Genomic DNA, 54,504 nt, shown 5'->3' on the forward strand with positions numbered 1-54,504 from the left:
GCGACCAATCTCGACGAGGACGGACTCGTCGCGGCAATCGCCGCGGCGCTCGACGCGCACAATGTCGCGCCCGACATGCTCGAGGTCGAGGTGACCGAAAGCGCGATGATGGAGAATTCGGCGCAGTCGCTCGCCAGGCTCGAGGCGCTGGCGGCGACCGGAGTCCGCGTCGCGATCGACGATTTCGGGACCGGCCACAGCAGCCTGGCCTATCTCCAGACGCTGCCCGCGAGCGTGGTCAAGATCGACAAGTCGTTCGTCGACCCGCTCGACACCGACGACGCCCGCAGCCGGACGGTGGCAGCCTGGCCTATCTCCAGACGCTGCCCGCGAGCGTGGTCAAGATCGACAAGTCGTTCGTCGACCCGCTCGACACCGACGACGCCCGCAGCCGGACGGTGATCGCGACGATGATCTCACTGTCGAAAAAGCTCGGCTTCCGCGTGGTGGCCGAGGGCGTGGAGACCGTCGGCGCCGTCGACACGCTGACGCGGATGGCGTGCGACGAGGCACAGGGCTATGTCTTCGCCCGCCCGCTCGAAGCGCAGGACGTCCTGCCCTGGATCGCGCGGTTCAATGGCGACGACCAGATGCCGCCATTGCCCCACCGCGAGGCGGCCTGAGCCGCGGCGCCCTTATTCGACGGTGACAGATTTCGCCAGGTTACGCGGCTGATCGACATCGGTGCCCTTGAGCACGGCGACGTGATAGGCGAGCAGCTGGACCGGCACCGCATAGACCAGAGGCGCGATCAGCGGGTGGACCTTGGGCATGGTGATCGTCGCCATGCAGCCCTCGCCCGCCGCCTGGATGCCGTCATAGTCGCTGATCAGCACGACCTTGCCGCCGCGCGCCATCACTTCCTGCATGTTGCTGACGGTCTTGTCGAACAGCGGCCCCGACGGTGCGATGACGATCACCGGCACATGCTCGTCGATCAACGCGATCGGCCCGTGCTTCATCTCGCCCGCCGCATAGCCCTCGGCGTGGATATAGCTGATTTCCTTCAGCTTCAGCGCACCCTCAAGCGCGAGCGGGTAATCCGTACCGCGCCCGAGATACAGCACGTCGCGCGCACCCGCGACGGTGTGCGCCATCGCCTCGATCGCCTCGTCATAGGCTAGCGCGCCGTTGAGCGCGGCGGGTGCCTCGGCGAGGTGACGGACGATCTCGCGCTCCTGCTCACGGGTCAGCAGGCCCTTCGCGCGCGCCAGATTGGCCGCGAGCGCGGCGAGCACCGCGAGCTGGCAGGTGAACGCCTTGGTCGAGGCGACGCCGATCTCGGGGCCGGCATGCGTCGGCAGCAACAGGTCCGCCTCGCGTGCCATGCTGCTGGTCGGCACGTTGACGACGACCGCGATCTTCTGCCCCTCGGCCTTGGCGTGGCGCAGCGCGGCCAGCGTGTCCGCTGTCTCGCCCGACTGCGAGATGAACAGCGCGAGGCCGCCCTCCTCCATCACCGGCGCGCGGTAGCGGAACTCGGAGGCGACATCGAGGTCGACGGGGACGCGCGCAAACTGCTCGAACCAGTATTTGGCGACCATGCCCGCATAGAAGCTCGTCCCGCACGCGACGATCGTGACGCGCTTGATGGTCGACAGGTCGAATTCGGGGATCGGCAGCGAGACCTCGCCCTCCATCCGCTTCAGATACGAACGCAGCGTCTGCGCGACGACGATCGGCTGCTCGTAGATCTCCTTCAGCATGTAATGCTTGTGGTTGCCCTTCGAGATCACCTCGCCGGTGATCCCCGACAGCGTGATCGCGCGCTCGACGGGCGCGTTGTCACGGTCATAGACCTGCGCGCCGTCGCGCGTCAGCACGACCCAGTCGCCCTCGTCGAGATAGGCGATACGCTGAGTCAACGGCGCGAGCGCGAGCGCGTCCGACCCGAGGAACATCTCGCCATCGCCGTGGCCGACGACCAGCGGCGAGCCGAGCCGCGCGCCGATCAGCAGATCGGGATGCTGGCGAAACAGGATCGCTAACGCGAACGCGCCGTGCAGCCGCGGCAGGATTTCGCGCACCGCCGAGATCGGATCACTGCCGGCCTCGACCTTCTCGCTGATCAGATGCGCGACGACTTCGGTGTCGGTCTCGCTGGTGAAGGTCCGGCCACGCGCGATCAGTTCGTCGCGCAGCGGTTTGAAATTCTCGATGATGCCGTTGTGGACGACCGCGACCTCGCCGGTCGCGTGCGGATGCGCGTTGTTGGTGGTCGGTCCGCCATGCGTCGCCCAGCGCGTGTGCGCGATCCCGGTCCTGCCCGGCAGCGGATGCGCGGCGAGCTCGTTCGCCAGGTTGACCAGCTTGCCCGATGCGCGCCGGCGCTCGATCGCGCCGTCATGGTCGGTCGCGATGCCGGCCGAATCATAGCCGCGATATTCGAGCCGCTTGAGACCGTCGAGCAACCGCTCGGCAACCGCGTCATTGCTCAGGATTCCCACGATGCCACACATGCTATCTATCCATTCGTCTTGTCGAGCGGGGCGTGCGACACGCGCCGCGTGATCCTGGTCCGGTTCGGGTATCGCGCGCGATCGGTCGCGCGGGAGTTCACCGTCTGGCGGCTTTGCGGGCTACCATCATTTCGCGGAACCGCGCCGCCCATCCGGGCTTGTCGACCTGGGGCGGACGGACGAGCGCGAGTGCGTCGGCGTCGACGTCGCGCGTGAGCACGGACCCCGCCGCGACGATCGCGCCGCGGCCGACGCTCACCGGCGCGACCAGCGCGGAATTAGAGCCGATGAACGCGTCCTCGCCGACGACGGTACGATATTTGAAATAGCCGTCGTAATTGCAGGTGATCGTGCCCGCGCCGATGTTCGCGCGCGCGCCGATTTCGGCATCGCCGATATAGCTCAGATGATTGACCTTCGCGCCGACGCCGATCGTCGCCTTCTTTACCTCGACGAAATTGCCGACGCGTGATCCGGCACCGAGATCCGCGCCGGGCCGCAGGCGGGCGAACGGGCCGACATCCGCCTTCTCGCCAATCACCGCGCCCTCGACATGGCTGAAGGCATGGATGACCGCGCCATCGGCGACGCGAACGCCGGGGCCGAACACGACGTTCGGCTCGATCGTCACGTCACGTCCGAGCCGTGTGTCGTGCGCGAACCAGACCGTGTCGGGCGCGATCAGCGTCGCGCCGTCCGCCATTGCGGCGGCACGGCGCGTCGCCTGCCAGGCCGCCTCGACCGCGGCGAGCTCGCCGCGGCTGTTGACGCCCGCCACCTCGGCTTCGCCCGTCTCGATCACCGCCGAGGCCCGGCCGTCGGCGGCGGCGAGCATGACGATGTCGGGCAGGTAATATTCGCCCGCCGCGTTGTCGTTGCCGACGCGCGCGAGCAGCGCGAACAGGTCGCGCGAATGGACCGCCATCAGCCCCGAATTGCACAATGTTTCGGCACGCTCGGCGTCGGAGGCGTCCTTATATTCGACCATCCGGTCGATCCGGCCGGCGGCATCGGCGATGACGCGGCCATAGGCGCCGGGATCGGCGGGACGGAAACCGAGCACGACTGCGGCGGGCGCATCGTCGCCGTGCAACCGGTCGATCATCCGCTGCATCGTCGCGGCGGTCACGAGCGGGACGTCGCCATAGAGGATCAGCACATCGCCCTCGAACCCGGCCAGCGCATCGCGCGCCTGTGCCACGGCATGGCCGGTGCCGAGCTGTTCGGCCTGCAGCGCGGTGGCGATCCCGAGCGGGGCGACCGCACGCTCGACCTGCTCGCGCCCCGCACCCGTCACCACGACGGTGCGCGCCGGGTGCAGCGTCGCCGCGCTCGCGACCAGATGGTGCAGCATCGGCCGCCCCGCGATCGGGTGCAGCACCTTGTGCAGGTCGGACTTCATCCGGGTGCCCTTGCCGGCCGCCAGGATGATCACCGCGATGGACTGGTCGTGCATATGCGTCGTCATGGAAGGACCGCTGCCACGAAAGCCTTGCCAATTCCATAGCCGCGCTGGCAGGCATCACGGCGATGACGCATTTTTCATTCGATATCGTCGGGTTCGATCTCGACGGCACCCTGCTCGACACCAGCGGCGACCTGACCGCGGCGGTCAATCATGCACTCGCGCTCGCGGACCGGCCGGCGCTGAGCGTCGAACAGGTCAAGCCGATGATCGGCGGCGGCGCGCGGCACATGCTGAAACAAGGGCTGACCGCGACCGGCGGCTATGACGAGGCGATGCTCGACCGGCTGCACGCCGCGCTGCTCGCCTATTACGAGGCGCATATCTGTGTGCTGACACGGCCCTATCCCGGGGTGATCGAGGCGCTCGACGCGCTGGCGGCGCGCGGCGTCACGATCGGGATCGTCACCAACAAGATCGAACGATTCGCGCGCACCGTGCTCGACGAACTCGGCCTGACCGACCGGTTCGCCTGCATCCTCGGCGGCGACACCATGGCGGAGGGCAAGCCGTCGCCGATGCCGATCCACGAAATGGTGCGGCAGTGCGCCGTGGTGGCGGACGCGAAGCGCGCCGGGGCGCAAGGTGCCGCCCCCCGCGCGGCGTTCGTCGGCGATTCGATCTTCGATATCCAGGCGGGACAGGCGGCAGGGTTGCCGACGATCGCGTGCAGCTTCGGCTTTCTGATGCAGCCGGTCGACGAGCTCGGCGCAGAGGCGGTGATCGACGGATTCGATGCGCTGATCCCCGCGCTCGACGACCTCGCCCGGCGCACCGCAGCGTGAACGGCCGCGACCGCGACCTGACCGGGTTCTTCAAGATCGCGCTGGCGCTGGCGATCGTCTTCGCCGTGACGATGGCGCTGCTGCCAAAGCCGCCGCATCTGCCGATCGACCAGTTCGGCGACAAGTTCCAGCACATGCTCGCCTTCGCGACGCTCGCCGCGCTGGCGTCGTTCGCCTATCCCGCTGCGCGCGGACGCAAGGTGCTCGAACGCCTGTCCTTCCTCGGCGCGATGGTCGAAGTGGCACAGTCGATCCCGTCGCTGCACCGCGACTGCGACATTCGCGACTGGATCGCCGACACGATCGCGATCGCCGTCGTCGTCGCGATCATCGCGATGGTGCGCCGGACACGGCCGCCGCGGCTGCGCACGCTGCACTGATCCCCCGCGCGGGCGCTCAGGCCTTGCGCCACTTCGTCCACAGATGGCGCGTGAGCATCGCCGGCGGCATCCGCAGCGCGTGCGACCGGACGTAGAAGGCCAGCCGCGTGGCCGGGCGGGTCGGCCGCCCCCAGCCGTCGCGCGCGGTCAGCCGCCGCACATAGAGGCGGTCGCTGCCCGCCAGCCGGCCCCCGGCGAACAGCCCATCGACGAGGCGCAGCGCGCGCGCGACGGGGAGGCGCAGACCATGCCGCGCCGCCTCCTCTGCAAGCCCCTCGGTGCCGAACTCCTCGACCAGACAGCGAATGTCCCACAAATTGCGCAGGCCGCCCGCCAGGTCGCCGTCCGCGAACAGATGCGCGGCGGCATGGACGATCATGCCGTTGGGCGACAGCGTGCGCAGGCCGTTGCCGAGCGGGACGCTGTCCGCGATCAGCCGCGCGGGATCGGGCGTGACCCGCGCGGTCAGCGGCAGGATCGTGTGATGGACGTCGATCATCCGGTCACGCTCGCGGTGGATCAGCGGCGGCAGTTCGTGCATCCAGCGCCGGTAATAGGCGTCGTCATACGGATCGGGCTTCACCCATTCCCACCCCGCGCCGAGCACCGCCGCCTCGACCCGGTCGAGCGCCGCCCGCGGCACGAGGATGTCGAGATCGCCGATCGACCGGCCCTGCCCCGCCATCAGTCCCGCTGCGGCATAGGCCGTCCCCTTGAGGAGCACGACCGGGCAGCCGAGCGGTGCGAGTGCGCGCCGCGCCATCTCCGCCTCCCACAGTGCCGCGCGGCGACCCTGTTCCGCGGCGGCGCGTGCATCGCCGAGGATCGCCTCGACCGCGCGCGGCAGCGGCAGGCCGTCGAGACGCAGCGCCAGCGTCCCGATCAGCTGTTCCGCGCGGGCGATCGTCAGCAGGGTGGTCCAGCCTTCCGCGCCGAGCGCCATGACGCGTCCCGGATCGGCGAGCGCACCGGCGAGCAGGCGTGCATCCGCCGCCACGGTCCGCGGGAGGCCTGTCACAGCGCCGCGCATAACGCCTCGACCTGCGCGACCCCGCTGGCACCGTCGGGATAGTCGATTGCGACTGCGGGGATCTGCGCGATCAGGCGGGTCATCGCGGTGAATCCCGGCTCGCCGAGCGCGACATAGTTGGTCGAGGCCTGCGTCATCCGCACGAACGCCTCGGCAGGCGGCACCGGTCGGACCGCCGCCGCATCGCCGTAGCGGGGAAACAGCAGCAAGGCGGGGGTCGCTGGCTGATCCATCGCGGCGATCGCACGCGCATCAGGCACCATGTGGCGGATATCGCCCTTCGGAGTCGCCGCCATCAGCGGCCCCATCCGCGCGTCTGGCCAAGCCGCCTCGGCCGCCGGAATCGCCGCATTCTTCAGGCTGATCAGCCGCGGAAACGCGTGGAGCAGCCCGGTCGCGGGGTCGAGCAGCGCGAACTCGTCGCCCATGAACCGCCAGCCCCGCGCCGCAAGCAGCGTCGCCAGCGTCGATTTGCCCGCACCCGATACCCCGGTCATCAGCACCGCCCGGCCATCGCGTTCGACCGCAGAGGCATGGAGCAACAGGTGGCGGCGTGCGCCGAGCGCCATCTGGAGGTTCATCGCCATTTCGGCGGCCAGCAGCCCGTGCCGCAGCGGCAGCGGCGCGGCCTCTGGCAGCATGTAATCACCGCCGATCTCGACCGACGGGCGGAGCCACCGCCGCCACGGCCGCCGCGCGAAGAGACGGACGGTGTAATCCGCCACCCCGTCCTGCGGCGCGGGATAATCGCTGTAGAGACTGCGCAGCTGATCGACCGGCGCGCGCCAGTCCGATCCGATCCGGAACCCGATCGGACCGATGCGCAGCGCGAAGGCGTGTCTCACGACGTCGCGACAAGCCCGGCGGCGACCAGCTCGTCGAGCCGCGCCGCCAGCGCCGGCCGCGTTGCGTCGGCGAGATCATAGTCGTCCGCCAGCCGGTCGAGCAGCCCGTCGAGCGACAGCCCGGCGGCGCCGAGGATCGCCAGGATCTGCGGCGCGGGTTCGGTCAGCAGGTGAGTCATGCCCGATCGCCGGTGATAGACCGCGGTAAACGCGTCGAGCGGCGCGAGCACCAGCCCGCCCGGCGGGTCGGCGCGGTAGATCGGCCCCGGTGCGGCGTCGTCCACGGCCTCAGCCGCGCGGCATCTGCAACGAGGCGAAGCAGGTGAAGCCGCCCTGGCCGCGCTGCAACCGGCGGATGTAATTTACATAGGCGCGGCTGCGTTCGGAATCGGTGCCGGGGAGCTGGCCGCCGCTGTTGAGCACGCGCCGGACCTCCTCGCCCTTGAACGGCCGGCTGGCGCCCGCGAAAGCGCCCTTGGTGCCCGATGGCACGATCTTGCCCTGCGCATCGATGAAGCTGCCCGCGCGGCCCGCATCGGGCACCGGAATGTCGCAATTGAGCACCGATCCCGCGGTCTGCGCCAGCGCCGGACGGATCGACACGACCGCAGCGGCACCGACCGCGCCGAGCGTCAGGACGCGGCGGCGCGACGGCGTCGTCTCGATCGGATCGGTGTCGGGGCGCGTGTCGTCGCTCATCGGGTCTCCGCTAGCATCATGCCCTTTCACAATCATGAACCTCGCGCAAGCAACCGGGCTTTGCAGGGGGCGATGGGGCCGGCGCTGTGCCGCTGCGGGACGGGCTGGCGCGCGGGGCAGCGAATGGCCTAGACACGCGCGCATGTTGACCGGATTTGGACTGCGCACCTTTTGGGCGATCATCGTGGCCGGTGGCGCCGCAATCGCGGTATTCGCGATCGGCACGTCGATCCAGGCGGGGCTGGTCGCGCTGGTCGGCGGGATCGCCGCCGCGCTGGTCGCCGCCGGAACCGGGGACGAGCCGCCCGCCGCCGCCGATCCCGTGCCGGTCAATCCGGCGATCCTCGACGAGACGCTCGACCTGATCGTCGAGCCCGTGCTGCTCGTCCGCGACGGCCGCGTCGTGCTCGCCAACCGCGCCGCGCGCGCGCTGCTCGGCGAACACATCATCGGTGACGATGCGCGCGTGGCGATCCGCCACCCCGCCGCGGCCGAAGCGCTGTCGTCCCCCGCCGCGCTGGGCGAGACCCCGCCGATCGAGCTGGTCGGGCTGGGCACCCGCGACCAGCGCTGGGAAATGCGCGTCGGCGAATTGTCCGACGGGCAGCGCATCGTCCATCTGATCGACCAGACCGGCAATTATGCCGCCGAACGGATGCGCGTCGATTTCGTCGCCAATGCGAGCCACGAACTGCGCACGCCGCTCGCCTCGATCCTCGGCTTCATCGAGACGTTGAGCGAGGAAGCGGGCGAGGATCCGGCAATCCGCGCGCGGTTCCTCAAGGTGATGGACGACGAGGCGAAGCGGATGCTGCGGCTGATCGAGGACCTGATCTCGCTCAGCCGGATCGAGGCGGAGAAATACCGTGTCCCCGACACGCCGATCGACCTGGCCATTCTGGTCGGCGACGTGCGGGCCGAACTGGCCGACGGCGCGGGCAACCGGGGCCTTGATCTGGTCGCGACGATCGAGCCCGCCGTCCCCCCGGTGTCGGGCGACCGCGTGCAGCTGTCGCAGATGCTCCACAATTTGGTGGGCAACGCGATGAAATATGGCCGCGCCGGGACGCCGGTGACGATCACCCTGGCGCGCGACGTGACCGGCATGGTCAGGCTGGCGGTACGCGACGAGGGCGACGGCATCGCCGCTGTGCACATCCCGCGACTGACCGAGCGATTCTACCGAGCCGATGCCGGGCGCAGCCGGTCGCTCGGAGGTACCGGACTGGGGCTGGCGATCGTCAAGCATATCGTCGAGCGACATCGCGGACGCCTCGACATCGCGAGCCAGGTCGGGGTCGGCACGACGGTCGCGGTAATCCTGCCGCCGGCCGGTGCCGGCCCCGCCAATTCGTCGCGTGTCATCAAACGGTAACGCGACTGTCACACAGGATCCGGTCTAGCCGCGCTATCGGGCAGGCATGACGGGAATTGACGTGCAGCGTTTCGGGGCGATTTCAGGACTGGCGGTCACGGCACTGGCGGGCGCAACGCTGGTCGGCGGATGCGTCGATCAGGCGAATGGCGGCGGCGCAGGCTCGCGCGATCAGATCACCGCGGTCGGATCGTCGACGGTCTACCCCTTCACGACGATGATCGCCGAACAGCTCGTCGCCAACGATCCCGATGCCAAGGCACCGGTGATCGAATCGACCGGCACCGGCGCGGGGATGAAGCTGTTCTGCGCAGGCATCGGCGCCGGCCATCCCGATATCGAGGATGCGTCGCGGCGGATGAAGGCGAGCGAGTATAAGGACTGCGCGGCCAACGGCGCCGGCCAGATCCTCGAAATCCAGGTCGGGATCGACGGCATCGCCTTTGCCGAGGCGAAGAACGGCCCGAAGATGCAGCTTACCCCGACCGACCTGTACAAGGCGCTAGCCGCCAGCCCCGGTGGCCGACCCAACACCGCGCGCGTATGGCGCGACGTGAACCCCGCGCTGCCGCCGGTGCCGATCCAGGTCTATGGCCCGCCCGCGACCAGCGGCACGCGCGACGCGCTCGCCGAGCTGATCCTGACCAAGGGCTGCGAAGCGAGCGATCCCGCCGCCAAGCCGCTCGCCAAGTCCGATCCCGATGCGCACAAGGCGCTGTGCACGCGCGTCCGCGAGGACGGGATGTATGTCGATGCGGGCGAGAACGACAATCTGATCGTCCAGAAGCTCCAGTCCAACCCCAATGCGATCGGCGTGTTCGGCTACAGCTATCTCGAAGAGAACAAGAACGACGTGAACGGCGTCGCGATTTCCGGCGTCGAGCCGACCTATGCAACGATCGCCGACAATCGTTATCCGGGGTCACGCCCGCTCTACATCTATGTGAAGAAGGCGCATCTGAGCGCGATCCCGGGCCTGCGGACGTTCCTGAAACTCTATGCCGCCAACTGGAGCGCGACCGGGCCGCTGGTGAAGCGCGGCCTGATCGCCGCGCCACCCGCGGTCCAGGCCCGGTCGGCGGCGATCATCGCCAACGAGACGATCCTCGACCCGGCGGTGCTGTCGTGATGCACTACTGGAACACGACCGCCACCCCGAAACCGGCGGAGGCGGCCTGATGTCGGCACTCGCCCTCTTCTTCCTCGTTCTCGGGCTCGGCCTGATCGCGTGGCTGAGCGCGCGGATGCGCGCCGCACGGTTCCGTAAAGGCAGCACCGCGCGGTTCAGTTCGCTGCCCGCGCATCACGGCTGGTATGTCGCGCTGTGGACCGCGATCCCGCCGCTGCTCTTCCTGGTCGGCTGGTCGATGGTCGCACCCGCACTCGTGACCGACACCGTGCTGGCCAGCCCCGCCGCGGTGCAGCTGCCCCCGCCCGGCTTCGACCGGGCCTCGATCCTGTCCGAGGCGCGCAGCCTGGCGGAGGGACGAAGCTTCGGCGCGTTCCACGAGCTCGCGCGCGTCCTGTCGCCAGTCTATGCCGCCGCGCAGTCGCGCTACGACTGGATCGCGACCGCGCTCGCGCTGTTGCTCACCTTTGCCGGCGGCGCGTTCGCGTTCCTGCGCGTGCGGCCGGGCTTCGGCGCGCGGACGCGGGTCGAGCGGATCGTGATGATCCTGCTGCTCGGCGCGTCGCTGATCGCGATCCTGACCACGGTCGGCATCGTCGCCTCGCTGCTCTACGAATCCGCGCGCTTCTTCTCGATCGTGCCGATCACCGACTTCCTGTTCGGCACGCACTGGAGCCCGCAGGTCGTCGACGCGCGTGATCCGGGCGCTTCGCTCGGCGCGGTGCCGCTGTTCTGGGGGACGTTCTTCATCGGCGCGGTGATCGCGATGATCGTCGCGATCCCGTTCGGGCTGATGAGCGCGATCTACCTCACGCAATATGCCGCCCCGACCACGCGCAAGTGGATGAAGCCGATCCTCGAGGTGCTCGCGGGCGTGCCGACCGTCGTCTATGGCTATTTCGCCGCTCTGACGGTGGCGCCGGCGGTGCGCGATTTCGCGGTGTGGATCGGGATCAGCTGGGCCTCGTCGGAGAGCGCGCTCGCCGCCGGGCTCGTGATGGGGATCATGATCATCCCGTTCGTGTCGTCGATGGCCGATGATTCGATCGCCGCGGTCCCCTCGTCGATGCGCGACGGCAGTCTCGCGATGGGCGCAACCTCGTCCGAGACGATCCGCCGCGTACTGCTCCCCGCCGCGCTGCCCGGCGTGGTCGGCGGCGTCCTCCTCGCGGTCAGCCGCGCGATCGGCGAGACGATGATCGTGGTGATGGCCGCGAGCGGCGTCGCGACGCTGACGCTCAACCCGTTTGCCAGCACGACGACGGTCACCAAGCAGATCGTCGACCTGCTGACCGGGGAGGCCGAGTTCGACAGCGCCAAGACGCTCGCGGCCTTCGCGCTCGGGCTGACGCTGTTCGTCGTCACCCTGCTCCTCAACATCGTCGCGCTGACGGTCGTGAAACGGTACCGCGAAGCCTATGAATAGCGTCACCCCCTTCATCGGTACGCCAGACGCTACGGCCTCGGCGAAGCCCGCCACGGCGCGCGTGCCGACCGACTGGACCACCAAGGCGATGCAGAGCCGCATCCGCCGCCGCTATGCCGCCGAGCGCCGGTTCCGCCTCGCCGGGCTGGCCGCGGTCTGGCTCTCCGCGGGCTTCCTCGCCTTCCTGCTGTCGTCGATGCTGTGGCAGGGCGCGAGCGGGTTCGTCGAGACGCGCGTCGCGCTGCCGATCGATTTCGCCGCCGCCGCACTGCCGATCGAACCCGCACGGCTGACAAGCCGCGGCGCCGATCTCGCGCTCGCCAGCGCCGGTCTCGAGGGTGCGGTCGACAGCGCTGCGACGCGCGCGTTCGGCAAGGATGGCGAAGGCCTGTTGTCGGACGGCGCCTGGGTGACCGTGCGCGATGCGCTCAAGGCGGATCCCGGTCTGCTGTCGCGCAAGACGGTGATCGCGGTGCCCGTCGCCAGCCCGGTCGACATGGCCGCCAAGGGCGACGGCCCGCCCGAGGCGGAGGCGGTCGTCGCCCGGCTCAAGGCGCGCGGCGTGCTGACGCGCGGGCTGAGCATGACGTTCCTGACCACCGCCGATTCGACCGATGCGACGCGGGTCGGCATCTGGGGCGCGTTCAAGGGCTCGCTGCTGACGATGATCGTCACGCTGCTGCTCGCCTTCCCGATCGGCGTGCTGTCCGCGCTCTATCTCGAGGAATATGCCCCGAAGAACCGCTGGACCGACCTGATCGAGGTGTCGATCAACAACCTTGCCGCGGTGCCCTCGATCATTTTCGGGCTGCTCGGGCTCGCGGTGTTCCTCGGCACCTTCGGCATGCCGCGATCGGCGCCGCTGGTCGGCGGGCTGACGCTCGCGCTGATGACGATGCCGGTAATCGTGATCGCCGGGCGCAACGCGATCAAGGCGGTGCCGCCATCGATCCGCGACGCAGCGCTCGGGATCGGCGCATCGCCGGTGCAGGTCGTGTTCCACCATGTCCTGCCGCTCGCGCTGCCCGGCATCCTGACCGGCACGATCATCGGCATGGCACGTGCGCTCGGCGAGACCGCACCGCTGCTGATGATCGGCATGCGCGCGTTCATCGCCGCGCCGCCATCGGGGCTGCGCGACCCTGCGACCGTGCTGCCCGTGCAGATCTTCCTGTGGTCCGATCAGGTCAGCCGCGGCTTCATCGAGAAGACCTCGGCCGCGATCATCGTCCTGCTCGTCTTCCTGCTCGCGATGAACGGCGTCGCGATCTACCTCCGCAACAAATTCGAGACCCGCTGGTGATGACCAACCACAAGATGACCGCGCGCGACGTCAGCGTCTATTACGGGCAGAAACGCGCGATCGACAATGTGTCGATCGACGTCGACATGGACAATGTCACCGCGTTCATTGGCCCGTCGGGCTGTGGCAAGTCGACCTTCCTGCGCACGCTCAACCGCATGAACGACACAGTCGCCAGCGCGCGGGTCCAGGGGAAGATCGAGCTCGACGGGCACGATATCTATTCGCCCGACATGGATGTCGTCCAGCTGCGCGCCCGCGTCGGCATGGTGTTCCAGAAGCCGAACCCCTTCCCCAAGTCGATCTACGAGAACGTCGCCTACGGCCCGCGCATCCACGGGCTTGCGGGTGCCAAGAGCGACCTCGACCAGATCGTCGAGAAGTCGCTGCGGCGTGCGGGTCTCTGGGACGAGGTCAAGGATCGCCTGACCGACAGCGGTACCGCCTTGTCGGGCGGACAGCAGCAGCGGCTGTGCATCGCGCGCGCGATCGCGGTCGATCCCGAGGTGATCCTGATGGACGAGCCGTGCAGCGCGCTCGACCCGATCGCAACCGCCAAGATCGAAGAGCTGATCCACGAGCTGCGCGGCCGCTATGCGATCGTGATCGTCACGCACAACATGCAGCAGGCGGCGCGCGTCAGCCAGCGCACCGCCTTCTTCCACCTCGGCACGCTGGTCGAATATGGCGACACCTCCGCCATCTTCACCAACCCGCGCGAGGAACGCACCAAGGATTACATCACCGGCCGCTACGGCTGATGGGGACGGGATCGATGAACACGCATACCGTAAAGGTCTTCGACGACGAGATCGGACGCCTCCGGGGCCTCATCTCGCAGATGGGTGGCCTCGCCGAGGACGCGATCGCCAATGCGATGAAGGCGCTCCACCGTAACGACGTCGCGCTCGCACGCGAGGTCCGCGCGGCGGACAAGCAGATCGACGCGATCGAGGCGGAGGTTGAGCGGCTGGCGGTGCAGATCATCGCGCTGCGCGCACCGATGGCGATCGACCTGCGCGAGGTCGTCGCCGCGCTGAAGATCGCGGGCGTGGTCGAGCGGATCGGCGATTATGCCAAGAACATCGCCAAGCGCGTGCCGATGATCGAAAGCGAGCACCGGATCGATCCGATCTCGATCCTGCCCGCCATGGGCCGGATGGCGAGCGAGATGGTGCATGACGTGCTCGACGCCTTTGCCGCGCGTGATTTCGAGGCGGCGATGCTCGTCGTCGAAAGCGACGCCGCGCTCGACGATTTCTACGACAGCATCTTTCGCACGCTGGTGACCTACATGGTCGAAAATCCAAAGACGATCAGCCAGGTCGCGCACCTGCTGTTCGTCGCGAAGAATCTCGAACGGATCGGCGACCACGCGACCAACGTCGCCGAGATGGTCTATTTTGCCGCGACCGGCACCCAGATGGCCGACCGCGACCGCGGCGGCATACAAGAGTAATCGACATGGCCCGTGCAAGGATGCTGCTGGTCGAGGACGACGCGGCGCTCGCCGAACTGCTGGTCTGGCATTTCAAGCGCGAGGATTTCGAGATCGCGCACACCCCCGATGGCGAGGAGGCGCTGCTGCTCGCGCGTGAGAAGGTGCCCGATATCGTCCTGCTCGACTGGATGGTCGAAGGCCTGTCGGGGATCGAGGTGTGCCGCCGCCTGCGTCGCGCGCCCGAGACCCAGAACGTGCCGATCATCATGCTGACCGCGCGTGGCGAGGAGGAGGACCGTGTCCGCGGGCTCGAGACCGGTGCCGATGATTACGTCACCAAGCCCTTCTCGCCGCGCGAGCTGGTCGCGCGCGTCGGCGCAGTGCTGCGCCGCGTCCGCCCCGCGCTTGCCGGCGAAGCACTGAGCTATGCCGACATCGAGATGGACACCGTCGGCCACAAGGTCCGCCGCTCGGGCGAGGTCGTCGCACTCGGGCCGACCGAGTTCCGGCTGCTCAAGCATTTCCTCGAACATCCCGGCTGGGTCTTCTCGCGCGAACGGCTGCTCGATGCGGTGTGGGGGCATGATTCGGACATCGAATCGCGCACCGTCGACGTGCATATCCGGCGGCTGCGGAAAGCGATCAACACCGGCGAACGTCCCGATATCATCCGCACGGTGCGCTCGGCTGGCTATTCGCTTGATACTGGCGGGTGAAAGTCGGGGTACTGCAAGCGGTCGCCGACCGCGTCATTAGTGCAGGACCAAGACAAGCCGGTTAGAATCGGACGCGAAACGAAGGACCCAAGCGGGTTTTAGTGCGTTCAACCGTGGCGCTAACGAATTTGCGCTCCAAGTATTCAGGAGATTCGCATGAAGTCCATTCTTCTCGCCGCTGCAGCGTTGCTTGCCTCGCCCGTGCTCGCGCAGACCGCGCCGCAGACGATGCCGCCAGCAGACCCGGCCGCCCAGACTGCGCCCGCTGATCCGGCAATGGCACCGCCAGCCGCAGATCCCGCCGCTCCCGCCGATCCGGCGATGGCAGCCGATCCTGCAGCCCCTGCCGATCCAGCGATGGCACCGCCGCCGCCCGCAGCGCCCCAGGCTCCGATGGCTGCACCCGGTGGTGCGAACATCGTCTTCGGTCAGCCGACGGTGACGCCGCCGACCCCGGCGCCTGCCGAGTATCCAACCTGCTCGCGCACCGTTAAGGACGGCTGCAAGAACCGCGGCGGTAAGTAAGCGATTACCATCGGTGCGGGCCGTGGCTAACGCCGCGGCTTGCGCCGACTGCTTTACGTTCTAGGAAAGGCGCTCCACGATAAGAGAGGGGCGCCTTTTTCCATGTCCGACAGCTTTGGATCCTTCGGTTTTGCTGGCCGCGTCGCGATCGTCACCGGCGCAGGCGGCGGGCTCGGCCGCGAATATGCGCTCGAGCTCGCCCGGCGCGGTGCGAAGGTTGTCGTCAATGATCTGGGCGCCTCGCGCGACGGTACGGGACAGTCTGACGCAGCGCTGATGGTCGTCGAGGAGATCGAGGCCGCAGGCGGCGAGGCGATCGCCAATGGCGGCAGCGTCACCGACTATGACCAGATGGTCGAGATGGTGGCACGTCCGTCCGAAAAATGGGGCGGCGTCCATATCCTCATCAACAATGCCGGCGTGCTGCGCGACAAGAGCTTCGCCAAGATGGACCCCGCCGATTTCAACTTCGTCGTCGACGTCCATCTGAACGGCTCGGCCAACGCGACCAAGGCGGTCTGGGACGGGATGCGCGCGCAGAATTACGGCCGCATCCTGATGACTGCGTCGTCGACCGGCCTGTACGGCAATTTCGGCCAGGCCAATTACGGTGCCGCCAAGCTCGGCCTTGCCGGCCTGACCAAGACGCTCGCGATCGAAGGGGCGAAGAACAACATCCGCGTCAACACGATCGCGCCGACCGCAGGCACGCGGATGACGCAGGACATCTTTCCCGAAGAGGCGTTCAAGGCCTTCTCCCCCGACAAGGTCGCGCCGGGCGCAGTCTTCCTGGTGTCTGAGGATGCCCCGACCAACATGATCCTCGGCGCCGGCGCTGGCGTGTTCCAGGCCGCCTATGTCACGCTGACGCCGGGCGCGTTGCTGTCGGGCGACGATCTGTCGGTCGAAGGGGTGGCCGCCAACTGGGTGGCGATTACCGACCGCAACGGCGAGATCGTCCCGCAATCGGGCGCGGACCAGGCGATGACCATATTGGCGAAGCTCCAGCGCGGCTGACCGCGGCGCCGGCGGGCTCAGCTTTCGACGAGCTTCATCAACCGTCGCTCGACCGGGGCCAGGATCGGGCCGAGGTCATGGCCGCGCTTGATCACCGCCCCGCCTTCGCCGACCAGGGCCCACATGCCCTGGCGGTTGCGAAGCGCGGGGCGTTTCTCGATCCGGAATTCGGGCCGCTCGGCCGCGCGGCGGAAACAGGCGAACACCGCCGCCTCGCGGCCGAGATCGATCGCATAGTCCCGCCAATGCCCCGCCGCGACCATGCGCCCGTAGAGGTCGAGGATCCGCATCAGTTCGAGCCGATCGAAGCCGATCTGGGTGGGGGCGGTATTGCGGGTCGGAAAGGGCGTGACGTTGTTCATCAGGACGGATCAGGCCCGATCGCGCAGATCCTGTTCGACCGGGCCGCGACGGAGCCCGTCGCGATCGGTCGACAGGTCCTGATCGGCGAGCAGCGAATCCAGACGCTTGCGCATCATCTCCAGCTCGCAGCGCATGATCTCCATCTTCTGCGTCGCCGGGTCGAAGGCCTCGGTGCACGGCGTGCCATAGGGCACGAAGCGAGGTGCCTCGGGGGCGGCGCCGCCCTCTACCGTCGTCGCGCGCGCCGGGATGCCGACGACGGTCGTGCCCTCGGGGACGTCGCGCGTCACAACCGCATTCGCGCCGACTCGTGAGCGCCGGCCGAGCGTGATCGGCCCGAGCACCTGCGCGCCCGATCCGATGATCGCACCGTCCGAAATGGTCGGGTGACGCTTGCCCGCAACGCCATTGTCAGGACTCGTCCCGCCCAGCGTCACGCATTGATAGATCGTCACATCGTCGCCGATCAGCGAGGTCTCGCCGATCACGACGAAGCCGTGGTCGATGAAGAAGTTGCGGCCGATCGTCGCGCCGGGATGGATGTCGATCGCGGTCAGGAAGCGCGACAAATGATTGACGCACCGCGCCAGGAAGAAATTCTGCCCGCTATACAGCCGGTGCGCGATGCGGTGCATCCCCAGCGCCCAGACGCCGGGGTAAAGCATAATCTCCGCGCGAGAATGCGGCGCCGGGTCACGCGCCCGGATCGAGTCGAGATAAGCCCCTAACCGGCTGAACATGCGCATTCCCCTTGGCGGTCCGCTCATTTAGGCGTTCAAAGGGGCGATTTCCAGCGGGCGGGGGAAACGCCGCGGCGGACGCCCCGCGCTGACGGCCTCATTATCGACCCGGCATGGACAAACGGGGGTGCACGATCGATATGGGCGATCAATGGCTGCAACCTATCTCCCCACGCTCAAGCAACTGCAATATCTCGTCGCGCTGAAGGACCATGGCCATTTCGGTCGTGCTGCCGAGGCCTGTTTCGTGACCCAGTCGACGCTGTCGGCAGGGCTGCGCGAGCTCGAGACGCTGATCGGGGTGGTGCTGGTCGAGCGCACGCGCCGCGTCGTCCGCTTCACCCCGCTGGGGGATCGAATCGCGGACAAGGCGCGTCGCGTGCTGCGCGAGGCTGAGGAACTCGGCGACATGGCGCGCGCTGCCGGCCGGCCGCTGTCGGGCGACATGCGGATGAGCGTGATCCCGACGATCGCGCCGTTCATGCTCCCGCGCATCCTGCCGCGGCTGCGACGCGACTATCCGGACCTCAAGCTGTTCCTGCGCGAGGAGCCGAGCGGCGCGGCGTGCGAGGGGCTGCACAACGGCCGCACCGACTGTGTGCTGCTCGCCCTGCCCTATGCCTGTGGCGAGGTCGCGTTCGAGCCCCTGTTCGACGACCGGCTGTTCGTCGCCTTCCCGACCGAGGACGTGCCCGCGGACCGGACCTCGATCCCCGCCTCCGCCATTCCCGCCTCGGCGATCGACGAGACCCGGCTGTTGCTGCTCGAGGACGGGCATTGCCTGAAGGATCATGCGCTCGCCGCGTGCAACCGGCCGGAGATCCGTGCCGAGGCGACGATGATGGGCACGTCGCTCCACACGATCGTGCAGATGGTCGACAACGGCCTGGGCATCACGATGCTGCCGGAAATGGCGCTGAACGCCGGGATCCTCGAAAATACCGGGATCACCGCGCTGCCGCTCGATGCCGAGAACGCGTTTCGCCGGATCGCGCTGGTATGGCGCAAGGCCTCGCCGCGCGAGAAGGATTTCCAGTTGCTCGCCAAGGCGCTTGCCGACGCCCGCTGACCGGCCGCGCTGGCCCGCACTGCAACAATTTCCGGGCTCAACCGTAGTTGCGGTTCGCAAGCGCCCGTTTGAGGAGATAGATTTCGATGTCGAACCTGCGCCCCCTGTATATTGGCCTGGGCACCACGGGTCTCGTCGCGCTCGCGCTCGCCGCCTGCAGCAGCGGCAATAGCGACCTCGGCACGCCGACGGCGCCGCCCCCCGCCAACCCCGCACTGTCGACGCCCAACGGGCCGATCGCCGTCGCCAACCCGACCGTCGGCGGCGTGCCGATGATCGCGACGCGGACGATCGTCGACAATGCCTCCGCCGCACCCAATCTCGCAACGCTGGTCACCGCGCTGAAGGCTGCGGACCTGACCGCGACGCTGTCCGGGACCGGGCCGTTCACCGTTTTCGCGCCGACCGACGCCGCGTTCGGCCGGCTCGCGCCCGGCATGGTCCAGACGTTGCTCAAGCCCGAGAACAAGGCATCGCTGGCGAAAGTGCTCACCTATCACGTCGTGCCAGGCGACATCACCGCTGCCGACCTGAAGGCGCGTGTCGCGGCGGGTGGCGGCACCGCCGCACTGACGACTGTCGAAGGTGATGCAATCACGGTGACCCTCGTCGGAGATATCATCGCACTCACCGACGTCAACGGTAACAAAAGTTATATTGAGACCGCCGATGTGCGTCAGTCGAACGGCATTGTTCATGTCGTCAACGGGGTAATCGTACCCCGCTTGTCTTGAGCGAGGTGTGGCAGCGTGCCAACACTTCGTCGCGTCAACGGCGCACTTGGTCCTGTTGGCGCGTCCGTAACTTGGCAAACCGCCGCGTGACTCCATACGTTCTATCGCAGAATTTATTTCACGATTGTTTCAGCTAGGAGAAATCCATGATCACCAAGACCCCTCTCGTCCTTGCCGCAACGCTTCTCGCGGCCGCACCGGCAATCGCGCAGACCGCGCCGAGCGGCACGACGCCCGCACAGACCGCGCCAACTGGCACGGCGCCCGCGCAGACCCCGATGCAGACCCCTGCACAGGCTGGTACCGCCGCACCGATGGCCGGCGCTCCAGCGGCACCCGCCGCGGCACAGCCTGCAGCGACCGCGACGATCGCGGCAGCGCTGCCGACGCTTCCAAACCGCGCGACGCTCGCCAAGCTGGTGACTGCAGCCGGCCTCGGCACGACGCTTGCGGGCCCCGGCCCTTTCACCGTTTTCGCACCGAGCGATGAGGCATTCACGCGGCTTCCCGCCGGCGCGCTCGACACGCTGATGAAGCCGGAGGCGAAGCCCACGCTGGCGACGATCCTGAAGTATCACGTCGTCGCAGGCGCCGTGACGTCGGATCAGCTGAAGGCGCAGATCACGTCGGGTGGCGGCAAGGCAGTGCTCACGACGCTGGCCGGCCAGCCGCTGACGGCATCGGTGGGTCCGAACGGCAATATCGAACTGACGGACGTTGCCGGCAGCAAGGCCTATGTCGACACGGCAGATGTCAAGGCGACCAACGGTGTCGTCCATCTCACCAATGGCATGAGCGTTCCCAAGATCGGCTAACGCCGTCTATGAGGTCCAGCGCGCGGCGGCGTCCTTGTCGGCGTCGCGCGCTTCGACCCAGCTGGCCTGTGTGCCGCGGGTCTCGCGTTTCCAGAACGGCGCATCGGTCTTCAACCGATCGATCAGATAGGCACAGGCGTCGAGCGACGCCGCACGGTGTGCGGACGCCGCCGCCACGAAGACGATCCGTTCACCCGGATGCATCGGCCCGACCCGGTGGACGATCGTCACCGCACTCAGCCCCCAACGCTCGACGGCACCCGTTGCCACCTTGGTGAGCGCAGCCTCGGTCGCACCGGGATAATGTTCTAGTTCGAGCGTCTCGACGCCGTCATCTGCGCGCACGAGACCAGTGAAGGTCGCCACCGCGCCCGCGCCGCGTTCGCCGGCAGTTTCGGCCTGAGTGATCTCCGCCAGCACATCGATCGGCGCGGTCTGGACGATGATCCGAATCATCCGCCCGTCACCGGGGGGAAGAGTGCGATTTCGCGCGCGCCGGCGATCGGGGTATCGATCGGCACGAACGCCTGATCAAGGGCGGCGCGCAGCCGGGCGGGATCGGCAAAGGCGGCGGCATGGCCCGGGCTGGACAGCGCCAGCCAGTCGACCAGTTCGGCGATCGTGGTCACCGATGCGGGCGGATCGACACGCTCCTCGCCCGTCCCGATCCGTTCGCGGACCCACGCAAAATACACCATCGTCACCGTCATGCGCTCAATCCATATGCTTCAGGCCGACGCGCAGGTAATCCCAGCCCGTCACGAGCGTCAGGACCGCAGCCCCCCAGAGCGCGGCGAGCCCGACGCCATGTACCCACGGCATGTCGGGCAGCGCGCCCGCGAGGATCAGTCCGCCCAGCGCGACCAGCTGCAGCGTCGTCTTCCATTTCGCAAGCTGCGAGACGGGCACGGACACCTGCACCTGCGCCAGGAATTCGCGCAGGCCCGACACCGCAATCTCGCGGAGCAGGATGACGAGCGCGGCGATCACATGGACGCCCGCAATATCGCGCGTGCCGACCAGGATCAGGATGACCGCCGCGACCATGATCTTGTCCGCGATCGGATCGAGGAAGATCCCGAGGCGCGAGACTGCGCCGTTCGACCGCGCGAGATAGCCGTCGAAATAATCGGTGATGCCCATCAGGCAGTAGAGCGCGAAGGCGATGCCGTAGCCGGCCGCCCAGCCGGGCCACCACAGAAAGCCGACGAGAAGGGGTACCGCGACAATGCGCGACAGCGTCAGAAGGTTGGGCAGGGTCCACACCCCGCCTTCCCTACTCCGGTCATGCCCTTGGCGAAACCGGGTTTTACCAATCGGTGCCGACTAATGTGCGGCAAGCGCGGACGCCGGACCGTGGCGCGGGGGCTCGTCCGGATCCCGTACGCGGACACCCGGCCGACGCGGACGGCGCTAAACCATTGGCCTACCGCCCCCGCTGGGCTAAGGCCGCGGCAGTCTTATTGCCACGATCAGGGCCTTTTCTCGCATGCGCAACGCACTCGGGTTGCTGAAGCAACGACGCTTCCTGCCCCTGTTCACGACACAGTTTCTGGGCGCCTTCAACGACAATCTGTTCAAGACGTCGATGGTGTTGTTCGCGACCTATGCGATCTTCAACGATCCGCGGATGGAGGCGAATTTCAACGCACTCGCCACCGGAATTGCGATCATCCCCTTCTTCCTGCTCTCGGCACTCGCCGGGCAGCTCGCGGACAGCCATGACAAGGCGCGGATCATCCGGCTCGTGAAGAGCGCGGAGATCGGCATCATGGCGCTCGGCGCGGCGGGGCTGATGGTGGCGCGCAGCGGCCATTCGACGATCGGCCTCGGGCTGATGCTCGGGGCGGTGCTGTGCCTGGGCGTGCATTCGACGTTCTTCGGGCCGATCAAATACGCGATCCTGCCGCAGCATCTGCCGCCATGCGACGTGCTCGGCGGCACCGGGCTGGTCGAGGCCGGTACCTATCTGGCGATCCTGATGGGGACGATCACCGCCGGGTTCATGACCGATCATATCGAGCGCGCCGCGATCGCGGTGCTGGCGATCGCGGTGATCGGCTGGTTCGCGGGTCGCCAGGTGCCGCCGGCACCGCGCGAGGGCCCGCCTTTGGTGCTCAACTACAACCCGTTCACCGCGTCGTGGCGGCTGATCAGCGCTACGATGCACATCCCGCGGCTGTTCCTGGCGATCTGCGCGATCAGCTTCTTCTGGACGATCGGCGCGGTGCTGATCGTGATCTTCCCGCCGCTGGTCAAGAACGTGCTGACCGCGGACGAGCGGGTCGCGAGCTTCGTGATCGCGGTGTTCTCGATCGGCGTCGCGATCGGTTCGGTGGTGATCAACACGATGCTCAAGGGCCGGATCTCGGCGCGCTACGCACCTGCCTCGGTGATCGCGATGGGCGGATTCGTCGTCATCTTCTCGGTCCTGGTGCGGACCTGGACCCCGGCAGCGCCGGGCCATTTCTACGACTGGGCCGGGTTCCTCGCACAGCCGCGCGCCTGGCCGGTACTCGGCACGCTGATGATGATCGCGATCACCGGCGGCATGTTCGTGGTCCCGCTCTACGCGTTCCTGACGACGACGGTCGAAAAGGATCAGACCGCGCGGACGGTGGCGGCAAACAACGTCGTCAATTCGGGCGCGATGACGATCGGGTCGATCGCGGTCATCGGCATCACGATGGCGGGCGTGACGCCCGAAGACCTGCTGTTCCTGGTCGCCGGCATGTGCCTCGTATCCGCCTGGATCGCGCAGAAGCTGCACCGCGCCTGTGACGACGATGCCGAAACCTGCCTGCCCGTGATCAGAAAATGAAGCTGTAGAAGCAGGTGAAGAAGGCCGCGAAGCTCAGCACGAACAGCTTGACGTCCTGATCGTCGCGCCCGCCCGGCGCTGCGATCACGGGCGGGGGCAGCGTCCGTCGAAACGGGTGGCGCGCGGCTTCGTTGGTCAGGACTAGGCGTCGGGTCATGGCGACCGGTTAACGCGGTGTTTACCTTTTCGACCAGCGACAAAATCGTCCCGTTTTAACCCGTCCGCGAATGGGACAGAATTCAGGAGTTTCGACATGCTGCGATACGCCGTCCTCGCCACCCTGATGGCAAGCGCCCCGCTCGCCGCACAGGGCGTGCCACCCGTGCCAGCCCCTGCCACCGCGCCTGCCACCGCGCCCGCAGATGCGTCGCCACCGGTGCCCGCTGCGACGCCGCGCCCCGCGACCATCGGCGTGACGCTGACCACCAGCCTCGGCCCGATCGTGCTCGAACTCGAGAAAGAGCGCGCCCCGATCACCACCGCGAATTTCCTGCGCTATGTCGACGCGCGCAAGCTCGACGGCACGACCTTCTATCGCGCGCTGCGGCTGGGGCCGGATACGGGGCTGATCCAGGGCGGGATCGAGGGCGATCCCAAGCGCGCCTTCCCGCCGATCGCGCACGAGCCGACCAGCAAGACCGGCGTGCTCCACACCGACGGCACGATTTCGCTCGCACGGCTGGCGCCGGGGAGCGGGCGCGCCGACGTGTTCATCACCGTCGGCGCGATCCCCTTCCTCGACGCGCATCCCGAGAAGCCGGGCGACAATACGGGCTTTGCCGCGTTCGGGCACGTCGTCCAGGGCATGGACATCGTCCGCGGCATCCTTGCCGCGCCTACCTCGCCGACCAAGGGCGAAGGCGTGATGAAGGGCCAGATGATCGCCGCGCCGATCCGCATCCTGACCGCCCGGCGGACCCCGCCCGCGACACGGTGAAGCCCGTCGCAAAGGGCAACTGATCGGGGTTAAGTAACGGATCTAGAACCATTTTGGGCTAGTCCGCGGTGATGCAGACGCGACATGCCGTAATCCCCCGCCCCTCGCCAGCGGTGGAAACCGCGCCAGGCACGGGGACGATGCCCCCCGACGTCTTGCTGGCGATCGCGATGACCGCGGTCGCCGACGGCGTCGTGGTCTTCGACGCGGCGGAGCGGATCGCGCTGGTCAATCCGCGCGTGGCGGCGCTGTTCCGCTTCGACCCGGACCGCGTCATGGTCGGCATGGACATGGCGAGCTTTCTCAGCATCGTTGGGACCGCCGTCGGCTGGTCCGCGGCACGGATCGCGACGGTGGTCGACAATCACCGTCGCTGGCAGGCCCGGCAGGACAGCGTCGATATCGATCATCATTTCGACGACGGGACGATCCTGCATATCAACTTCGCCCCGCTGCCCGGGCACTGCGCGGTAATCACCTACCGCGACGTCACGGTCGAGCGACGGCTGACCGACGTCGTCGCGGCGCAAGCCGCGCAGGCGGAACGGTTCCGCAAGGAGATCGCGACCGTCGTCACCGAAACCGATGCCGCGGCGGCGGAAGGCCAGGCGATGGGCCGCGCGGGCGAAGCCGAACTCGAACTGATCGTCCGCGATTTGGGCGACGTCGTCGTCGCCGCGCAGCAATCCACCGCCGCGATGCAGGATGCCGCACAGACCTCGGCGATGATGGCGGGCATGATCGACACGGTCGTCGACCAGGTCCGCCACACCAGCAGCGCCGCCAGCGGTGCGATGGCGCATGCGCACGAGACGGTCGCCCTGTCGCAAGGGCTGTCGGACCGTGCCGGATCGATCGGCTCTATCCTCGACATCATCCGCGCGGTCGCCCGGCAGACTAGCCTCGTCGCGCTCAACGCCGCGATCGAGGCGGCGCGCAGCGGAGAGGCCGGGCGCGGCTTCGCGGTGGTCGCAGCCGAGGTGAAGACGCTTGCCACGCAGACGTCCGATGCGGTCGCGCGGATCGAGCCGCAGATCTCGGCGATGCAGATCGCGACGCGCGACGTCGTCGCGGCGAATCGCGCGATCGCGCACGACATCGCCGATATCCAGGCTCGTGCGGTCATCGTGACCGACACCGCACATAGTCAGACCGAGCGCATCCTCGCGATCACCGCCGCGATCGACGAAACCGCGCTCACCGCACGCGCGATGACCGACAGCGTCGAGCATCTCGAAGTCCGAAACCAGCGCTTCATCAGCCTGGCCCGGCGGATCGGCCAGCAGCTCGAATCCGTCCACGCCCTGACCCATGGTCTCAGCGTCGCCACCGAGACCTTCCAGGCGACCTATTGAGGCCTGTGACGGCACAACGGCGTTACGACCCGCTGCGGGGTGTCCATCACAAATATGGGACCGCGACCGCGTCGCGTATCAACGAGAATGGTGGAGCCGAGGGGGATCGAACCCCTGACCTTTCGCATGCCATGCGAACGCTCTCCCAGCTGAGCTACGGCCCCATTCCCGTTGGGAGGCGGCTCACTAACCGGAGCCGCCCGGGTTGGCAAGCGGCGTAAACGCCGCCTGCCAAATTTCTTTATCTCAACGCTCGTGCTCGTCCTGCGGCGTCTCGACGCCGAGGTCGTCGTCACCGCCCAGATCGACTTCGTCGTCCGCGGACGGCTCTTCGTCCTCGCCGGTGATCGAGGCGATATCCTCTTCCTCGTCACCCTCGAGATCCGCGTCGGGCTTCTTGGTGTCGGGCTTGGCGACCTCGAACGGCAGCGGCTGCTTCGACTTCAGGATCGGCTCGGGCTCCCACGCATACCCGCATTCGATGCAGGTGACGGGGTCGGCCTTTTCGAGGTCGTAGAAACGCGTCGCGCATTTCGGACACGAACGCTTCGTGCCCCATTCCGGCTTGATCATGCCGATAGAACCTTTCGAATGGATAGATTGTGGGGGATGCCCCCGCAAAGTGGGCGCGCCTTGCCATAGCGCAAGGCCACTGTCAAAAGCCCGGCCCCATGACACACCCCCTCCCCCAACCGCTGGACGTCGTCGCGCGCGGTCCGCTGACCGGTTCGATTGCGGTTCCCGGCGACAAGTCGATCAGCCACCGCGCGCTGATGTTCGCGAGCCTCGCGGTCGGCACCAGCCGGATCACCGGTTTGCTCGAGGGCGAGGACGTGCTCGCCACCGCGGCGGCGATGCGCGCGATGGGCGCGACGATCGAGCGGCAGGACGACGGCATCTGGGTCGTCGACGGCGTCGGTGTCGGCGGGCTGCTCCAGCCCGCGACCGCCCTGGAGATGGGCAATTCGGGCACCTCGACGCGATTGCTGATGGGGCTGGTGTCGAGCCACCCGATCACCTGCACCTTCACCGGCGACGCCTCGCTGTCGGGACGGCCGATGGGCCGCGTGATCGAGCCGCTGTCGCAGATGGGCGCGGACATCACCGCGTCGCCCGGCGGCAAGCTTCCGCTGATGGTGCGCGGGATCTGCCCCGCGGTGCCGATCACCTACACGCTGCCGGTCGCGTCGGCACAGGTAAAGTCGGCGATCCTGCTGGCGGGGCTCAACACGCCCGGCATCACCACGGTGATCGAGCCGGTCGCGACGCGCGATCACAGCGAACGGATGCTGACCGGGTTCGGCGCGCAGCTGACCGTCGAGGAAACGGACCAGGGCCGCGTGATCTCGATCACCGGCGAGGCGGAGCTGACCCCGCAGGATATCGTCGTGCCGGGCGATCCGTCGTCCTCGGCCTTCTGGCTGGTCGCGGCGTCGATCGTGCCGGGATCGGATATCGTCGTGCGCAATGTCGGGCTGAACCCGACGCGGATCGGCATCGTCACGGCGCTGCGCATGATGGGCGCGGACATCACCGAGCTCGATCCGCGGACCGTCGGCGGCGAGCCCGTCGCCGATCTGCGTGTCCGCCATGCCGCGCTGACCGCGATCGAGGTGCCCGCCGATCTCGCGCCGAGCATGATCGACGAATATCCGGTGCTGTTCGTCGCCGCGGCGTTTGCGTCCGGCACGAGCGTCGCCAGGGGCGCGCACGAGCTGCGGGTGAAGGAATCGGACCGCATCACGACGATGCGGATCGCGCTCGAGGCGTGCGGCGTGGTGTGCGAGGAATTCGAAGACGGCATGGCGATCACGGGTTCGGGCGGGGCGGCGATTCGCGGTGGCGCTCGGGTCGCCTCGAAACTCGATCATCGCATCGCAATGAGCATGGTGGTGGCTGGACTTGGCAGCGCCGAGCCCATCACGATCGACGACATATCGCCGGTGGCGACGAGCTATCCCGTGTTCTTCCGGTCGCTCGACGCGCTGACCGGCAAAGGGGAATAAGATGATCATCGCAGTCGACGGTCCGGCGGCATCGGGCAAGGGCACGATCGCTCGCGCCTTGGCGAAGCATTACGGCCTCCCCTATCTCGATACCGGCCTGCTCTACCGCGCGGTTGCGCTGAACGTGGCGCGGATGGGGCTGGATCCCGAGCAGGAGGCCGATGCGGTCGCCGCATGCGATTTCGACGATGCGGTGATGACGGACCCGGCGCTGCGCGACGACGATGTCGGGGCGATGGCCTCGATCGTGTCCGCACACCCGCTGGTCCGTGCAGCGCTGATGCAGCGGCAGAAGCGGTTTGCCGCACAGGCGGGTGGCGCTATTCTCGACGGGCGCGACATCGGCACGGTGATCGCGCCCGATGCGGATGCCAAGCTGTTCGTGAAGGCGACCCCCAATATCCGCGCGCAGCGGCGCCATGCCGAGCTGCAGGCGCGTGGCGGGACGGCGAGCAAGGACCGCGTACTGGCGGACATTCGCGCGCGCGATGCCCGCGACACCGGCCGTTCGACCGCCCCGCTGGTGATGGCGGCGGACGCGGCGCTGCTCGATACGAGCTTCCTGTCGATCGAGGCCTCGGTGCAGCGCGCGGTGGCGCTGGTCGAGGCGCAGCGCGCGAAGAAGGCGGGGTAGGCCCCTCCCCCTCCCAGCAGAGACGACCACCCCGGCGGAGGCCGGGGCCCAGTTGGAAAGGTCGCAGTAACGGAGCGCTGCACTCAGTCAGCGATTTCCCCCAACTGGGCCCCGGCCTTCGCCGGGGTGGCAGCGGTTGGGGTCGGGGTTCTATGTACCAACACTGTTTCCCCGCGAAGGCGGAGACCCAGACTAGGCCCCCGCCTTCGCGGGAGAACAAGGAGGCGCCCAGACGCCCCCCTTACAACGCCGTCGCCAGCGTGATCGCCCCCAGCACCACCCCCGGGAAGTTCGCCACCGCGATCGGCCAGTCGCGCTTCGGCTTCAGCACGCCATACGCCACCCACAGTCCGCAATTGACCATCGTCGCGAACGGCTGGACCACCGATCCCTTCTGCCCGGCCAGGTTCAGCATGATCTGGTCGATATACGACAGGTACATCACGATCGCCGTCGCCGTGGCGATCCAGCCCAGCACGAGAATGCCGCGTTCGCTCAAATCTTCGCTCCTGTTGTAAGCCGCCCCTAACGCTGCAGCGGCGAACTTGCTCCGAGACGGGGTTTCCGCTACACAGGAGCGTCCGGCGAGCGATGCTCGTGGAGGAAGGCGCGGAGACCTCTGAGTCTCACGCGCCGTTTTCGCATTCAGCGTCTACATCCTCTGCGCCTCGTGCCGTCCGGATGCCGCGCCGGCGTTCGGTCGTCACGGCAACGAAGGCCAAGACCAGCGGATCCAACCGCTTGGCCGGAAACAGACTAGGATTACTGAATTCTATGGCAACCCAGGTAATGCCGTCGCGCGACGATTTCGCCGCGATGCTGAACGAGACGCTCGGCGACGCCGACAGCTTCGAGGGCCGCGTGGTGCATGGCACCGTGACCGGCATCGAGAACGACATGGCCGTCATCGACGTCGGTCTGAAGTCGGAAGGCCGCGTGCCGCTTCGCGAATTCGCAGCGCCGGGCCAGAAGGCTGACCTGAAGGTCGGCGACGAAGTCGAAGTCTATGTCGACCGCGTCGAGAACGTCCATGGCGAAGCGATGCTCAGCCGCGATCGTGCGCGCCGCGAAGCCGCATGGGACAAGCTGGAAACCGAATTCTCGAAGACGACCCGCGTCGAGGGCGTGATCTTCGGCCGCGTGAAGGGTGGCTTCACCGTCGACCTGAACGGCGCCGTCGCGTTCCTGCCGGGCTCGCAGGTCGACATCCGCCCCGTGCGCGACGTCACCCCGCTGATGGACATCCCCCAGCCCTTCCAGATCCTGAAGATGGACCGCAAGCGCGGCAACATCGTCGTGTCGCGTCGCGCGGTTCTTGAAGAGACGCGTGCAGAGCAGCGTTCGGGCCTGATCCTCAGCCTCGCCGAGGGCCAGATCATCGACGGCGTCGTCAAGAACATCACCGATTACGGTGCGTTCGTTGACCTCGGCGGCATCGATGGCCTGCTGCACGTCACCGATCTCAGCTACAAGCGCGTCGGTCACCCGAGCGAAGTCCTGAACATCGGCGACACCGTCAAGGTGCAGATCATCCGCATCAACAAGGACACCCAGCGCATCAGCCTCGGCATGAAGCAGCTGGAGAGCGATCCCTGGGATGGCGCGATGGTCAAGTATCCGGTCGGCGCAAAGCTCACCGGCCGCGTCACGAACATCACCGAATATGGTGCTTTCGTCGAGCTGGAAGCGGGCATCGAAGGCCTGGTCCACGTGTCGGAAATGTCCTGGACCAAGAAGAACGTCCATCCGGGCAAGATCGTGTCGACCTCGCAGGAAGTCGACGTCATGGTCCTCGAAGTCGATTCCGAGAAGCGTCGCATCTCGCTCGGCCTCAAGCAGGCTCAGGCCAATCCGTGGGAGGCCTTCGCTGCCGCTCATCCGATCGGCTCGACCGTTGAGGGCGAAGTCAAGAACGCGACCGAATTCGGTCTGTTCATCGGCCTCGACAACGACGTCGACGGCATGGTCCACATGTCCGACATCGCCTGGGGCGTTTCGGGCGAGGACGCGCTCAACCTGCACCGTAAGGGTGAGACCGTCGAGGCCGTCGTGCTCGACATCGACGCCGAGAAGGAGCGTATCTCGCTCGGCATGAAGCAGCTCGAGCGCGGCGGGCCTTCGGCCGGCGGCATCGCAGCAGCAGGCGACAAGCTGAACAAGAACGCGATCGTCACGGTCACCGTTCTCGAAGTCCGCGACGCGGGCCTCGAAGTGCAGCAGGGCGACGATGGCGCGACCGGCTTCATCAAGCGCACGGATCTGGGTCGCGATCGCGACGAGCAGCGTCCGGAGCGTTTCCAGGTCGGCCAGAAGTTCGACGCGATGGTGACGGGCTTCGATCGTTCGAAGAAGCCGACCTTCTCGATCAAGGCGATGCAGATCTCGGAAGAGAAGCAGGCCGTCGCTCAGTATGGTTCGTCGGACTCCGGCGCGACCCTCGGCAACATCCTGGGCGAGGCTCTCAAGGCCCGCACGGAAGCCGAAAAGAAGTAAGTGAATTGGGACCGGGATGCTCGATGCATTTCGGTCCCTTTTGCTTTTGGCTTGAAACTCATTTGGTGCTATCGCCCCAATTACTGACCTAAATCAGTATTATCACATATGGGCGGGGGCTCGTTACCATGATCAGATCTGAGCTTGTTCAAAAACTGACCGATGCGCATCCGGACCTGGAGCCGCGCGAGGTCGAATTGATCGTCTCGTGTTTCTTCGACGAGATATCGAAGCGCCTGGCCGCCGACGGCCGGGTCGAACTGCGCGGCTTCGGCGCATTTTCCACGCGCGCGCGCGATGCGCGGACGGGACGCAATCCCCGGACCGGCGAAGTCGTCGCCGTCGACGCCAAGCGCGTCCCCTATTTCAAGCCCGGCAAGGAAATGCGCTCGCGTCTTAACGTCGATTGAGCGGCACCTGCGGGTCCAACATGGGTTGACCCTGCGCTCGACCTCGTCTTTCTGACTCCCGTGTGCGGACGTGGCGAAACCGGTAGACGCAGGAGACTTAAAATCTCCCTCCCCTGGAGTGCGGGTTCGAGTCCCGCCGTCCGCACCATCACGCTTGCCTGTGCCGCCGCGCTGCTCTTCGCACCGGCGGCCTGCAACCGGCGCCGCGACTCGGGGGCTGTCGTCGTCAGCGCGATCGGTGGTGTGCCTGCTGCCGCGGATGCCCGCCGGGGCCCGATCGACCTCCCCTCGCGCCTGCTGATCGATTCGACGGCGCAGGGGCTGGTCCGGTTCGATGCTACCGGCCAGATCGAGCCCGGCCTCGCCGAACGTTGGATCGTCATCGATGATGGCATGAGCTATATTTTCCGCCTGCGCGAAGCCACGTGGAGCGACGGTAGCCGCATCACCGCGGACCAGATCGTCGCGATGCTCAAACGCCAGATCATGCCGGCTTCGCGCAATCCGCTCGCTCCCTTTCTCAGCGCGGTCGACGAGATCGTCGTGATGACGCCGCAGGTGATCGAGGTCCGGTTGTCGCGGCCGCGTCCCGACCTGCTCAAGCTGTTCGCACAGCCCGAACTCGCGCTGCTGCGTCTGCGCCCGCCCGGCGGCAGCGGCCCGTTCCGCATCGCCCAGCCCGGCGCCGCGCCGCTGTTGCGCCCGGTCTATGATCTCAACCGCGCCGACCCCGAAGACCAGCTCGAGATGCAGCCCGAACGTGACGTCCGCCTGATCGGCGAGCGCGCCGCGCGGGCGATCGCGCGGTTTGCGCATCGCGACTCGGACCTGGTCAGCGGCGGCAGCTTCGCCGACTGGCCGCTTCTCGCGACGGCTGATATCACCCCCGCCGCGATCCGGGTCGACCCCGCAGTCGGGTTGTTCGGGCTCGCGATCGTTTCGCGGACGGGCTTCCTTGCCGAGGCAGCGAACCGCGCGGCAATCTCACAGGCAATCGATCGCAGTGCGCTGACCGCCGCGATCGCCCCCAATTGGGAGGCTGCGGACCGCATCCTCGCCGAACCGCTCGACTCTGCCGGGCTCCCGCAGGTGCCGTCATGGACGCTGTTGAACCAGGACGAGCGCCGCGCGGGTGCCCGGTTACGGGTCGCGACATGGCGCGAGCAGGCGCAGAGCGCGCCGATCGCGATGCGGATCGCGCTGCCCGCCGGATCGGGCGCGACCATCCTCTACGCACATGTCGCCGCCGCCCTGCTCCGGATCGGTATCCTGCCCGAGCGCGTCGCGATCGACGCCCCCGCCGATCTGCGGCTGATCGACCTGGTAGCGCCCTATGACAGCGCGCGCTGGTACCTGGCGAACGCCTGCATCGTCTGCAGCGCCCCCGCACAGGCGGCACTCGACGCCGCGCGTGCGGCACCGACGCTCGCCGAACGCAGCCAGCGGATTGCGGCGGCCGATGCCGCACTGAACGAGGACGTGCCCTTCATTCCGCTCGCACGGCCGCTCCGCTGGTCGCTGGTCGCGACGCGGCTGCAACAATGGCAGCCGAACAGCCGGGCCTGGCACCCGTTGAACAGGCTTCGTCCCGACACCAAGTGAGTCGCATGACCAACAATGCCACTCGCATCGATCCCGTCACGCTGGCCAGCAGCTTCGCGATCGGTCAGGATCCGGCCTCGGTCCGCGCCCGGGTTGAGGCGCTGGAGCGGATCCTCGAACGCGCGTTCATGGTTCCCGGGATCAACCGCGCGATCGGACCCGATGCGATCGTCGGTCTGATCCCCGTCGTCGGTGACCTGATCGGTGCGCTGATGGGGAGCTGGCTCGTCTGGGAGGCGCGTAACCTCGGCATGTCGAAGTTCCAGCTTGCCCGGATGATGGGCAATGTCGGGTTCGACGCAGCGCTCGGACTGGTGCCGTTCGTCGGCGATGCCGCGGATTTCATGTTCCGGTCGAACACGCGCAACCTGCGGATCATCAAGCGTCACCTCGACAAGCACCACCCCTCGACCGTCACGCTGGCCGGCTGAGTGCGGGTCAGCTTTCGCCGCGCCAGATCCTGATCGGCGCGCCCTGCGTGACCCCGCCGGCGTGCGCGGGACAGCGCTTGTAGCGGAAGGCGGTGTCGAGACAGATCCAGAGCTCGTCGAGCCAGCCCTGCTTGGTCGTCGTGACCCGCATCATGGCCGCGTTAAGACCGGGATTGGCATTCGCCATCGCCGTGGCGAACTGCCCGGCGGTCAGCGGGCTTCGCGACAGGGTGTCCATGTCGGGATAGCGCAGCTTGGCGTAGAGGCTGCTCGACTGGCGGAAATAGCGTGCGGGCTGATAGCCCGGCATGCAGGTCCCGTGCTTGGCCCATTCATGCTGGATCAGCTGCGCCGACGGCGTCGTGCAGAGCTGACGCTTGATCACCGCCTGCGGGACGATCGCGGTCGCGCGACAATATTGCGGCCAGGTCTTGCCCGCGCCGTCGGGCCACAGGCCGTGGAGCGTAAAGCCGAACCGGTTGCCCGCCCCGCACTGAAACCGGGCGCTCGGCTGGTCGCCCTTCTCGCGGCAATATTGCGGGGCCCAGGTGATGGCGAGCGTATAGCTCGCGATCGGCAGGATCCGCGCAGGTTCGCGCGCGGACGGCAGGTCGGGGCGGACGCGATCGGTGCCGCCCATGGGCGCCGAACAGCTATAGGCCTGCGCCGCGGCGATGCCCGGCGCCGACAGCCCCGCGACGATCATCATGCCCGCGAGTCGGTTCATCCGCATCATGCCTCGATCTCCTCTTCGGCATCGTCGTCGATGCCGCGGTCCGCGACCTCGTCAAACCAGGCGCGCGCGCGCGGCCGGAACAGCAGGACGATCGGCAGGATCGTCAGCACGAGCTGCGCGATCGTCAGCATCCCGATCAGCCCCGTCGCGAGCACCCCCGTCGCGACCTGCAGCATCACCCCAGCGGCGCCGAGCACCGTCAGCGCGACGAGCAGCCACAGGGCAACCCGGCTACCCCTGCGCGTCGTGAGGATCAGCAGCAGCAGCGACAGTCCGACGCCGAACGCCGTCACCCCTGCCGCCAGTGCGAAGCCGCCCTGCGCGACCGCGGCATCCCAGGTCAGCACGCTGACCGCGATCAGCAGACCGATCGAGGCGAGATACAGCCATTCGGCCAATACAACGGATTTGGGACGCATTTTCACCCTGTTCACTTCGCGATCATGTCGTGGCGGCACGATACCGCGTCTCTGCCCGCGCGCCAGTTAAAGCGTCGCGAAATCGAGCCCGATATCGGCGGCGGGCGCGGACTGGGTCAGCCGCCCGACCGAGACATAGGTGACCCCGCTCTCGGCGATCGCGCGGATCGTGTCGAGCGACACGCCGCCCGATGCTTCGGTGGGCACGCGGCCATCGACCAGCGCGACCGCACCGCGCAGGATATCTGTCGGCATGTTGTCGAGCAGCAGGTGCGTCGCCCCCGCCGCCAGCGCGGGCTCGATCTGGTCGACATGGTCGACCTCGACGATGATCTGCGCGATGCCCGCATCCCTCGCCCGGCGCACCGCCTCGCCGACGTCGCCGGCGACCGCGACATGATTGTCCTTGATCATCGCCGCATCCCACAGCCCCATGCGGTGGTTCTTCGCACCGCCCATGCGGGTCGCGTATTTTTCGAGCACGCGCAGCCCGGGGATCGTCTTGCGCGTGTCGAGCAGGATGGCGCCGGTGCCCTGCATCCGATCGACATAGGCCCGCGTCATCGTCGCCACACCCGACAGGTGCTGGACGGTGTTCAGCGCGGACCGCTCGGCGGTCAGCATCGCGCGCGCGCGGCCCTCGATCCGCATCAGCTCGGTACCCGCAGCGACCGCCTGCCCGTCCTTTACGAGATGCTCGATCCGGACCTCGGGATCGAGCGCGCGGAAGAACGCATCGGCAAGGGCGAGGCCGGCGACGGTGATCGCGTCGCGGCTGTCCATCACCCCGGCAAAGCGCGCCTCGGCGGGGATCACCGCCGCAGAGGTGATGTCGCCGATCGTCCCCAGATCCTCGGCCAGCGTCGCAGCGACGAACCTATCGATGTCGAAGCCCGCCAGCGCTGCGCTCACGAACGCGTCCCGCTCGTCTGCGCCGGGCCGAGATCGCCCATCCCGACGGTGCCCGAGGCCATCGCCAGCATCGCATCGAGGCTCTTCTTCGCCTGGAGCCGCAGCCCCTCCTCGATCTCGATCCGCGGCGAAAGGTCGCGCAGCGCGACGTACAGCTTCTCCATCGTGTTGAGCGCCATGTACGGGCAGATATTGCAGTTACAGTTACCGTCGGCGCCGGGCGCACCGATGAACCGCTTGTTCGGCAGCGCCTTTTCCATCTGGTGGATGATGTGCGGTTCGGTCGCGACGATCAGCGTGTCGCCCGGCATCGCCATCGCATAATCGAGGATGCCGCGCGTCGACCCGATATAATCGGCATGGTCGAGGATGATCGGCGGGCATTCGGGATGCGCGACGATCGGCGCGCCCGGATTGGCGGCCTTGAGCTTGAGCAGCTCGCTTTCGCTGAACGCCTCGTGGACGATGCACACGCCCGGCCACAACAGCATCTCGCGTCCGGTCTTGCGGACCAGATAGCCGCCGAGATTGCGGTCGGGGCCGAAGATGATCTTCTGGTCGGCGGGCAGCTGTGACAGGATCTTCTCGGCCGACGACGACGTCACGATGATGTCGGACAGCGCCTTCACCTCGGTCGAGCAGTTGATGTACGTCAGCGCGATGTGATCGGGATGCTTCGCGCGGAACGCGGCGAACTGTTCGGGGGGACAGCTGTCCTCGAGGCTGCAGCCGGCATCCATGTCGGGCAGCACGACGATCTTGTCGGGCGACAGGATCTTGGCGGTCTCCGCCATGAACCGCACGCCGCAGAACGCGATGACATCCGCCTCTGTCGCTGCCGCCTTGCGCGACAGGTCGAGGCTGTCGCCGACGAAATCGGCAATGTCCTGCAATTCGGGCTTCTGGTAATAATGCGCGAGGATGATCGCGTTCTTCTCCTTGCGGAGCCGCTCGATCTCGCCGCGAATGTCGATGCCCGCAAAATTCTGGTGGAGTTCCATTGTCGTATCCCGGTTTAGTTGCGGTTCCCTAGCACGTCCTGCAGCGAACGCGACGTGTCCCATCGCTCGGTCGACGCCTGCGCCTCGTCGGCGAAGCGCACGCTGACGGTCGCATCCACCCCCGCCGCGCGCAGCGGCATCGCGAAGCTCCGCTCGACCGCACGCCGCGTCGCGTCGCGCGCCAGCCGGATCATCGCGGGCTCGCGCGCCTGGCGGACCAGTTCGATCTGGCCCGCGCGCCGATTGGCGGTGTCGAGTCGCTTCTCCGCATCGGTCAGCGTCGCCAGTACGCCGCCCGAACCATATTCGCGCAGCGCATTGAGGTCGATCTGCGGCCCCTCCACCTCGACCGGCGGCAGTCGCACCGCGAGCGTCCGCGTCGCGGCATCCCAGGCGACGTCGCGCTGCGACAGCTTGCCCAGATCGACCTCATAGCGGACCATCCCCGGCATGATCAGCGTCTTCTCGGTGGTGAAGCCCAGTTGCGACTGGCGCGACGTCACCACCGCGACGAACCTGGCGGCAAAGGTCGACAGCCGATTCTGTTCGCGCAGCCCCTCCAGGCTGGCGCTCGCGATCGTCGTCGGGTCGGGCGCCAGCCGGCTCTGCACGTAACGCTGCACGCCCCACAGCGCGATCAGCGCGGCCAGCGCGAGCAGCACCAACACCCCCGCCGCCTTGGCCAGGAACGACCCGACCCCGCCACGCCGCGCACCGTCCGTGCCGCGGCTGTCCTCGTTCACGCCATCCGCCATGCACCATCCCCTTCCGTCTCGCCGACCAGCCCGCGACCGCGCAGATCGTACAGATGCGCTAGCACCGATCCCTCGGCGCCCGGCACCAGCCGCGGATCGAGCCCGACATACATACGCTCGACCAGCGCCGCGACACCGCGCGGCGCCTCGCGCAGCAGACGAAGGATCTGTCCCTCACGCTGCTTGCGGTGGCCGAGCATCCCGCGCACCAGCCGCTGCGGCCGCTCGATCGCCTCGCCATGCCCTGGATAATAGACACGGTCGTCGCGTCCCAGCAGCCGCTCGAGGCTCGCCATATAGTCGGTCATGTCGCCATCGGGCGGCACGACGACGCTGGTCGACCAGCCCATGACGTGATCGCCCGAGAACAGCGCCCCGCTCTCGCGCAGGGCGAAGGCGAGATGGTTCGACGTATGCCCCGGCGTCGCGATCGCCTCAAGCGTCCAGCCCGCCGCGCCGACCGTCTCGCCGTCCGCCAGCACGCGATCGGGTGCATAGAGCGCGTCGAACGAACTATTGGCCGCAACACCGGGCGCGAATGCGGCGGCGCCGACGATCGGCGCGCCGGTCGCGGCCTGCAACGGGCGCGTCGCCGGACTATGGTCGCGGTGATGATGCGTGACGACGATCGCGGCAACGGGGCGGCCATCGATCGCGCGGAGCAAGGCATCGAGATGCGCGGGATCGTCGGGCCCGGGATCGATCACCGCCAGCGCGGTCGTCCCGACGATATGCGTCTGCGTGCCAGTAAATGTATAGGGCGACGCGTTCGGCGCGAGCACGCGGACGACGAGCGGCTCGAGCTGGATCGGGATGCCGGTCGGATGCTCAGCCATGCCCCCGAAATGGCGGCTGGCGGCCCGCATGGCAAGACCCGAACCCGAGACCCCGCCGCCCGACCCTGCGACCCCACCCCGATTCCGTCATCCGGACGGAAAGTCAGGATCCAGGGCCGCAGGCACCGCCCCTACCCCAGAATGCCGGTCAATCCCGCTTGGCCATGTCCGCCTGGACCTCGGCCAGCCCCTCGTCGATGCCGGCGAGCGCCTCGCGGCGTTGCGCAGCGGTCATATCGGTGTTCTTCTCGATCGACGCCCGCGCGATCTTCAGACCGGCGAGTGCGGAGGCATAAGCGCTCGCCTCGATCTCGCGGCTGTTGATCGCGGCGGTGGCAGCGTCGGCGGCGGCCTGTTCGATGCGATTGGTGCAGATGACCATCTTGCGCACGCCGCCTTCGGTCCGGTCGATCACATAGTGCTTGCCGGGCCCGTCCTTGCCATCGACGCAGGTGCGTTCGGTCACCTCGGGTACCATCCCCGACGCGACGATCGTGCTGCCCGGCTTCGCACGGATGACCCGCGTGCTGACGGTCTTGCCGTCGCGCGTGACGATCGTCGTGACCTGACGCGCGTCGGCGGGGCGTGCGGTAAGCGGCGCAGCGGGCGCGACAGGCGCTACGGGTGCGACCGGGGTCAAGACTGGCATAGGTGGCAGGGGTGGCAGGGGCGCCGCTGGCGCGACCGGCGCCACGCGGTCCTCGACACCGGCACGGATCGCCGTGGCGGCCTTGGTGCCCGAAGCGGTCAGCGCGAGCCCCGTCGCGACCAGCAGGCTGACCGAGGCCGCCCCCGTCGCGATCCGGCCGCGTGAAATCCGAGAAGTCGTCAACATGCGCAATCTCCCTTTCAGATCGGTGATGGTGTGGAGGTGACACGCGGCCGAGACCGCGCCGCCATGCGCCGCCTTGACGATCGCGCAGGCATAGATGTGGCGGTCGACCGCGGACCGGCCGGCGAGCACGCGTGCGTCGTTGGCAAGCTCCTGGTCCGCGCGGAACTGGCGAAACGCATGCCAGGCGACCGGGTTGAACCAGTGAAGCGCGAGCACGACCAGCGCCACCCAGTTGGCGAACAGGTCGCCGCGCTGGTGATGGCCAATCTCGTGCGCGAGCGCCAATTCGCACTCGTCCGCGTCATAGCGATCCGCGAAATCACGCGGAAACGCGACGTAGCGGCGGACGAGACCGAAGGCGAGCGGCCCCGGCGCCGCCGCGGTGGCGATCACGCGCACCCCGTCGCGGTCGTCGAGCCGGTCCGCGCTGTCGAGCATCCGCCGGCAGAACCGTCGATGCTGAAGCAGATGCCAGACGAGCAGCCCAAGCGCCCCGACCGCCCATGCGGCGCCCAGCGCGCTGCCGAGCCCGCCCCCGAACACTCCCGCAACAACAGCGCCGAACGACGGTTCCACCACATCCGGTGTCGCCGCAGCCATCGTTGCCCCCGTCGTCGCGGCCGTTGCAGCGGGCGCGATCATGTAGACGCTGATCGTCTCGCCAGCGCGCGTAATGGGCGTCGCCGCCGCGTGCCACGTCTCGGGCATCGACGGCAGGACGAGCCGCAACACGGGCAGCGCCCAGAGCGCATAGGCGACCTGCGCCCCGAAGGCGCGGCGCACCGGCGCGCGGACCAGCAGCACGACGAGCATCAGCAGCGTCGATGCGATCAGCGCGTCGCTCGCCCAGCCCGCGAGCGCGGCCGTATCGATCGACTGGGGGGCGGCGGCGGGGCCGTCTCCGATCCCCCCGGAAAGGATTGGCCCCGCGCTCATGCCTTGAGATCCTTCAGCAACGCCTCGATCTCGGCAATGTCCTGCGCGGTCAGTTCGTCGCGTTCGGCGAGATGCGCGACCAGCGGCGTCAGCCTGCCGCCGAACAGCCGGTCCATCAGCCGCCGCGATTCGCCCGCGACATAATCACCGCGCGCGACGGTCGGACGATAGAGGTAGCGCCGGCCATCCTCCTCATGCGTGATCGCCGATTTCGCGATCAGCCGCCCGAGCAACGTCTTGACCGTGTTGGCACTCCAGCCGCGCGCCGGGTCGACGCGTTCGGCGACATCCTGCGCGCTGAGCGGGGATTCGTCCCACAGCACCTCCATGACGCTGTGTTCGGCATCACTGATCCGTTCGGCCACGACTCACTCCTTACTGACTACGCTTGTAATCAGCTCGTTTACGGTCGTAGTCAATGTCAGTTTCTTACGGTTTCGCGATCGACGCCGATGACCGTCTGTGTCGAGTTTCTTTACGATCAGCGGTCGGCGCTGCGGCCGATTAACCATCGAAACCGGGGAAAGTCCGCAACTCGGGCGAACTGGCACATCGCCTGCACCGTCTCATGCGTTACCGAGCGTTCAGCGCTTATGCAGGGTGGACGGGTCGCTGTCATTCAGGTCTCGCACCGGTCCACCCTCACCCGGTACCCTTCAAGCCCGGACCGCGCGGCGGCCAGATACCCCCGCGCGATCCAGAGCCTCGTCTAATACTCAGCCTGCCGCCTTCTGCGCGTCCAGGACCTGCTTCAGTTCGCCGCTTTCGTACATCTCCATCATGATGTCCGATCCGCCGAGGAATTCGCCATCGACATAGAGCTGCGGGATCGTCGGCCAGTCCGAATAGGCCTTGATGCCCTGGCGAATGCCCTGGTCCTGCAGCACGTCGACGCTCTCGAACTCGACCTCGAGATGGTTGAGGATCGCGATCGCGCGGCTCGAAAACCCGCATTGCGGGAAGAGCGGGCTGCCCTTCATGAAGAGTACCACGGGGTTGGCCTTCACCAGCGCGTCGATGCGCGCGTGCGTGTCGTCAGTCATGTCGTCGTCCTTATGCAATCACGGTGGTCAGTTGCAGCGCATGAAGAACGCCGCCCATGCGGCCCCCCAGCGCGTCGTAAACGCTCTTGTGCTGCTTCACCCGGCTCAGCCCGGCAAAACTCGCGCTGGTCACGCGCGCAGCATAGTGATCACCGTCCCCTGCCAAGTCGGTGATCTCGACCTCGGCGTCGGGAATGGCGTCGCGAATCATTGTGCGGATATCGTCGGCGGTCATCGGCATCGGATTACTGGGCCTCCATCAATTGGCGACGCGCCTCGATCATCTGCGTCGCCAGCGCACGGCGCACCGTCGCCTCGTCATGATCGAGACCCGCGGCAGTCATGTCGCCGACCAGCTTGCGGACGACATCGTCGTCGCCCCCGCCTTCGAGATCGGCGTGAACCAAGGCCGTCGCATAGGCGTCGCCCTCCTCGCGGGTCAGCCGCATCTCGGCCGCGGCCCATTGCCCCAGCAACCGATTGCGCCGCGCCGTGACACGGAATGCGAGTTCATCGTCGCGGGCAAATTTTGCCTCGAAAGATCGCTCGCGATCGTCAAAAGTCGTCATGGCGCACGTGTTCCCTCCGGCGTGTCGAGCTTAGCAGATAGGTAGCGGTCCGCGGCTCCGCAATAATTTGGTGCGGCTCTGGAACAATGCCGGCACATCCATCATCTATAAGACAGTCACGTGACACAGGGCACGGGCATGGAGAGTAGAATGACTGGCCGCCGTCCAAGGAGCATTTCGCCGCCGTCCGACACCGCCGCACCGCGGCACCGCGCAGCGCCGCCGATCAGTGCCGGGGACTATGATGACACCCGATTCCCCACGATCGCGCACGGCGTGGCACTCGGCGCGGCCGCATCCGCCGTGCTGTGGATGGCGATCGTCATGACGATCTCGCGCCTGCTCTGAACCGGCACGGCGCGCGAGAAGTCATCAGCCGAGTTCGACGACCAGCTTCCCGATCGCGGCGCGTGCGGCCATCTTCGCGATCGCCTTGCCACCGTCCTCGAGCGCGAACCGCTCGGTCACCCGCGGCGCGATCTTGCCGTCGCGCCACAGCTCGAACAGCGTTTCGATATGCGCCTGGTTGGCCTTCGGGTCACGGGCAGCGAACGCACCCCAGAATACACCGCACACGTCGCAGCTCTTGAGCAACGTCAGGTTGAGCGGCAGCCGCGGGATACCGGCGGGGAAGCCGACGACCAGATACCGCCCTTCCCACGCGATCGAGCGCAGCGCAGGCTCGGCATAGTCTCCGCCGACCGGATCGTAGATCACGTCGGCACCCGCCTTGCCGACGGCTGCCTTGAACTGCTCGGCCAGCGCCTTGGACTGGTCCTTGTCGAACGGCGCGCGTGCATAGACGATCGTCGCGTCGGCACCCGCCGCACGCGCGGCGGCCGCCTTCTCCTCGGACGAGACAGCAGCGACGACCCGCGCACCGAACGCCTTGCCAAGCTCGATCGCCGCCAGCCCAACGCCGCCCGCCGCGCCCAGCACGAGCAACGTCTGCCCCGCTTTCAAATGCCCACGGTCGAGCAAGGCATGGATCGTCGTGCCATAGGTCAGGATCAGCGAAGCGCCCTCCGCAAAGTCGCGCCCCTCGGGCAGGCGATAGAGCTTGGCCGGGTCGGCGACGACCTTTTCGGACAGTCCGCCATGACCGAGCATCGCGATCACCCGGTCGCCGACCGCCCAGCCCTCGACCCCATCACCGACCTCGGCGACGATACCCGCGATTTCGCCGCCGGGTGCAAAGGGGCGTTCGGGCTTGAACTGATATTTGTCCTCGATGATCAGCACGTCGGGAAAGTTGATCGCGCAGGCCTTGACGGCGATCACGACCTGGCCCGGCGCGGCGACCGGATCAGGCAGTTCCGACAATATCAGAGTTTCAGGTCCGCCCGACGCCTTCGACAGCAATGCCCGCATAACCGCTTTCCCTCTCCAGAAAGGGGCGATGTTCGGCCACCGCCTCCTCGAATTTTGAAATCGCGGTATCTCTTGCCAGTGTCAGCCCGACCTCGTCCAGCCCCTCGATCAGGCATTGCCGGCGAAACGCGTCGAGATCGAAGACGAAGCGGTCCTGGAACGGCGTGGTGACGGTCATCGATTCGAGGTCGATCGTCACGCTGTCGGTCCGTGCAACCTCGATCAGCCGGTCGATCGCATCCTGCGGCAGGACGACGGCGATGATGCCGTTCTTGAACGCGTTGCCCGAGAAGATGTCCGAGAAGCTCGGCGCGATCACCGCGGCGATGCCCATGTCGGCGAGCGCCCAGGCGGCATGCTCGCGGCTCGACCCACAGCCGAAATTGTCGCCCGCGATCAGGATCGGCGCGCCGGAATAGCGGGGATCGTCAAACACATTGTCCGGCTGCGCACGGACCGTCTCGAACGCGCCGCGCCCGAGCCCCGTCCGCGTGATCGTCTTCAGCCAATGCGCGGGGATGATCACGTCGGTATCGACGTTCTTCGCCCCCCAGGGATAGGCGCGCCCCGAAACCGTCGAGACGGGCTTCATCGCGGGCCGGTTTCGGCCGGGGCGACACGTCCGGTGCCCGGCAGCGTCCGCGCCGCCGCCATATAGGCTGCAACGCCACTCATCACCGCGCCGGCCATCAACAGCATCATCACACGCTTCATAACTCATGTCCCATCAGGTCGCGCACGTCGCTCAGCCGTCCCGTGACCGCGGCCGCGGCCGCCATCGCGGGCGAGACGAGATGCGTGCGCGCACCCGGCCCCTGCCGTCCGACGAAATTGCGGTTGCTCGTCGAGGCGCAACGCTCGCCCGGCGGCACCTTGTCCGGATTCATCGCCAGGCACATCGAGCAGCCTGGCTCGCGCCATTCGAAGCCCGCGCCGGTGAAGATCCGGTCGAGCCCCTCGGCCTCGGCCTGACGCTTCACGAGGCCGGATCCGGGGACCACCAGCGCGCGGACACCATCGGCGACCCGCCGACCGTTCGCGATCGCCGCAGCCGCGCGCAGATCCTCGATCCGGCTGTTCGTGCAGCTGCCGATGAAGACATGCTGGATCGCGACGTCCTGCATCGCGGTACCCGGCGTCAGCCCCATATACTCGAGCGACTTGCGCGCCGCCGCCTGCTTGGCGGGGTCGGCAAAGCTCATCGGGTCGGGGACATGGCCGGTGATCGGCACGACGTCCTCGGGACTGGTGCCCCAGGTCAGGCCCGGCGCGATATCGCTCGCCTGCAACACGACCGTCTTGTCATAGGACGCCGCCGCATCACTCGGCAGCGTCCGCCACCAGGCCAGCGCGCGCTCCCACGCCTCGCCACTCGGCGCCATCGGCCGGCCCTTGATATAGGCGAAGGTCGTCTCGTCCGGCGCGACGAGGCCGGCCCGCGCCCCCGCCTCGATCGACATGTTCGCGACCGTCAGCCGCCCCTCGATCGACATCGCGCGTATCACGTCGCCGGTATATTCGATCACGTGACCGGTCCCGCCCGCAGCACCGAGCCGCCCGACGATCGCCAGAATCACGTCCTTTGGGCTGACGCCGAAGCCCAGCGTGCCGTCGACGCGGACCTCCATCGTCTTCGACTGGCTCAGCAACAAAGTCTGCGTGGCGAGCACATGCTCGACCTCGCTGGTGCCGATCCCGAAGGCGAGCGCGCCGAGTGCACCATGCGCCGAGGTGTGGCTGTCGCCGCAGACCAGCGTCGATCCGGGCAGCGTGAAGCCGAGTTCGGGCCCGACGACATGCACGATCCCCTGCTGCACCGCGGTCGCGTCGATATAGTCGATCCCGAACTCGGTCGTGTTGCGACGCAGCGCGTCGAGCTGCTGCGCGCTTTCGGGATCGGCGATCGGCAGCGGCACACCCGCGGCGTCGACGCGTGCGGTCGTCGGCAGATTGTGGTCGGGCACCGCCAGCGTCAGATCGGGCCGCCGCACCCGCCGCCCAGCGACGCGCAGGCCTTCGAACGCCTGTGGGCTGGTCACCTCGTGGACGAGGTGGCGATCGATATAGATCAAGCAGGTGCCATCGTCGCGCCGTTCGACGACGTGCGATGCCCAGATCTTTTCGTAGAGTGTCTGCGGACGGGTGGCCATGCGGCCCCGTTAACTGATAATGCCTGCCACGCAAAGGTTCACGGCAATTTTCATGCGCCGGACCATGGCCCGATCGCGTCGATGCGTGGTCCGCATGACGACCGGGCGCGGCGCCGGGATCCGTCGTTACGCGTCTGCCAGCATCTGCTCGGCAAGGCGTCGGCCGGATAGCCAGCCGCTCTCGATCCGCGGCGCCAGCAGCCAGTCGCCCGCCGCCCCGATCCGTTCACCCGCATTCCAAAGACAGCCGGCCTCGCCCACCGCGGCGCGCGCATAGCGCCAGCGATGACCGACACGGACGATCGGCGCGGGCAGCGCGTCGGCACACTGCGCGGCGAGCGCCGCCTGCAGCTGGTCGACCACCGTCTCCGCAGCGTCCTCCAGATGATCGCGGGACCAGTTTGGCGTCGCTTGGACGACCCAGGCCTCCGGACCATCGCGTCCCGGTTTCGCGCTGTTGCGCGCGGCCCAGCCGATGATGCCGCGATCCTTGAGTACGTCGTCGGAAATAGCGAGCGGCGTCTCGAACGCGAACATCGCCGTCCAGCAGGGCGCCGACCGGCTGTCCGCTGCGACGCGCGCCATCGCCGCGTCATGCGGTGCGAGCAACACCGCCGCCTGTTCCGCAGGGATCGTGACGACGACGCTGTCGAACAGGTCCGCTTCGCCCGGATCGACCTGCCATCCCGCCGTCGTCCTGCGCAGCCCGGTGACCTGGGTGTTCCAGCGGACGTCCGCCTGCGCCGCGAGATGCCCGACGATCGCGTTCATCCCCGGCGTCCCGACCCAGGCATCGGGCCCCGCCGCGGGCCAGCGCGCGACGACGCCCGCCGCCGCCCAGCCCTGCATAGCCGCCACGAAATCCGGGTCGCGCATTGTCAGATATTGCGCACCATGGTCGAACGCGATCATGCCGCCGGGCGTCTCGACCCGCCGCGTCGCCATGCGACCGCCCGCTCCGCGTCCCTTGTCGAACAGTGTCACCACGCAGCCGCCCTGCTGGAGTCGCAGCGCACAGCTGAGGCCGGCAATGCCGGCACCAATGATCGCAACCTTCATGACGTCTCCGATCGACGATCCGCGGGATGGCCCGATACCGCCCCCGGACCTCACCGACTAGCCGGAAATCCCCCGACTTTACCGTCCAGACCTATTTCCGTCGTACCGGTCAGATCGTCTCGGATCGCATCGTCCGCACCGTATAGACCTCGACCCCCTGCCATGTGTCGGAGTCGAAGCGGACGCGGATTTTCGACTTGCCGCGCGTGGTTTCGGGCGGCAGCGGATAGGTCCGGACGTTGCGGGCGGCGGTGACGTCACCCGTGAGCTGCTCGCGCGCCAACGGCGTACCGTCGACCAATATCCGAAAATCCTTGTTGCGCTGCCCGCCGCCATATTCGACCTGCAGCGTCAGCGGCCCCGGCGCGACCGCCAGGTCGAATTCGAAATATCCGACGTTCACGTTGCGGCTGCGGTCGGCGACATGCGACACCGCCGCAGAGTTGCCGCTGTCGGCGAACGCGTGATCGACCTCGGGTTGCTGCTCGCCCAGCCGGATCACATCGACCGTCCGCGCGGCCAGCGCCGCCCGCTCCTGCGACGCACGCGCCCAGGCGAGCTGCGCAGTCGGCCACTCGGCGGTGCCGAACCGGCGGAAATAGACGGCGGTGCGGTTGTCGTGCTGCGCGAAAAACGGCCGCAGCGTCAGGTCGCCCGGCTTGCCCTGCCCGCCCAGTCGATACCGGTGCAATCCACCCGCCGCCGCCAGCACCGGTTCCGCCCGATCGGTGACGAGCGCGGGGTCCGGCCCGTCGGACCGACGGTCCCCCGCGCCCATATCGGCCGCAAGGACCAGCGGGCCGCTGACGAACGCGACCAGCCTGGGATCGTCGGGCATCGCTTCGACGCGCAACGGCATGGGCAGCGACAAGGCGATCTGATCGCCCGCCTTGAGCCCGGTCAGCAGCAGATAGCCGCCGTCGCGCACGCCGGCCGTTCTGCCGTTCACCTGCAACAGCGGCGCGGCGCACCAGCCGGGCACGCGGAGCGCCAGCGTCCGTGGCGCTGTCCTGACCGCAATCCGCACCGTATCGCCGAGCGGGAATTGCGTATCGATGTCGAGCTTCGCCTCGGGGGCATCCAGCGTGGAGGCATAATAGAGGTTGATCGCAACCGCATCGCCGCGCTTCCAGTAGATGCTCTCGCCATGCTTCGAATGGCTTTCCATGCCCGACCCGACACAGCACCAGAAATCCTCGGTCGGGCTCGAATGCACGCGCCCCATGCCCGGCGCCAGCGCGGTGAAATAGGTGAACATCCCCGTGTCGGGGTGTTGCTGGCTCATGATGTGGTTGAGATGCGCGCGCTCGTAAAAGTCGAAATAGCGCGCATCACCGGTCCAGCCATAGAGATGCCGGGTCAGGCGCAGCATGTTGTAGCTGTTGCACGCCTCGCACGTCTGCTGGTCGAGCCGCTGGGCAAGCTTGCGCGGCTCACCGAAATGCTCGTGGTCCGAATTGCCGCCGATGACATAGCTGTGGTCGCGCGTCACGATCGTCCAGAACGACCGCGCGACCCTGGCATGATCGGTATCGCCGGTCAGCTCATGCAGCCGCGCCTCCCCCACGATCTTCGGGATCTGCGTGTTGGCATGATGCCCCGCGAGGTCGTCGCGCGCGTCCCTGAGCGGGTCGACGATCGCGTGATGCCGCAACCGTTCGGCGAGCGTCAGCCAGCGGCGATTGCCGGTTCGCGTGTACAGCTCGGCATAGGATTCGGTCAGCCCGCCATGTTCGGTCCGCAGGATGTCCTGGACCTGGACGTCGTTCAGTCCCTCCAGGATCGTGCCGAGATAGCTCCCAAGTCCGATCGCCACGGCCAGACCCTCTGCAAGTCCGGCATGCCGGTGCGCGTCGAGCACGCCCGCCATGACCTTGTGATAGGTGTACAGCGGCACCCATCCTTCGTTCAGGCTGAACCCGGTCGACCGGATCTCCCGCTTGCGCAGCTCCTCGTATACCACCTTGCCATCGACGGTCTTGCCGTCACGCTCGACGGTCGTCCCGCCGGCATAGCCATCCCCCTGCTTCCGCTGGATCGTCTTGAGTTCGGCGACGATATAGGCCGCGCGGTCACGGAATTGCTGATCCCCCGTCTGCGCATAGATCAGGGACAGTGCGCTGAGATAAAGACCGAGCGAATGCCCGGCGATCCCGCGCGACTCCCATCCGCCATAGACTTCGCCCTTGGTCGGCAACCCTGCCCCGGCATGGAAATTGTGCAGCAGACGGTTCGCATCGAGCGACAGCAGATAGCGCTGGTTCGCCTGCACCGACGTCAGGAAGATCGACGGCCGCAACCGCACCTGCGACAGCGGAAAGGGGGTCGCCGCCGAGGGTGCACCCGCCGCCGCCAAGGCGAATGGCGGCACCGCACCCAGCGCAATCCCTGCGCCTAGCGCACCGCGACGCGTCCAACCCATGTCACTCTCCCAGCCACGTCTTTAGACACAGGCTATCGGCTTCACTTGTCGGAGTAAATCCCGCTACCGACATCTGCTGGCGGTGTGATCGTGAACATCAGTGCGCCGTGATCCAGACCCGGCCGCACCTCTATGAGCGTCTCAGTCGCGCGGCGCGCGAGCGATCACCGCCTGCGCGACGCGGAGGCGGGCCTTCCAGATCTTGACCGACGGATGCCCGGCCGCGAGGCCGGCGAGCCGCCCCTCGATCTGGATAGCCTCGCGCCTGGCTGCGTCGAGCTCGGCGGCTGTCGGCGCAGGCTGGATATTGGCGCGCGCGTGTGCGCCGGTGCGTCCCTTGCTCTTGGTCATGGCCAACGCGATGGCCCCGGATACCGCGCCGCGTCAATGCGGAACGGTAGTGACGCGCCCGCCCGAAGACTTGCGTCAGCGCTTGACGCGTTCCGCCATCGCGGCGTTGCCCTGCCCGGCCGCGACCGAACCTGCCGATCGTCCCGCCGCATCCTCGATCGTCCGGTCCGCACCCGCCGCCAGCAACAGATCGACCTGCGTCCGGCGATTGAAGAGCGATGCCATCATCAGCGCGGTCTGCCCGGCATGATTGCGCGCGTTCACGTCGCACCCTGCCTTCAGAAGCCGTGCCGCGATCGCATCCTCGCCCTTGAACGCGACACCCATCTGCGCGCTGTTGCCCTGGTCGCGATCCGGACGGCAGGCGTCGGCGCCCTTGCCGATCAGCGCGTCGACCGTGGCAAGCTGCCCGTTATACGCCGCCAAAATTAGAGGCGTGAAACCGCGCTCGTCATAGGCATTGATGTCGGCGCCGGCCTTGAGCAGCGGATCGATCATGTCCGTCCGGCCGAGCCGGGCCGCCTCGAACAGCAGCTGCTGGCGACGCTCGGGTGATGGCAAGGCCGCGACCGCAGGGGGCGTCTGTCGCTCGGTCGCAGCGGCCTGTGGACCGGCCGCGGCGAGCAGCGCGGCAAGATAAGTCAGCATCGTCGGTCTCGTTTCCTTAAAGTCTGCCACGGCAGGAGGCGCGCGCCGTGGCGCACCCCCTGCCCCGGGATCAGCGGGCGCTCTGGCCCGGGTTGGCGGCACGATAGTCCGCCACCGCGCGCGACACGTCGGCGATCGGCACGTTCACCGCGGTTGCCAGGCGCGTGCCGAAGTCCTTGTCGGCCTGGTAAAAGTAGCTGACCATGATCGTCTTCGTCCGCGCCGACGTCACGACATTGAGATCACCCGCCAGGTTGGTGACCAGATCCGCCTTGTCCTGCGGCTTCAGCGCCCGGTAGAATTCGCCCGCCTGCGCGAAGTTGTTGGTCTTGGCGATCGGCTTCGCATCGACGGTCGCGTCGACGCCATAGGGCGCGGCGCGGAAGCGGGCATCGGTCGACTTTGCCGCGGTCGCCGCCGGGAAATAATTCACGTCGGACGCGCGGTTGGCGTGGTCGAGCTGGCCGTCCTGGTAATTGTTGACGACGCTCGTGAGCGGACGATTGACCGGCAACTGCATCGCATTGGCGCCGATGCGATAGCGCTGCGTGTCCGAATAGGAGAACAGCCGACCCTGCAGCATCCGGTCCGGCGACGCCTCGATCCCCGGCACGAGGTTGGCCGGTGCGAACGCCGACTGCTCGGTATAGTCGAAGAAGTTGGTCGGCACCTTGTTGAGCGTCATCTCGCCGATCTTGCGGAACGGCACGCCCAGCCATTCCTTGGTGTCGTCGAACGGATTATAGTCGAGCTTGGCGAACGCCGACGCCGACATCGTCTGCACCATCAGGTCCCAGACGGGGAAGTTGCCCTTGCCGATCTCGCCATAGAGGTCGTCGGTCAGGTAGTTCCAGGTCGCGGTCGCCACCTGCGCGCCGTTCAGGTTGCGCACGCCCTGGCGGCTGATCCAGCGGAACTTGGCAAACACCGTTTCGCCCTTGGCATTGACCAGCTTGAAGGCATGGACGCCGTTGCCGTCCATCGTCCGGTAGGATGCCGGCGTACCGAGGTTCGAATAGACATGCGCGAGCATGTTGGTCGCCTCGGGCGTGGCCGAGAAGAAGTCGAAGAAGCGATTGGGGTCCTGCTTGTTCGTCACAGGCGAGGGCTTGAGCGCGTGGATCATGTCCGGGAACTGGATCGCGTCGCGGATGAAGAAGATCGGCAGGTTGTTGCCGACCAGATCCCAATTGCCCTGATCGGTATAGAATTTGGTCGCAAAGCCGCGCGGATCCCGCATGCCCTCTGGGCTGCCCGAGGGGTGGATCACGGTCGAGAAGCGGACAAACACCGGCGTCTGCTTGCCGGGCATGAACAGCGATGCGTCGGTGATGCTCGAAATGTCCGCGGTCGCGGTGAACACGCCGTGGGCACCGGTTCCGCGGGCATGGACGACGCGCTCGGGCATGCGCTCACGGTCGAAGCGTGCGAGCTTCTCGATCAGCGTCGTGTCCTCGAGCAGGACGGGGCCAAGGTCGCCCGCCGCCTTCGAGTGGCGGTTCTCGCCGATCGGCGCACCATTGTCGCGGGTCATCTGCGGCGCGGCGACACTGGCTGAATCACCCTTGGCTTCGACCGTGCCGGCCACACCGGCCTGCGCCAGCGCGGGCTTGCCGGCGCTGGACGGTGCCGCCGCGGTCGTCATGCGGGTTTCCGCCTGCGTCTCGGCCGGCGCCACCGTCTGCGCGGCGACCGGCTGGATCATGGCACCAGCCGATGCCGCAGCCAGCAGCATCGCCGTCACGGCCTGACGGCTCTTCACGTTCTTCATCTCGATCCCTTAATCCTGCATGCCATCAGCGTGGCATCCCCGCACAGAGCGCGCGGCACCGCCGCCTCCTGATCGAGGACGCGCATCGCGCCAAACGGAGCTTCTGGATCACAGCAATCGAGCGGGACGATCGAGCCGCCATCGTGCCGCTCGCCGGACGATTGCCGAACGATCCTGACCGGGATAGACCGGGGCCGCTGACCTGTTCGATCCGAGCAGGGCGGCATGATCGCGTCGGTGCCCTGAAAGGGGCTTAATAGGGAACGCGGTGAGGGTGGTTCGCCACCTGAAGCCGAGGCTGTCCCTGCAACTGTAAGCGGCGAGCGCGATGCATTTCGCTTCTTCCTGCAAAGGAAGGAGCAGCCACTGGGCCAGACGTTTCGTCATGAGGGCCTGGGAAGGCCGTGCATCGTGTGATGACCCGTGAGCCAGGAGACCTGCCGGCGTCTGGTCGCTCTTGCCTGGCCCAGGGGGTGGCCGCGGCACGGTACTCCGTCGAGCGACGACGTGTGCGGTGGGGACCGCACGGGCATGCGTGCCGGTCGCAATCGCGTCCGGCTGGCGCGGATGTCGGCCGTTCGCGGGAGGTCCCTGCCGGGTTCGCCAGACGCCCGGGGGATTACCGTAATGCCGTTCCTATTGTCCCGCCTCGCGCTCGCGGGGGCTATTCTGTCGCCTGTCTTCGCAGCACCGCTCGACGCGCAGTCCGCGCCGGATCCCGAGACCAAAGACATCCTGGTCGTCGGACAGCATGCCCAGGACACGCTCACCACGCCGAATGGGACCGGCAGCCGCCTGGGCCTCACGCCGCTCGAGACTCCCGCGACGCTCTCGGTCATCGACGGCGCCATGATCCGCGCGCGAGGCGACCTGTCCGTGATCGATGCGACGAGTCGCGCACCGGGCATCAGCAACGTGGGCAATCCCGGCAATGGCGGCACCGCACTCTCGGCGCGGGGCTTCAGCGGTCAGGGATCCGTGCTCCAGCTCATCGACGGCATCAGGCTGTTCCCGGCGGCCGGCACGATCACCTTTCCGACCGATCCGTGGATGGTCGAGCGGATCGACATCCTGAGCGGCCCGGCCTCCGTGCTCTACGGCCAGGGCGCACTGGGCGGCGCGGTGAATGTCCTGATGCGCAAACCCGATACGCAGCGGACGCACGTGGAGGGCGAGATCGGCTATGGGTCGCAGGACAGCTTGCATGTCGCGGCGGGCGCAGGGGGGCCGATCACCGAGCGCCTCTCCTACCGTATCGACGGCAGCTATCGTCGGTCCGACGGCTATGTCGATCGTGGCCAGTCACGCAGCCATGCCGTGTCGGGCACGCTGCGCTGGGCACCGACCGACACGCTCGTCGTCACCGCGCGTGACGATTATGGCGACCAGAAGCCGATGCGCTATTTCGGCACGCCGCTGATCGACGGTCGGCTCGACGACCGCATCCGGGAGCGCAACTACAACACACGCGACGGCGTCATCCGCTACCGGGACAACCGCACCAGCCTGCAGGTCGACTGGACGCCGAGCGATGTGGTCACCGTCAGCAACCAGGCCTATCGCCTCAGCTCCAAACGCTCCTGGCTCAATCTCGAAACCTATTGCTGGGTCGCCGCAGACGGGGTCTGCGCCAACGGCAGTGGCAACACCGGCACACCCGGTGGCATCCTGCGTACCGACATGACCGGCATCGTCCATGATCAGACGCAGTGGGGCGACCAGGGCAGCGTGACGTTCAGGACGGGCATCGCCGATGGCGTCGGCAACGACTTGGTCATGGGCTTCGATGTCAACCTTATCAAACTGACATATTCCCACAATTTCGGGTCTGACCCGCAGGTTTCGGAGGTCGATCCCTTCGCGTTCGATCCCGGTCTGATCATCGACACGCAAGGCATCGCACCGCGCTATCGCACGCGCACGACCGAATATGCGGTCTTCGCCGAGGACCGGCTGAAGCTCGGAACGCACGTCTCGATCGTCGGTGGCGTCCGCTTCGAGCGCGACACGATCCGCCGCTGGTCGATCGACTATCCGGGCGGCGCCACCACCGAGACCTTCGCGCTCGACAAGCGGCTGCACAATGTGACCTGGCGGGTCGGGAGCGTCTATCAGCCGATCCCGACGGTGTCGCTCTATGGGCAATATGCCACCGGCGTGGACCCGCTGGGGACGCTGACGACCTATTCGACCGGGCAGGTGCAGTTCAGCAACGCGGTCGGCGACCAGGTCGAGGTCGGCGCGAAGGCGGTGTTCCTCGACGGTCGCGGCACCGCCACCGTCGCCGCCTACCGCATCGTCAAGAAGCGCTTGCTGGCACAGCTGACCCCGGCGAGCCCGGTCGAGCAGGTCGGCCAGCGATCGGCCAGGGGTATCGAGGCCGCGGTGTCGCTCGATCTGCCTTACGGTGTCGGGATCGATGCGAACGGCAGCGTGCTCGACGCGACGTTCGACGACTTCGTCTCAGGCGGTATGCGCTTCGATGGCAATACCCCGCCGGACGTGCCCGAGACGCTTGCCAATCTCTGGCTGCGCTGGAACGCGACGCGCACGCTCCAGGCGCGCGCCGGACTGCGCTACGTCGGACGCCGCTATTCGGACAATGCGAACAGCTTCCGCGTCCCCAGCTACGCCACGGTCGATGCAACGCTCTCATATGCAGTGACGCCGCGGCTCGCGGTCGACATCCACGGCTACAACCTGTTCGACCGGGACTATGCGATCAGCACCTACAACAACCAGCAATGGGTCCTCGGCCGTCCCCGCGCGGTCGACGTCTCGCTTCGCGTCGGCTTCTAGCGCGCCCCGTGACCGGCGGCTGGCAAGGCCCCGACAGCGGGCATGGTTCTGCCGCGCAGCGGCGGGCTCGCCTGCCGTTCAGCATGCCACCCGAATGGTTTCGTCATCGGCCAACCACTGGAGTTCACGTACCAAAGCAATGGGTTCGGGATTGACCTGTTGACGAGAAACCGCCAGCGTTAGCGCTATCATAAAAGAGAGGATGTGCTGTGGAAATTACGCGACGCACCGGGCTGGCGATGCTGACGGGTCTTGCCGTATCGGCCGGCGCCCGTGGAACGGCCGCACCTGCGCCGACCGGCCTGCACGGCATCGCCGCGGCCAAGGGGATGCGGATGGGGTCGAGTTTCGCATGGGGTGCCGCCGGTGCCGATCGGGGCTCGTTCGCGAACCCGGCCTATGCCGACCTGCTCAAGCGCGACTGTGGTCTGCTCGTCGCCGAAAACGAGATGAAGTGGCAGGCGTTGCGACCGAGCGCGACCAGCTTCGACTTCACCCGGTTCGATGCGATGATGGCATGGGCGGATGCCAACGCGCTGCCGGTGCGCGGGCATAATCTGCTGTGGCATCAGCCCAAATGGATGCCGCGCTGGGAAGAAGCGCATGATTTCGGCGCGACCCCCGCGCGCGCCGCCGAAAACCTGCTGGTCGACCATATCACGACGGTATGCCGTCGCTATGGCACGCGGATCCGCAGCTATGACGTCGTCAACGAGGCGGTCGATCCCAAGGATGCGAGCCTGTACCAGACCGCTTTGTCGCGCGCGCTGGGCAGTCCCGAGGCAACGCTGGACCTCGCCTTCCACACCGCGCGCCGCGTCGCGCCGCACGCGCAGCTGGTCTATAACGACTATATGAGCTGGGAGCCCGGCAACGCCACGCACCG

General features: G+C 67.4%; 62 protein-coding genes, 2 tRNA genes and 1 riboswitch (2 of these 65 running past the window's edge). Of the genes, 29 read left to right on the forward strand and 35 right to left on the reverse strand.

Annotation, left to right across the window (positions count from 1 at the left end):
• Together GV027_RS06145 and GV027_RS21665 are read left to right on the forward strand one after the other, a co-directional pair.
• Positions 1-402 carry the 3' portion of an EAL domain-containing protein gene (locus GV027_RS06145; RefSeq protein ID WP_268893546.1) on the forward strand. 1,272 nt of this gene lie to the left of the window's left edge, so only the last 402 of its 1,674 coding nucleotides appear in the window; its start codon lies off the left edge, out of view; the stop codon is at positions 400-402.
• Positions 336-623, forward strand: a complete 288-nt coding sequence (locus GV027_RS21665; protein WP_268893547.1) for an EAL domain-containing protein — start codon at positions 336-338, stop codon at positions 621-623. Before GV027_RS06145 ends, GV027_RS21665 begins: the two co-directional genes overlap by 67 nt.
• 12 nt (positions 624-635) lie before the next feature.
• Here the strand turns inward: GV027_RS21665 and glmS are convergent, their stop codons facing one another.
• Both glmS and glmU read right to left on the reverse strand, forming a co-directional pair.
• Complete coding sequence (gene glmS / locus GV027_RS06150; protein ID WP_031395776.1) at positions 636-2,459, reverse strand: glutamine--fructose-6-phosphate transaminase (isomerizing); 1,824 nt, start codon at positions 2,457-2,459, stop codon at positions 636-638.
• A gap of 97 nt (positions 2,460-2,556) precedes the next feature.
• A complete protein-coding gene (glmU, locus tag GV027_RS06155; protein WP_236559064.1) occupies positions 2,557-3,927 on the reverse strand; it encodes a bifunctional UDP-N-acetylglucosamine diphosphorylase/glucosamine-1-phosphate N-acetyltransferase GlmU in 1,371 nt (456 codons plus the stop codon).
• A 62-nt stretch (positions 3,928-3,989) separates the two neighbouring features.
• Between glmU and GV027_RS06160 the strand changes: the two genes are divergently transcribed.
• Positions 3,990-4,709: an HAD hydrolase-like protein gene (locus tag GV027_RS06160; protein ID WP_159511297.1), complete on the forward strand. Its 720-nt coding sequence runs from the start codon at positions 3,990-3,992 to the stop codon at positions 4,707-4,709.
• The gene (locus tag GV027_RS06165; protein WP_236559065.1) at positions 4,706-5,089 is read left to right on the forward strand and encodes a hypothetical protein; all 384 of its coding nucleotides are present in this window, start codon (positions 4,706-4,708) and stop codon (positions 5,087-5,089) included. The genes GV027_RS06160 and GV027_RS06165 overlap by 4 nt, the downstream gene beginning before the upstream one ends.
• A gap of 16 nt (positions 5,090-5,105) precedes the next feature.
• On the opposite strand, the gene GV027_RS06170 is transcribed toward GV027_RS06165, so the two are convergent.
• The 4 genes from GV027_RS06170 to GV027_RS06185 all read right to left on the reverse strand — a co-directional run bounded on the left by GV027_RS06170 (position 5,106) and on the right by GV027_RS06185 (position 7,663).
• On the reverse strand, positions 5,106-6,032 hold the full coding sequence (locus GV027_RS06170) for a nucleotidyltransferase domain-containing protein (RefSeq protein WP_236559313.1): 927 nt from the start codon (positions 6,030-6,032) through the stop codon (positions 5,106-5,108).
• Positions 6,033-6,103: 71 nt separating this feature from the next.
• Positions 6,104-6,964 carry an HprK-related kinase A gene (locus tag GV027_RS06175; protein ID WP_159511299.1) on the reverse strand — a complete coding sequence of 287 codons (861 nt, stop codon included), beginning with the start codon at positions 6,962-6,964 and terminating at the stop codon, positions 6,104-6,106.
• Positions 6,961-7,248 (reverse strand): HPr-rel-A system PqqD family peptide chaperone, encoded by a 288-nt coding sequence (locus GV027_RS21395; RefSeq protein WP_236559066.1) that lies wholly within the window; start codon positions 7,246-7,248, stop codon positions 6,961-6,963. The genes GV027_RS06175 and GV027_RS21395 overlap by 4 nt, the downstream gene beginning before the upstream one ends.
• Positions 7,249-7,252: 4 nt before the next feature.
• The gene (locus GV027_RS06185) at positions 7,253-7,663 is read right to left on the reverse strand and encodes a hypothetical protein (RefSeq protein ID WP_031441639.1); all 411 of its coding nucleotides are present in this window, start codon (positions 7,661-7,663) and stop codon (positions 7,253-7,255) included.
• Between the two features lie 142 nt (positions 7,664-7,805).
• Between GV027_RS06185 and GV027_RS06190 the strand changes: the two genes are divergently transcribed.
• The 9 genes from GV027_RS06190 (at position 7,806) to GV027_RS06230 (ending at position 16,595) form a co-directional block, all read left to right on the forward strand.
• Positions 7,806-9,038, forward strand: a complete 1,233-nt coding sequence (locus GV027_RS06190) for a sensor histidine kinase (protein WP_159511300.1) — start codon at positions 7,806-7,808, stop codon at positions 9,036-9,038.
• A 46-nt stretch (positions 9,039-9,084) separates the two neighbouring features.
• The gene (locus tag GV027_RS06195) at positions 9,085-10,167 is read left to right on the forward strand and encodes a substrate-binding domain-containing protein (protein WP_159511301.1); all 1,083 of its coding nucleotides are present in this window, start codon (positions 9,085-9,087) and stop codon (positions 10,165-10,167) included.
• 49 nt (positions 10,168-10,216) lie between these two features.
• Positions 10,217-11,593, forward strand: a complete 1,377-nt coding sequence (gene pstC, locus GV027_RS06200) for a phosphate ABC transporter permease subunit PstC (RefSeq protein ID WP_159511302.1) — start codon at positions 10,217-10,219, stop codon at positions 11,591-11,593.
• 88 nt (positions 11,594-11,681) lie between these two features.
• Positions 11,682-12,896, forward strand: a complete 1,215-nt coding sequence (gene pstA / locus GV027_RS06205) for a phosphate ABC transporter permease PstA (RefSeq protein ID WP_031395856.1) — start codon at positions 11,682-11,684, stop codon at positions 12,894-12,896.
• Positions 12,896-13,657 (forward strand): phosphate ABC transporter ATP-binding protein PstB, encoded by a 762-nt coding sequence (gene pstB, locus GV027_RS06210; protein ID WP_159511303.1) that lies wholly within the window; start codon positions 12,896-12,898, stop codon positions 13,655-13,657. The genes pstA and pstB overlap by 1 nt, the downstream gene beginning before the upstream one ends.
• A gap of 14 nt (positions 13,658-13,671) precedes the next feature.
• Positions 13,672-14,355: a phosphate signaling complex protein PhoU gene (phoU, locus tag GV027_RS06215; protein WP_159511304.1), complete on the forward strand. Its 684-nt coding sequence runs from the start codon at positions 13,672-13,674 to the stop codon at positions 14,353-14,355.
• Between the two features lie 5 nt (positions 14,356-14,360).
• The gene (phoB, locus tag GV027_RS06220; protein ID WP_031395853.1) at positions 14,361-15,053 is read left to right on the forward strand and encodes a phosphate regulon transcriptional regulator PhoB; all 693 of its coding nucleotides are present in this window, start codon (positions 14,361-14,363) and stop codon (positions 15,051-15,053) included.
• Between the two features lie 156 nt (positions 15,054-15,209).
• Positions 15,210-15,578 (forward strand): hypothetical protein, encoded by a 369-nt coding sequence (locus GV027_RS06225; RefSeq protein ID WP_031395852.1) that lies wholly within the window; start codon positions 15,210-15,212, stop codon positions 15,576-15,578.
• A gap of 102 nt (positions 15,579-15,680) precedes the next feature.
• Positions 15,681-16,595, forward strand: coding sequence for an SDR family NAD(P)-dependent oxidoreductase (locus tag GV027_RS06230; RefSeq protein WP_159511305.1), 915 nt, complete (start codon positions 15,681-15,683; stop codon positions 16,593-16,595).
• A 17-nt stretch (positions 16,596-16,612) separates the two neighbouring features.
• On the opposite strand, the gene GV027_RS06235 is transcribed toward GV027_RS06230, so the two are convergent.
• A complete protein-coding gene (locus GV027_RS06235) occupies positions 16,613-16,957 on the reverse strand; it encodes a DUF2794 domain-containing protein (RefSeq protein ID WP_031395850.1) in 345 nt (114 codons plus the stop codon).
• A 9-nt stretch (positions 16,958-16,966) separates the two neighbouring features.
• Positions 16,967-17,698 (reverse strand): serine O-acetyltransferase EpsC, encoded by a 732-nt coding sequence (epsC, locus tag GV027_RS06240; RefSeq protein WP_037527486.1) that lies wholly within the window; start codon positions 17,696-17,698, stop codon positions 16,967-16,969.
• A 151-nt stretch (positions 17,699-17,849) separates the two neighbouring features.
• Here epsC and GV027_RS06245 point away from each other — a divergent pair, with 151 nt between their 5' ends.
• The 3 genes from GV027_RS06245 to GV027_RS06255 all read left to right on the forward strand — a co-directional run bounded on the left by GV027_RS06245 (position 17,850) and on the right by GV027_RS06255 (position 20,316).
• Positions 17,850-18,767 (forward strand): LysR substrate-binding domain-containing protein, encoded by a 918-nt coding sequence (locus GV027_RS06245; RefSeq protein WP_031441633.1) that lies wholly within the window; start codon positions 17,850-17,852, stop codon positions 18,765-18,767.
• A gap of 86 nt (positions 18,768-18,853) precedes the next feature.
• Positions 18,854-19,501 carry a fasciclin domain-containing protein gene (locus tag GV027_RS06250; protein WP_159511306.1) on the forward strand — a complete coding sequence of 216 codons (648 nt, stop codon included), beginning with the start codon at positions 18,854-18,856 and terminating at the stop codon, positions 19,499-19,501.
• A gap of 146 nt (positions 19,502-19,647) precedes the next feature.
• Positions 19,648-20,316, forward strand: a complete 669-nt coding sequence (locus GV027_RS06255; protein WP_236559067.1) for a fasciclin domain-containing protein — start codon at positions 19,648-19,650, stop codon at positions 20,314-20,316.
• A gap of 6 nt (positions 20,317-20,322) precedes the next feature.
• Here GV027_RS06255 and GV027_RS06260 read toward each other — a convergent pair whose 3' ends face one another.
• The 3 genes from GV027_RS06260 to pgsA are packed head-to-tail and all read right to left on the reverse strand — an operon-like array spanning position 20,323 to position 21,582.
• Complete coding sequence (locus GV027_RS06260; protein ID WP_159511307.1) at positions 20,323-20,772, reverse strand: molybdenum cofactor biosynthesis protein MoaE; 450 nt, start codon at positions 20,770-20,772, stop codon at positions 20,323-20,325.
• The gene (moaD, locus tag GV027_RS06265; protein WP_031395844.1) at positions 20,769-21,026 is read right to left on the reverse strand and encodes a molybdopterin converting factor subunit 1; all 258 of its coding nucleotides are present in this window, start codon (positions 21,024-21,026) and stop codon (positions 20,769-20,771) included. Before moaD ends, GV027_RS06260 begins: the two co-directional genes overlap by 4 nt.
• Before the next feature lie 4 nt (positions 21,027-21,030).
• Entirely contained in the window at positions 21,031-21,582 is a 552-nt protein-coding gene (pgsA, locus tag GV027_RS06270; RefSeq protein WP_031395843.1) for a CDP-diacylglycerol--glycerol-3-phosphate 3-phosphatidyltransferase, read from the reverse strand.
• A 223-nt stretch (positions 21,583-21,805) separates the two neighbouring features.
• On the opposite strand from pgsA, the gene GV027_RS06275 reads away from it, so the two are divergent.
• A complete protein-coding gene (locus GV027_RS06275) occupies positions 21,806-23,137 on the forward strand; it encodes an MFS transporter (RefSeq protein WP_159511308.1) in 1,332 nt (443 codons plus the stop codon).
• On the opposite strand, the gene GV027_RS21190 is transcribed toward GV027_RS06275, so the two are convergent.
• Entirely contained in the window at positions 23,127-23,294 is a 168-nt protein-coding gene (locus tag GV027_RS21190) for a hypothetical protein (protein WP_168427553.1), read from the reverse strand. The genes GV027_RS06275 and GV027_RS21190 overlap by 11 nt on opposite strands.
• Positions 23,295-23,390: 96 nt before the next feature.
• On the opposite strand from GV027_RS21190, the gene GV027_RS06280 reads away from it, so the two are divergent.
• The gene (locus GV027_RS06280) at positions 23,391-24,074 is read left to right on the forward strand and encodes a peptidylprolyl isomerase (RefSeq protein WP_159511309.1); all 684 of its coding nucleotides are present in this window, start codon (positions 23,391-23,393) and stop codon (positions 24,072-24,074) included.
• A 140-nt stretch (positions 24,075-24,214) separates the two neighbouring features.
• On the forward strand, positions 24,215-25,429 hold the full coding sequence (locus tag GV027_RS21785) for a methyl-accepting chemotaxis protein (RefSeq protein WP_159511310.1): 1,215 nt from the start codon (positions 24,215-24,217) through the stop codon (positions 25,427-25,429).
• Between the two features lie 88 nt (positions 25,430-25,517).
• Here the strand turns inward: GV027_RS21785 and GV027_RS06290 are convergent.
• Positions 25,518-25,593, reverse strand: a tRNA-Ala gene (locus GV027_RS06290).
• 82 nt (positions 25,594-25,675) lie between these two features.
• Entirely contained in the window at positions 25,676-26,002 is a 327-nt protein-coding gene (locus GV027_RS06295) for a TIGR02300 family protein (RefSeq protein ID WP_031395784.1), read from the reverse strand.
• Between the two features lie 98 nt (positions 26,003-26,100).
• Between GV027_RS06295 and aroA the strand changes: the two genes are divergently transcribed.
• Entirely contained in the window at positions 26,101-27,435 is a 1,335-nt protein-coding gene (gene aroA, locus GV027_RS06300; protein WP_159511311.1) for a 3-phosphoshikimate 1-carboxyvinyltransferase, read from the forward strand.
• 1 nt (position 27,436) lies between these two features.
• Entirely contained in the window at positions 27,437-28,069 is a 633-nt protein-coding gene (cmk, locus tag GV027_RS06305; RefSeq protein ID WP_159511312.1) for a (d)CMP kinase, read from the forward strand.
• 241 nt (positions 28,070-28,310) lie between these two features.
• Here the strand turns inward: cmk and GV027_RS06310 are convergent, their stop codons facing one another.
• Positions 28,311-28,568 (reverse strand): SemiSWEET family transporter, encoded by a 258-nt coding sequence (locus GV027_RS06310; protein ID WP_031441625.1) that lies wholly within the window; start codon positions 28,566-28,568, stop codon positions 28,311-28,313.
• A 275-nt stretch (positions 28,569-28,843) separates the two neighbouring features.
• Between GV027_RS06310 and rpsA the strand changes: the two genes are divergently transcribed.
• The 5 genes from rpsA (at position 28,844) to GV027_RS06335 (ending at position 33,005) form a co-directional block, all read left to right on the forward strand.
• Positions 28,844-30,562, forward strand: a complete 1,719-nt coding sequence (rpsA, locus tag GV027_RS06315; protein ID WP_031393081.1) for a 30S ribosomal protein S1 — start codon at positions 28,844-28,846, stop codon at positions 30,560-30,562.
• A 128-nt stretch (positions 30,563-30,690) separates the two neighbouring features.
• On the forward strand, positions 30,691-30,972 hold the full coding sequence (locus GV027_RS06320) for an integration host factor subunit beta (protein ID WP_031393082.1): 282 nt from the start codon (positions 30,691-30,693) through the stop codon (positions 30,970-30,972).
• 64 nt (positions 30,973-31,036) lie between these two features.
• Positions 31,037-31,120 (forward strand) — tRNA-Leu (locus GV027_RS06325).
• A 95-nt stretch (positions 31,121-31,215) separates the two neighbouring features.
• A complete protein-coding gene (locus GV027_RS06330; protein WP_236559068.1) occupies positions 31,216-32,574 on the forward strand; it encodes an ABC transporter substrate-binding protein in 1,359 nt (452 codons plus the stop codon).
• Positions 32,575-32,579: 5 nt separating this feature from the next.
• Positions 32,580-33,005 (forward strand): DUF4112 domain-containing protein, encoded by a 426-nt coding sequence (locus GV027_RS06335; protein ID WP_159511313.1) that lies wholly within the window; start codon positions 32,580-32,582, stop codon positions 33,003-33,005.
• Between the two features lie 7 nt (positions 33,006-33,012).
• Here the strand turns inward: GV027_RS06335 and GV027_RS06340 are convergent, their stop codons facing one another.
• From GV027_RS06340 to GV027_RS06390, 11 genes are all read right to left on the reverse strand, one after another.
• Positions 33,013-33,732 carry a ribonuclease T2 family protein gene (locus GV027_RS06340; protein ID WP_443029550.1) on the reverse strand — a complete coding sequence of 240 codons (720 nt, stop codon included), beginning with the start codon at positions 33,730-33,732 and terminating at the stop codon, positions 33,013-33,015.
• Positions 33,733-33,737: 5 nt separating this feature from the next.
• Positions 33,738-34,160, reverse strand: a complete 423-nt coding sequence (locus tag GV027_RS06345) for a hypothetical protein (RefSeq protein WP_031395952.1) — start codon at positions 34,158-34,160, stop codon at positions 33,738-33,740.
• A gap of 66 nt (positions 34,161-34,226) precedes the next feature.
• The gene (nadC, locus tag GV027_RS06350) at positions 34,227-35,072 is read right to left on the reverse strand and encodes a carboxylating nicotinate-nucleotide diphosphorylase (protein WP_159511314.1); all 846 of its coding nucleotides are present in this window, start codon (positions 35,070-35,072) and stop codon (positions 34,227-34,229) included.
• A complete protein-coding gene (gene nadA, locus GV027_RS06355; RefSeq protein ID WP_159511315.1) occupies positions 35,069-36,073 on the reverse strand; it encodes a quinolinate synthase NadA in 1,005 nt (334 codons plus the stop codon). Before nadA ends, nadC begins: the two co-directional genes overlap by 4 nt.
• Before the next feature lie 14 nt (positions 36,074-36,087).
• Positions 36,088-36,828 carry a DUF4230 domain-containing protein gene (locus GV027_RS06360; protein ID WP_159511316.1) on the reverse strand — a complete coding sequence of 247 codons (741 nt, stop codon included), beginning with the start codon at positions 36,826-36,828 and terminating at the stop codon, positions 36,088-36,090.
• Positions 36,813-37,664 carry an MBL fold metallo-hydrolase gene (locus GV027_RS06365; RefSeq protein WP_159511317.1) on the reverse strand — a complete coding sequence of 284 codons (852 nt, stop codon included), beginning with the start codon at positions 37,662-37,664 and terminating at the stop codon, positions 36,813-36,815. Before GV027_RS06365 ends, GV027_RS06360 begins: the two co-directional genes overlap by 16 nt.
• 148 nt (positions 37,665-37,812) lie before the next feature.
• Positions 37,813-39,435: a M56 family metallopeptidase gene (locus GV027_RS21670; RefSeq protein ID WP_159511318.1), complete on the reverse strand. Its 1,623-nt coding sequence runs from the start codon at positions 39,433-39,435 to the stop codon at positions 37,813-37,815.
• Positions 39,432-39,800, reverse strand: coding sequence for a BlaI/MecI/CopY family transcriptional regulator (locus GV027_RS06375; protein WP_031441616.1), 369 nt, complete (start codon positions 39,798-39,800; stop codon positions 39,432-39,434). The genes GV027_RS21670 and GV027_RS06375 overlap by 4 nt, the downstream gene beginning before the upstream one ends.
• A 351-nt stretch (positions 39,801-40,151) precedes the next feature.
• Positions 40,152-40,478 (reverse strand): Grx4 family monothiol glutaredoxin, encoded by a 327-nt coding sequence (gene grxD / locus GV027_RS06380; protein WP_031395260.1) that lies wholly within the window; start codon positions 40,476-40,478, stop codon positions 40,152-40,154.
• 10 nt (positions 40,479-40,488) lie between these two features.
• Positions 40,489-40,719, reverse strand: a complete 231-nt coding sequence (locus GV027_RS06385; protein ID WP_031395261.1) for a BolA family protein — start codon at positions 40,717-40,719, stop codon at positions 40,489-40,491.
• A gap of 4 nt (positions 40,720-40,723) precedes the next feature.
• Entirely contained in the window at positions 40,724-41,047 is a 324-nt protein-coding gene (locus tag GV027_RS06390) for a DUF1476 domain-containing protein (protein WP_031395262.1), read from the reverse strand.
• Positions 41,048-41,197: 150 nt separating this feature from the next.
• On the opposite strand from GV027_RS06390, the gene GV027_RS06395 reads away from it, so the two are divergent.
• Positions 41,198-41,395: a hypothetical protein gene (locus GV027_RS06395; protein WP_159511319.1), complete on the forward strand. Its 198-nt coding sequence runs from the start codon at positions 41,198-41,200 to the stop codon at positions 41,393-41,395.
• A 24-nt stretch (positions 41,396-41,419) separates the two neighbouring features.
• Here the strand turns inward: GV027_RS06395 and GV027_RS06400 are convergent, their stop codons facing one another.
• From GV027_RS06400 to GV027_RS06435, 9 genes are all read right to left on the reverse strand, one after another.
• Entirely contained in the window at positions 41,420-42,418 is a 999-nt protein-coding gene (locus tag GV027_RS06400; RefSeq protein WP_201302583.1) for an NADPH:quinone oxidoreductase family protein, read from the reverse strand.
• Positions 42,381-43,010, reverse strand: a complete 630-nt coding sequence (gene leuD / locus GV027_RS06405; protein WP_031441614.1) for a 3-isopropylmalate dehydratase small subunit — start codon at positions 43,008-43,010, stop codon at positions 42,381-42,383. The genes GV027_RS06400 and leuD overlap by 38 nt, the downstream gene beginning before the upstream one ends.
• On the reverse strand, positions 43,007-43,132 hold the full coding sequence (locus GV027_RS21675; RefSeq protein WP_261362615.1) for a hypothetical protein: 126 nt from the start codon (positions 43,130-43,132) through the stop codon (positions 43,007-43,009). The genes leuD and GV027_RS21675 overlap by 4 nt, the downstream gene beginning before the upstream one ends.
• Positions 43,129-44,568 (reverse strand): 3-isopropylmalate dehydratase large subunit, encoded by a 1,440-nt coding sequence (leuC, locus tag GV027_RS06410; RefSeq protein WP_031441613.1) that lies wholly within the window; start codon positions 44,566-44,568, stop codon positions 43,129-43,131. Before leuC ends, GV027_RS21675 begins: the two co-directional genes overlap by 4 nt.
• A gap of 126 nt (positions 44,569-44,694) precedes the next feature.
• Positions 44,695-45,627 carry an NAD(P)/FAD-dependent oxidoreductase gene (locus tag GV027_RS06415; protein WP_159511320.1) on the reverse strand — a complete coding sequence of 311 codons (933 nt, stop codon included), beginning with the start codon at positions 45,625-45,627 and terminating at the stop codon, positions 44,695-44,697.
• 109 nt (positions 45,628-45,736) lie between these two features.
• Entirely contained in the window at positions 45,737-48,049 is a 2,313-nt protein-coding gene (locus GV027_RS06420) for a glycoside hydrolase family 127 protein (protein WP_159511321.1), read from the reverse strand.
• A gap of 141 nt (positions 48,050-48,190) precedes the next feature.
• A complete protein-coding gene (locus GV027_RS06425) occupies positions 48,191-48,400 on the reverse strand; it encodes a hypothetical protein (protein WP_159511322.1) in 210 nt (69 codons plus the stop codon).
• A gap of 75 nt (positions 48,401-48,475) precedes the next feature.
• A complete protein-coding gene (locus GV027_RS06430) occupies positions 48,476-49,048 on the reverse strand; it encodes an ankyrin repeat domain-containing protein (protein WP_159511323.1) in 573 nt (190 codons plus the stop codon).
• Positions 49,049-49,118: 70 nt separating this feature from the next.
• Positions 49,119-50,819 (reverse strand): catalase, encoded by a 1,701-nt coding sequence (locus GV027_RS06435; protein ID WP_159511324.1) that lies wholly within the window; start codon positions 50,817-50,819, stop codon positions 49,119-49,121.
• 218 nt (positions 50,820-51,037) lie between these two features.
• Positions 51,038-51,278: riboswitch (cobalamin riboswitch) on the forward strand.
• Between the two features lie 168 nt (positions 51,279-51,446).
• Here GV027_RS06435 and GV027_RS06440 point away from each other — a divergent pair.
• On the forward strand, positions 51,447-53,618 hold the full coding sequence (locus GV027_RS06440) for a TonB-dependent receptor (protein ID WP_159511325.1): 2,172 nt from the start codon (positions 51,447-51,449) through the stop codon (positions 53,616-53,618).
• A 209-nt stretch (positions 53,619-53,827) separates the two neighbouring features.
• Positions 53,828-54,504, forward strand: partial view of an endo-1,4-beta-xylanase gene (locus GV027_RS06445; protein ID WP_236559069.1) — the 5' portion only. Its footprint extends 466 nt past the window's final position; 677 of the gene's 1,143 nt are visible here — the first part of the coding sequence; it begins with the start codon at positions 53,828-53,830; the stop codon falls past the right edge of the window.

This window comes from Sphingomonas sp. T1 (assembly GCF_902506585.1).
Lineage (GTDB): Bacteria > Pseudomonadota > Alphaproteobacteria > Sphingomonadales > Sphingomonadaceae > Sphingomonas > Sphingomonas aerolata.

What these genes read in the sequence shown, in the direction of transcription:
- pstC (WP_159511302.1), top strand. Translation starts at nt 10,217, where the DNA reads ATGTCGGCACTCGCCCTCTTCTTCCTCGTTCTCGGGCTCGGCCTGATC.
- pstB (WP_159511303.1), top strand. Translation starts at nt 12,896, where the DNA reads ATGACCAACCACAAGATGACCGCGCGCGACGTCAGCGTCTATTACGGG.
- GV027_RS06395 (WP_159511319.1), top strand. Translation starts at nt 41,198, where the DNA reads ATGACTGGCCGCCGTCCAAGGAGCATTTCGCCGCCGTCCGACACCGCC.
- moaD (WP_031395844.1), bottom strand. Translation starts at nt 21,026, where the DNA reads ATGACGGTGACGATGGTGTATTTTGCGTGGGTCCGCGAACGGATCGGG.
- GV027_RS06335 (WP_159511313.1), top strand. Translation starts at nt 32,580, where the DNA reads ATGACCAACAATGCCACTCGCATCGATCCCGTCACGCTGGCCAGCAGC.
- GV027_RS06260 (WP_159511307.1), bottom strand. Translation starts at nt 20,772, where the DNA reads ATGATTCGGATCATCGTCCAGACCGCGCCGATCGATGTGCTGGCGGAG.
- GV027_RS06160 (WP_159511297.1), top strand. Translation starts at nt 3,990, where the DNA reads ATGACGCATTTTTCATTCGATATCGTCGGGTTCGATCTCGACGGCACC.
- GV027_RS06250 (WP_159511306.1), top strand. Translation starts at nt 18,854, where the DNA reads ATGTCGAACCTGCGCCCCCTGTATATTGGCCTGGGCACCACGGGTCTC.
- GV027_RS06170 (WP_236559313.1), bottom strand. Translation starts at nt 6,032, where the DNA reads ATGGCGCTCGGCGCGGAAGGCTGGACCACCCTGCTGACGATCGCCCGC.
- cmk (WP_159511312.1), top strand. Translation starts at nt 27,437, where the DNA reads ATGATCATCGCAGTCGACGGTCCGGCGGCATCGGGCAAGGGCACGATC.
- GV027_RS06365 (WP_159511317.1), bottom strand. Translation starts at nt 37,664, where the DNA reads ATGGCTGAGCATCCGACCGGCATCCCGATCCAGCTCGAGCCGCTCGTC.
- GV027_RS06230 (WP_159511305.1), top strand. Translation starts at nt 15,681, where the DNA reads ATGTCCGACAGCTTTGGATCCTTCGGTTTTGCTGGCCGCGTCGCGATC.
- epsC (WP_037527486.1), bottom strand. Translation starts at nt 17,698, where the DNA reads ATGTTCAGCCGGTTAGGGGCTTATCTCGACTCGATCCGGGCGCGTGAC.
- rpsA (WP_031393081.1), top strand. Translation starts at nt 28,844, where the DNA reads ATGGCAACCCAGGTAATGCCGTCGCGCGACGATTTCGCCGCGATGCTG.
- GV027_RS06195 (WP_159511301.1), top strand. Translation starts at nt 9,085, where the DNA reads ATGACGGGAATTGACGTGCAGCGTTTCGGGGCGATTTCAGGACTGGCG.
- GV027_RS06420 (WP_159511321.1), bottom strand. Translation starts at nt 48,049, where the DNA reads ATGGGTTGGACGCGTCGCGGTGCGCTAGGCGCAGGGATTGCGCTGGGT.
- GV027_RS06425 (WP_159511322.1), bottom strand. Translation starts at nt 48,400, where the DNA reads ATGACCAAGAGCAAGGGACGCACCGGCGCACACGCGCGCGCCAATATC.
- GV027_RS06385 (WP_031395261.1), bottom strand. Translation starts at nt 40,719, where the DNA reads ATGCCGATGACCGCCGACGATATCCGCACAATGATTCGCGACGCCATT.
- GV027_RS06280 (WP_159511309.1), top strand. Translation starts at nt 23,391, where the DNA reads ATGCTGCGATACGCCGTCCTCGCCACCCTGATGGCAAGCGCCCCGCTC.
- GV027_RS06190 (WP_159511300.1), top strand. Translation starts at nt 7,806, where the DNA reads ATGTTGACCGGATTTGGACTGCGCACCTTTTGGGCGATCATCGTGGCC.
- GV027_RS06440 (WP_159511325.1), top strand. Translation starts at nt 51,447, where the DNA reads ATGCCGTTCCTATTGTCCCGCCTCGCGCTCGCGGGGGCTATTCTGTCG.
- GV027_RS06435 (WP_159511324.1), bottom strand. Translation starts at nt 50,819, where the DNA reads ATGAAGAACGTGAAGAGCCGTCAGGCCGTGACGGCGATGCTGCTGGCT.
- pstA (WP_031395856.1), top strand. Translation starts at nt 11,682, where the DNA reads ATGCAGAGCCGCATCCGCCGCCGCTATGCCGCCGAGCGCCGGTTCCGC.
- phoB (WP_031395853.1), top strand. Translation starts at nt 14,361, where the DNA reads ATGGCCCGTGCAAGGATGCTGCTGGTCGAGGACGACGCGGCGCTCGCC.
- GV027_RS06415 (WP_159511320.1), bottom strand. Translation starts at nt 45,627, where the DNA reads ATGAAGGTTGCGATCATTGGTGCCGGCATTGCCGGCCTCAGCTGTGCG.
- glmS (WP_031395776.1), bottom strand. Translation starts at nt 2,459, where the DNA reads ATGTGTGGCATCGTGGGAATCCTGAGCAATGACGCGGTTGCCGAGCGG.
- GV027_RS21675 (WP_261362615.1), bottom strand. Translation starts at nt 43,132, where the DNA reads ATGAAGCGTGTGATGATGCTGTTGATGGCCGGCGCGGTGATGAGTGGC.
- GV027_RS06320 (WP_031393082.1), top strand. Translation starts at nt 30,691, where the DNA reads ATGATCAGATCTGAGCTTGTTCAAAAACTGACCGATGCGCATCCGGAC.
- GV027_RS06390 (WP_031395262.1), bottom strand. Translation starts at nt 41,047, where the DNA reads ATGACGACTTTTGACGATCGCGAGCGATCTTTCGAGGCAAAATTTGCC.
- grxD (WP_031395260.1), bottom strand. Translation starts at nt 40,478, where the DNA reads ATGACTGACGACACGCACGCGCGCATCGACGCGCTGGTGAAGGCCAAC.
- aroA (WP_159511311.1), top strand. Translation starts at nt 26,101, where the DNA reads ATGACACACCCCCTCCCCCAACCGCTGGACGTCGTCGCGCGCGGTCCG.
- GV027_RS06345 (WP_031395952.1), bottom strand. Translation starts at nt 34,160, where the DNA reads ATGCGTCCCAAATCCGTTGTATTGGCCGAATGGCTGTATCTCGCCTCG.
- GV027_RS21670 (WP_159511318.1), bottom strand. Translation starts at nt 39,435, where the DNA reads ATGAGCGCGGGGCCAATCCTTTCCGGGGGGATCGGAGACGGCCCCGCC.
- phoU (WP_159511304.1), top strand. Translation starts at nt 13,672, where the DNA reads ATGAACACGCATACCGTAAAGGTCTTCGACGACGAGATCGGACGCCTC.
- GV027_RS21785 (WP_159511310.1), top strand. Translation starts at nt 24,215, where the DNA reads ATGCCCCCCGACGTCTTGCTGGCGATCGCGATGACCGCGGTCGCCGAC.
- GV027_RS06185 (WP_031441639.1), bottom strand. Translation starts at nt 7,663, where the DNA reads ATGAGCGACGACACGCGCCCCGACACCGATCCGATCGAGACGACGCCG.
- GV027_RS06340 (WP_443029550.1), bottom strand. Translation starts at nt 33,732, where the DNA reads ATGAACCGACTCGCGGGCATGATGATCGTCGCGGGGCTGTCGGCGCCG.
- GV027_RS06235 (WP_031395850.1), bottom strand. Translation starts at nt 16,957, where the DNA reads ATGAACAACGTCACGCCCTTTCCGACCCGCAATACCGCCCCCACCCAG.
- nadA (WP_159511315.1), bottom strand. Translation starts at nt 36,073, where the DNA reads ATGGAACTCCACCAGAATTTTGCGGGCATCGACATTCGCGGCGAGATC.
- glmU (WP_236559064.1), bottom strand. Translation starts at nt 3,927, where the DNA reads ATGACGACGCATATGCACGACCAGTCCATCGCGGTGATCATCCTGGCG.
- leuC (WP_031441613.1), bottom strand. Translation starts at nt 44,568, where the DNA reads ATGGCCACCCGTCCGCAGACACTCTACGAAAAGATCTGGGCATCGCAC.
- GV027_RS21190 (WP_168427553.1), bottom strand. Translation starts at nt 23,294, where the DNA reads ATGACCCGACGCCTAGTCCTGACCAACGAAGCCGCGCGCCACCCGTTT.
- GV027_RS06295 (WP_031395784.1), bottom strand. Translation starts at nt 26,002, where the DNA reads ATGATCAAGCCGGAATGGGGCACGAAGCGTTCGTGTCCGAAATGCGCG.
- GV027_RS06360 (WP_159511316.1), bottom strand. Translation starts at nt 36,828, where the DNA reads ATGGCGGATGGCGTGAACGAGGACAGCCGCGGCACGGACGGTGCGCGG.
- GV027_RS06225 (WP_031395852.1), top strand. Translation starts at nt 15,210, where the DNA reads ATGAAGTCCATTCTTCTCGCCGCTGCAGCGTTGCTTGCCTCGCCCGTG.
- GV027_RS06245 (WP_031441633.1), top strand. Translation starts at nt 17,850, where the DNA reads ATGGCTGCAACCTATCTCCCCACGCTCAAGCAACTGCAATATCTCGTC.
- GV027_RS06275 (WP_159511308.1), top strand. Translation starts at nt 21,806, where the DNA reads ATGCGCAACGCACTCGGGTTGCTGAAGCAACGACGCTTCCTGCCCCTG.
- GV027_RS06430 (WP_159511323.1), bottom strand. Translation starts at nt 49,048, where the DNA reads ATGCTGACTTATCTTGCCGCGCTGCTCGCCGCGGCCGGTCCACAGGCC.
- leuD (WP_031441614.1), bottom strand. Translation starts at nt 43,010, where the DNA reads ATGAAGCCCGTCTCGACGGTTTCGGGGCGCGCCTATCCCTGGGGGGCG.
- GV027_RS06255 (WP_236559067.1), top strand. Translation starts at nt 19,648, where the DNA reads ATGATCACCAAGACCCCTCTCGTCCTTGCCGCAACGCTTCTCGCGGCC.
- GV027_RS06400 (WP_201302583.1), bottom strand. Translation starts at nt 42,418, where the DNA reads ATGCGGGCATTGCTGTCGAAGGCGTCGGGCGGACCTGAAACTCTGATA.